The organism is Pontimonas sp. (assembly GCF_031581085.1).
GTDB lineage: Bacteria > Actinomycetota > Actinomycetes > Actinomycetales > Microbacteriaceae > Pontimonas.
This window is the reverse complement of sequence record NZ_JAVLBO010000004.1, coordinates 1-57,339: the sequence shown is the minus strand read 5'-3', so window position 1 is coordinate 57,339 and position 57,339 is coordinate 1. Positions and strand designations below refer to the sequence as shown.

General features: G+C 62.0%; 57 protein-coding genes and 2 pseudogenes (1 of these 59 only partly in view). 30 read left to right on the top strand and 29 right to left on the bottom strand.

The window, feature by feature from the left end:
• Positions 1 to 717: the 3' portion of a ParA family protein gene (locus RI518_RS02410; protein WP_310670942.1), read on the top strand. The gene continues 81 nt to the left of window position 1, outside the view; the window shows 717 of its 798 coding nt (coding positions 82-798); its start codon lies off the left edge, out of view; the stop codon is at positions 715 to 717.
• 96 nt (positions 718 to 813) lie between these two features.
• Here the strand turns inward: RI518_RS02410 and RI518_RS02405 are convergent, their stop codons facing one another.
• The 4 genes from RI518_RS02405 to RI518_RS02390 form a co-directional block, all read right to left on the bottom strand.
• A complete protein-coding gene (locus tag RI518_RS02405; protein WP_310670941.1) occupies positions 814 to 1,362 on the bottom strand; it encodes a MerR family transcriptional regulator in 549 nt (182 codons plus the stop codon).
• 125 nt (positions 1,363 to 1,487) lie between these two features.
• Complete coding sequence (locus tag RI518_RS02400; RefSeq protein ID WP_310689248.1) at positions 1,488 to 2,123, bottom strand: MerR family transcriptional regulator; 636 nt, start codon at positions 2,121 to 2,123, stop codon at positions 1,488 to 1,490.
• Between the two features lie 63 nt (positions 2,124 to 2,186).
• Entirely contained in the window at positions 2,187 to 2,648 is a 462-nt protein-coding gene (locus RI518_RS02395; protein WP_310670938.1) for an FHA domain-containing protein, read from the bottom strand.
• Positions 2,649 to 2,651: 3 nt separating this feature from the next.
• Entirely contained in the window at positions 2,652 to 3,320 is a 669-nt protein-coding gene (locus tag RI518_RS02390; protein WP_310670937.1) for a CDP-alcohol phosphatidyltransferase family protein, read from the bottom strand.
• Positions 3,321 to 3,424: 104 nt separating this feature from the next.
• Here RI518_RS02390 and RI518_RS02385 point away from each other — a divergent pair, with 104 nt between their 5' ends.
• Positions 3,425 to 3,877: a hypothetical protein gene (locus tag RI518_RS02385; RefSeq protein WP_310670935.1), complete on the top strand. Its 453-nt coding sequence runs from the start codon at positions 3,425 to 3,427 to the stop codon at positions 3,875 to 3,877.
• 104 nt (positions 3,878 to 3,981) lie between these two features.
• On the opposite strand, the gene RI518_RS02380 is transcribed toward RI518_RS02385, so the two are convergent.
• The 5 genes from RI518_RS02380 to zapE form a co-directional block, all read right to left on the bottom strand.
• Entirely contained in the window at positions 3,982 to 4,875 is an 894-nt protein-coding gene (locus RI518_RS02380; RefSeq protein WP_310689247.1) for a DUF368 domain-containing protein, read from the bottom strand.
• Entirely contained in the window at positions 4,872 to 5,831 is a 960-nt protein-coding gene (locus RI518_RS02375; RefSeq protein WP_310689246.1) for a glycosyltransferase family A protein, read from the bottom strand. The genes RI518_RS02380 and RI518_RS02375 overlap by 4 nt, the downstream gene beginning before the upstream one ends.
• Before the next feature lie 65 nt (positions 5,832 to 5,896).
• Positions 5,897 to 6,409 (bottom strand): VanZ family protein, encoded by a 513-nt coding sequence (locus RI518_RS02370; RefSeq protein ID WP_310670931.1) that lies wholly within the window; start codon positions 6,407 to 6,409, stop codon positions 5,897 to 5,899.
• A gap of 147 nt (positions 6,410 to 6,556) precedes the next feature.
• Positions 6,557 to 7,780, bottom strand: a complete 1,224-nt coding sequence (locus RI518_RS02365) for an ammonium transporter (protein ID WP_310670930.1) — start codon at positions 7,778 to 7,780, stop codon at positions 6,557 to 6,559.
• A 207-nt stretch (positions 7,781 to 7,987) separates the two neighbouring features.
• Positions 7,988 to 9,052 carry a cell division protein ZapE gene (zapE, locus tag RI518_RS02360; protein WP_310689245.1) on the bottom strand — a complete coding sequence of 355 codons (1,065 nt, stop codon included), beginning with the start codon at positions 9,050 to 9,052 and terminating at the stop codon, positions 7,988 to 7,990.
• A 109-nt stretch (positions 9,053 to 9,161) separates the two neighbouring features.
• Between zapE and RI518_RS02355 the strand changes: the two genes are divergently transcribed.
• Genes RI518_RS02355 through RI518_RS02335 form a run of 5 tightly spaced genes read left to right on the top strand, consistent with a single transcriptional unit; the run spans position 9,162 to position 13,123 of the window.
• On the top strand, positions 9,162 to 10,061 hold the full coding sequence (locus RI518_RS02355; protein ID WP_310671124.1) for a sulfurtransferase: 900 nt from the start codon (positions 9,162 to 9,164) through the stop codon (positions 10,059 to 10,061).
• A complete protein-coding gene (locus RI518_RS02350) occupies positions 10,061 to 10,501 on the top strand; it encodes a SufE family protein (protein WP_310670927.1) in 441 nt (146 codons plus the stop codon). The genes RI518_RS02355 and RI518_RS02350 overlap by 1 nt, the downstream gene beginning before the upstream one ends.
• A gap of 10 nt (positions 10,502 to 10,511) precedes the next feature.
• Complete coding sequence (locus RI518_RS02345; RefSeq protein WP_310670926.1) at positions 10,512 to 11,261, top strand: dihydrofolate reductase family protein; 750 nt, start codon at positions 10,512 to 10,514, stop codon at positions 11,259 to 11,261.
• 36 nt (positions 11,262 to 11,297) lie between these two features.
• Positions 11,298 to 11,879, top strand: a complete 582-nt coding sequence (locus tag RI518_RS02340) for a DUF3000 domain-containing protein (RefSeq protein ID WP_310670925.1) — start codon at positions 11,298 to 11,300, stop codon at positions 11,877 to 11,879.
• Complete coding sequence (locus tag RI518_RS02335; protein WP_310689244.1) at positions 11,876 to 13,123, top strand: HRDC domain-containing protein; 1,248 nt, start codon at positions 11,876 to 11,878, stop codon at positions 13,121 to 13,123. Before RI518_RS02340 ends, RI518_RS02335 begins: the two co-directional genes overlap by 4 nt.
• 26 nt (positions 13,124 to 13,149) lie before the next feature.
• Here the strand turns inward: RI518_RS02335 and dxs are convergent, their stop codons facing one another.
• Genes dxs through dut form a run of 5 tightly spaced genes read right to left on the bottom strand, consistent with a single transcriptional unit; the run spans position 13,150 to position 19,702 of the window.
• Positions 13,150 to 15,111, bottom strand: coding sequence for a 1-deoxy-D-xylulose-5-phosphate synthase (gene dxs, locus RI518_RS02330; protein ID WP_310670922.1), 1,962 nt, complete (start codon positions 15,109 to 15,111; stop codon positions 13,150 to 13,152).
• Between the two features lie 50 nt (positions 15,112 to 15,161).
• On the bottom strand, positions 15,162 to 17,852 hold the full coding sequence (acnA, locus tag RI518_RS02325) for an aconitate hydratase AcnA (RefSeq protein WP_310670921.1): 2,691 nt from the start codon (positions 17,850 to 17,852) through the stop codon (positions 15,162 to 15,164).
• A gap of 43 nt (positions 17,853 to 17,895) precedes the next feature.
• The gene (locus tag RI518_RS02320) at positions 17,896 to 18,573 is read right to left on the bottom strand and encodes a DUF3159 domain-containing protein (RefSeq protein ID WP_310670920.1); all 678 of its coding nucleotides are present in this window, start codon (positions 18,571 to 18,573) and stop codon (positions 17,896 to 17,898) included.
• A 20-nt stretch (positions 18,574 to 18,593) separates the two neighbouring features.
• Positions 18,594 to 19,247: a DUF3710 domain-containing protein gene (locus RI518_RS02315; protein ID WP_310670918.1), complete on the bottom strand. Its 654-nt coding sequence runs from the start codon at positions 19,245 to 19,247 to the stop codon at positions 18,594 to 18,596.
• Positions 19,244 to 19,702 (bottom strand): dUTP diphosphatase, encoded by a 459-nt coding sequence (gene dut, locus RI518_RS02310; RefSeq protein WP_310670917.1) that lies wholly within the window; start codon positions 19,700 to 19,702, stop codon positions 19,244 to 19,246. Before dut ends, RI518_RS02315 begins: the two co-directional genes overlap by 4 nt.
• A gap of 31 nt (positions 19,703 to 19,733) precedes the next feature.
• On the opposite strand from dut, the gene RI518_RS02305 reads away from it, so the two are divergent.
• On the top strand, positions 19,734 to 20,171 hold the full coding sequence (locus tag RI518_RS02305; protein ID WP_310689243.1) for a DUF3093 domain-containing protein: 438 nt from the start codon (positions 19,734 to 19,736) through the stop codon (positions 20,169 to 20,171).
• A gap of 180 nt (positions 20,172 to 20,351) precedes the next feature.
• Here the strand turns inward: RI518_RS02305 and RI518_RS02300 are convergent, their stop codons facing one another.
• Entirely contained in the window at positions 20,352 to 20,645 is a 294-nt protein-coding gene (locus RI518_RS02300; protein WP_310671122.1) for a DUF4193 domain-containing protein, read from the bottom strand.
• Between the two features lie 207 nt (positions 20,646 to 20,852).
• On the opposite strand from RI518_RS02300, the gene sepH reads away from it, so the two are divergent.
• Complete coding sequence (sepH, locus tag RI518_RS02295) at positions 20,853 to 22,013, top strand: septation protein SepH (protein WP_310689242.1); 1,161 nt, start codon at positions 20,853 to 20,855, stop codon at positions 22,011 to 22,013.
• On the opposite strand, the gene RI518_RS02290 is transcribed toward sepH, so the two are convergent.
• Complete coding sequence (locus tag RI518_RS02290) at positions 22,010 to 23,146, bottom strand: alkaline phosphatase family protein (RefSeq protein ID WP_310689241.1); 1,137 nt, start codon at positions 23,144 to 23,146, stop codon at positions 22,010 to 22,012. The two genes, sepH and RI518_RS02290, sit on opposite strands and share 4 nt — an antisense overlap.
• A 3-nt stretch (positions 23,147 to 23,149) precedes the next feature.
• Here RI518_RS02290 and RI518_RS02285 point away from each other — a divergent pair, with 3 nt between their 5' ends.
• A complete protein-coding gene (locus RI518_RS02285; protein ID WP_310670913.1) occupies positions 23,150 to 25,612 on the top strand; it encodes a DNA topoisomerase IV subunit A in 2,463 nt (820 codons plus the stop codon).
• 7 nt (positions 25,613 to 25,619) lie between these two features.
• On the opposite strand, the gene RI518_RS02280 is transcribed toward RI518_RS02285, so the two are convergent.
• Positions 25,620 to 27,695, bottom strand: a complete 2,076-nt coding sequence (locus tag RI518_RS02280; protein WP_310689240.1) for a DNA topoisomerase IV subunit B — start codon at positions 27,693 to 27,695, stop codon at positions 25,620 to 25,622.
• 410 nt (positions 27,696 to 28,105) lie between these two features.
• Here RI518_RS02280 and RI518_RS02270 point away from each other — a divergent pair, with 410 nt between their 5' ends.
• A complete protein-coding gene (locus tag RI518_RS02270; protein WP_310689239.1) occupies positions 28,106 to 28,807 on the top strand; it encodes an alanine racemase C-terminal domain-containing protein in 702 nt (233 codons plus the stop codon).
• Entirely contained in the window at positions 28,807 to 29,862 is a 1,056-nt protein-coding gene (locus RI518_RS02265; protein WP_310670910.1) for an alanine racemase, read from the top strand. The genes RI518_RS02270 and RI518_RS02265 overlap by 1 nt, the downstream gene beginning before the upstream one ends.
• 133 nt (positions 29,863 to 29,995) lie before the next feature.
• On the opposite strand, the gene RI518_RS02260 is transcribed toward RI518_RS02265, so the two are convergent.
• The 3 genes and pseudogenes from RI518_RS02260 to RI518_RS02250 all read right to left on the bottom strand — a co-directional run.
• Positions 29,996 to 30,748: a hypothetical protein gene (locus RI518_RS02260; RefSeq protein ID WP_310689238.1), complete on the bottom strand. Its 753-nt coding sequence runs from the start codon at positions 30,746 to 30,748 to the stop codon at positions 29,996 to 29,998.
• A complete protein-coding gene (locus tag RI518_RS02255) occupies positions 30,745 to 32,016 on the bottom strand; it encodes a Mur ligase family protein (RefSeq protein WP_310670908.1) in 1,272 nt (423 codons plus the stop codon). Before RI518_RS02255 ends, RI518_RS02260 begins: the two co-directional genes overlap by 4 nt.
• 8 nt (positions 32,017 to 32,024) lie before the next feature.
• Positions 32,025 to 33,524 (bottom strand): annotated as a pseudogene (locus RI518_RS02250) (RNA polymerase sigma factor); the annotation flags it as partial.
• On the opposite strand from RI518_RS02250, the pseudogene RI518_RS08040 reads away from it, so the two are divergent.
• Positions 33,435 to 33,767: pseudogene (locus tag RI518_RS08040) on the top strand (hypothetical protein); the annotation flags it as partial. The pseudogenes RI518_RS02250 and RI518_RS08040 sit on opposite strands and share 90 nt — an antisense overlap.
• Before the next feature lie 432 nt (positions 33,768 to 34,199).
• On the opposite strand, the gene RI518_RS02245 reads toward RI518_RS08040, so the two are convergent.
• On the bottom strand, positions 34,200 to 35,126 hold the full coding sequence (locus RI518_RS02245) for a PAC2 family protein (RefSeq protein WP_310670907.1): 927 nt from the start codon (positions 35,124 to 35,126) through the stop codon (positions 34,200 to 34,202).
• A 148-nt stretch (positions 35,127 to 35,274) separates the two neighbouring features.
• On the opposite strand from RI518_RS02245, the gene RI518_RS02240 reads away from it, so the two are divergent.
• The 4 genes from RI518_RS02240 to RI518_RS02225 all read left to right on the top strand — a co-directional run bounded on the left by RI518_RS02240 (position 35,275) and on the right by RI518_RS02225 (position 40,501).
• Positions 35,275 to 36,804: a leucyl aminopeptidase gene (locus RI518_RS02240; protein WP_310689237.1), complete on the top strand. Its 1,530-nt coding sequence runs from the start codon at positions 35,275 to 35,277 to the stop codon at positions 36,802 to 36,804.
• 69 nt (positions 36,805 to 36,873) lie between these two features.
• On the top strand, positions 36,874 to 38,247 hold the full coding sequence (gene lpdA / locus RI518_RS02235; protein WP_310670905.1) for a dihydrolipoyl dehydrogenase: 1,374 nt from the start codon (positions 36,874 to 36,876) through the stop codon (positions 38,245 to 38,247).
• A 35-nt stretch (positions 38,248 to 38,282) separates the two neighbouring features.
• A complete protein-coding gene (gene sucB / locus RI518_RS02230) occupies positions 38,283 to 39,788 on the top strand; it encodes a 2-oxoglutarate dehydrogenase, E2 component, dihydrolipoamide succinyltransferase (RefSeq protein ID WP_310689236.1) in 1,506 nt (501 codons plus the stop codon).
• Between the two features lie 14 nt (positions 39,789 to 39,802).
• Positions 39,803 to 40,501, top strand: coding sequence for a DUF4191 domain-containing protein (locus RI518_RS02225; RefSeq protein ID WP_310670903.1), 699 nt, complete (start codon positions 39,803 to 39,805; stop codon positions 40,499 to 40,501).
• Between the two features lie 35 nt (positions 40,502 to 40,536).
• Here RI518_RS02225 and RI518_RS02220 read toward each other — a convergent pair whose 3' ends face one another.
• Positions 40,537 to 40,932: an RDD family protein gene (locus RI518_RS02220; protein WP_310670902.1), complete on the bottom strand. Its 396-nt coding sequence runs from the start codon at positions 40,930 to 40,932 to the stop codon at positions 40,537 to 40,539.
• Positions 40,933 to 41,062: 130 nt separating this feature from the next.
• Between RI518_RS02220 and glnA the strand changes: the two genes are divergently transcribed.
• On the top strand, positions 41,063 to 42,487 hold the full coding sequence (gene glnA / locus RI518_RS02215) for a type I glutamate--ammonia ligase (RefSeq protein WP_310670901.1): 1,425 nt from the start codon (positions 41,063 to 41,065) through the stop codon (positions 42,485 to 42,487).
• A 60-nt stretch (positions 42,488 to 42,547) separates the two neighbouring features.
• Here glnA and RI518_RS02210 read toward each other — a convergent pair whose 3' ends face one another.
• The gene (locus RI518_RS02210) at positions 42,548 to 43,024 is read right to left on the bottom strand and encodes a RidA family protein (RefSeq protein ID WP_310670900.1); all 477 of its coding nucleotides are present in this window, start codon (positions 43,022 to 43,024) and stop codon (positions 42,548 to 42,550) included.
• Between the two features lie 121 nt (positions 43,025 to 43,145).
• Here RI518_RS02210 and RI518_RS02205 point away from each other — a divergent pair, with 121 nt between their 5' ends.
• The 5 genes from RI518_RS02205 to ehuA all read left to right on the top strand — a co-directional run bounded on the left by RI518_RS02205 (position 43,146) and on the right by ehuA (position 47,096).
• A complete protein-coding gene (locus RI518_RS02205; RefSeq protein WP_310670899.1) occupies positions 43,146 to 43,844 on the top strand; it encodes an aspartate/glutamate racemase family protein in 699 nt (232 codons plus the stop codon).
• Positions 43,845 to 43,980: 136 nt separating this feature from the next.
• Positions 43,981 to 44,904 (top strand): ectoine/hydroxyectoine ABC transporter substrate-binding protein EhuB, encoded by a 924-nt coding sequence (gene ehuB / locus RI518_RS02200; RefSeq protein WP_310670898.1) that lies wholly within the window; start codon positions 43,981 to 43,983, stop codon positions 44,902 to 44,904.
• Between the two features lie 47 nt (positions 44,905 to 44,951).
• The gene (gene ehuC, locus RI518_RS02195) at positions 44,952 to 45,650 is read left to right on the top strand and encodes an ectoine/hydroxyectoine ABC transporter permease subunit EhuC (protein WP_310671118.1); all 699 of its coding nucleotides are present in this window, start codon (positions 44,952 to 44,954) and stop codon (positions 45,648 to 45,650) included.
• 29 nt (positions 45,651 to 45,679) lie between these two features.
• Positions 45,680 to 46,303: an ectoine/hydroxyectoine ABC transporter permease subunit EhuD gene (gene ehuD / locus RI518_RS02190; RefSeq protein ID WP_310689235.1), complete on the top strand. Its 624-nt coding sequence runs from the start codon at positions 45,680 to 45,682 to the stop codon at positions 46,301 to 46,303.
• Positions 46,287 to 47,096, top strand: a complete 810-nt coding sequence (ehuA, locus tag RI518_RS02185; RefSeq protein ID WP_310670896.1) for an ectoine/hydroxyectoine ABC transporter ATP-binding protein EhuA — start codon at positions 46,287 to 46,289, stop codon at positions 47,094 to 47,096. The genes ehuD and ehuA overlap by 17 nt, the downstream gene beginning before the upstream one ends.
• A 45-nt stretch (positions 47,097 to 47,141) precedes the next feature.
• Here ehuA and RI518_RS02180 read toward each other — a convergent pair whose 3' ends face one another.
• On the bottom strand, positions 47,142 to 47,639 hold the full coding sequence (locus RI518_RS02180) for a DUF3830 family protein (protein WP_310671116.1): 498 nt from the start codon (positions 47,637 to 47,639) through the stop codon (positions 47,142 to 47,144).
• A 156-nt stretch (positions 47,640 to 47,795) separates the two neighbouring features.
• Between RI518_RS02180 and RI518_RS02175 the strand changes: the two genes are divergently transcribed.
• Both RI518_RS02175 and RI518_RS02170 read left to right on the top strand, forming a co-directional pair.
• Positions 47,796 to 48,509, top strand: coding sequence for a maleate cis-trans isomerase (locus tag RI518_RS02175; protein ID WP_310689234.1), 714 nt, complete (start codon positions 47,796 to 47,798; stop codon positions 48,507 to 48,509).
• A gap of 38 nt (positions 48,510 to 48,547) precedes the next feature.
• On the top strand, positions 48,548 to 49,282 hold the full coding sequence (locus tag RI518_RS02170; RefSeq protein WP_310689233.1) for an SDR family oxidoreductase: 735 nt from the start codon (positions 48,548 to 48,550) through the stop codon (positions 49,280 to 49,282).
• Between the two features lie 32 nt (positions 49,283 to 49,314).
• Here the strand turns inward: RI518_RS02170 and RI518_RS02165 are convergent, their stop codons facing one another.
• Positions 49,315 to 50,196, bottom strand: coding sequence for a LysR family transcriptional regulator (locus RI518_RS02165; RefSeq protein ID WP_310670893.1), 882 nt, complete (start codon positions 50,194 to 50,196; stop codon positions 49,315 to 49,317).
• 105 nt (positions 50,197 to 50,301) lie between these two features.
• Between RI518_RS02165 and RI518_RS02160 the strand changes: the two genes are divergently transcribed.
• Genes RI518_RS02160 through RI518_RS02140 form a run of 5 tightly spaced genes read left to right on the top strand, consistent with a single transcriptional unit; the run spans position 50,302 to position 54,899 of the window.
• Entirely contained in the window at positions 50,302 to 51,504 is a 1,203-nt protein-coding gene (locus tag RI518_RS02160; protein ID WP_310689232.1) for a Xaa-Pro peptidase family protein, read from the top strand.
• A complete protein-coding gene (locus tag RI518_RS02155; protein ID WP_310670891.1) occupies positions 51,501 to 52,697 on the top strand; it encodes a PLP-dependent aminotransferase family protein in 1,197 nt (398 codons plus the stop codon). Before RI518_RS02160 ends, RI518_RS02155 begins: the two co-directional genes overlap by 4 nt.
• A gap of 26 nt (positions 52,698 to 52,723) precedes the next feature.
• Positions 52,724 to 53,920, top strand: coding sequence for a M20 family metallopeptidase (locus RI518_RS02150; protein ID WP_310689231.1), 1,197 nt, complete (start codon positions 52,724 to 52,726; stop codon positions 53,918 to 53,920).
• 36 nt (positions 53,921 to 53,956) lie between these two features.
• Positions 53,957 to 54,709 (top strand): SDR family oxidoreductase, encoded by a 753-nt coding sequence (locus tag RI518_RS02145; RefSeq protein WP_310670889.1) that lies wholly within the window; start codon positions 53,957 to 53,959, stop codon positions 54,707 to 54,709.
• A complete protein-coding gene (locus RI518_RS02140; protein ID WP_310689230.1) occupies positions 54,690 to 54,899 on the top strand; it encodes a hypothetical protein in 210 nt (69 codons plus the stop codon). The genes RI518_RS02145 and RI518_RS02140 overlap by 20 nt, the downstream gene beginning before the upstream one ends.
• Here RI518_RS02140 and RI518_RS02135 read toward each other — a convergent pair.
• From RI518_RS02135 to RI518_RS02120, 4 genes are all read right to left on the bottom strand, one after another.
• Positions 54,896 to 55,333, bottom strand: a complete 438-nt coding sequence (locus RI518_RS02135) for an NUDIX hydrolase (RefSeq protein WP_310689229.1) — start codon at positions 55,331 to 55,333, stop codon at positions 54,896 to 54,898. The genes RI518_RS02140 and RI518_RS02135 overlap by 4 nt on opposite strands.
• Positions 55,326 to 55,826, bottom strand: a complete 501-nt coding sequence (locus tag RI518_RS02130) for a cob(I)yrinic acid a,c-diamide adenosyltransferase (RefSeq protein ID WP_310689228.1) — start codon at positions 55,824 to 55,826, stop codon at positions 55,326 to 55,328. Before RI518_RS02130 ends, RI518_RS02135 begins: the two co-directional genes overlap by 8 nt.
• Before the next feature lie 51 nt (positions 55,827 to 55,877).
• Positions 55,878 to 56,981 carry an ABC transporter ATP-binding protein gene (locus tag RI518_RS02125; RefSeq protein ID WP_310689227.1) on the bottom strand — a complete coding sequence of 368 codons (1,104 nt, stop codon included), beginning with the start codon at positions 56,979 to 56,981 and terminating at the stop codon, positions 55,878 to 55,880.
• The coding region (locus RI518_RS02120; RefSeq protein WP_310689226.1) for an ABC transporter permease subunit at positions 56,981 to 57,339 on the bottom strand (359 nt) is incomplete at its 5' end. The genes RI518_RS02120 and RI518_RS02125, both read right to left, overlap by 1 nt.

Here is a 57,339-nt window from a genome sequence, read left to right as displayed (position 1 = left end):
GCTCAAGGCCAACGCACTCTGGTCATCGACATGGACCCGCAGTCAGACGCGTCCACCGGCTTGGATGTGATAATGGGCAACCACCTCACGGTTGCTCACGTGCTGGGTAACCCCAAATCTCAGACAATTCGCCAGGCAATCGCCCCATCGGGCTGGACCAAAAATCACCGCGGAACGGTCCACGCGATGCTGGGCTCACCCGCCAACATGCAGTTTGATACCCCGATGTTGACCAGGCGGGAGATTTGGCGGATGGAAGAGGTGTTGGCCGAGTTGGAAGCCGACTACGACCTCGTCATTCTCGACTGTCCCCCGTCTCTCAACGGCCTGACTCGGATGGCCTGGACGGCCAGTGATCGCGTGTTGGTGGTCACCGAACCGAGCCTTTTTTCCGTCGCGGCGACGCAGCGCGCCTTTCGCGCGGTCGATGAGCTACAGCGCGCAGTCTCGCCCAGACTGAGACCTCTGGGGGCCGTGATCAATCGCGTGCGCCCGCAATCCATCGAGCACCAGTTCCGCATCGATGAAATGCGGGAAATGTTTGGCACGAGGGTTATCGAACCGCCACTGCAAGAGCGTGTCGTGCTGCAGCAGGCGCAGGGTTCGGCCACGCCCGTGCACCTCTGGCCGGGAGAATCGGCAGAGGAGGCCGCAGCGCTCTTCGATGCCCTTCTGGTGCGAATTCAACAAGACGTGCCAATCGGCACTGGAGCCTAGGAGCGCTCATGGCCCGCGCGGTCTAAACCGCGCTCTGCACGCCCCGCCGACAGTGTCCAGCCAGCGGGGTGTTTCACCCTCGCGGGGAGAGTCGTGCTAGCTGGCTCGGCGGCTTCGCCGAGCAGCCAGCTCGTCTCGAGGGTCGAGTGTGGCGTCGGTCGTTTCCGCGCTCACCAGGGTGGATTCCACTTCGCGCAGGACTTTCCCGACCGCAATTCCAAACACTCCCTGACCCCTGGAGACCAGGTCGATGACCTCGTCGTTGGAGGTGCACAGATACACCCGCGCGCCATCGCTCATCAGAGTGGTTTGGGCTAGATCTTCCACGCCGGAGCTTCGCAGCTGCTCCATCGCGACGCGGATTTGCTGAAGCGAAATTCCGGTATCGAGTAGGCGCTTGACGAGTTTGAGGACCAAGATGTCCCGGAAGCCGTAGAGACGCTGCGAACCCGAACCCACCGCATTTCTGATGGTGGGTTCGACCAGTCCGGTGCGCGCCCAATAGTCCAGCTGCCGATAACTGATTCCGGCAGCGGCCGCGGCGACTTGGCCGCGGTAACCGTGGTCGGCGTCCAATTCAGGCAAGCCGTCGGTGAAGAGAAAATCTCCGGGGTGTGTCCCGTGGCCGGAAGGCGTGTAATCCATCACTAACGCTCTACCTTCATCCTCTAGTTGACAGTTAGGCTCGCTCCCCCACTGTACTGATCGATGTCACCGACAGTGGGATTGGGGGCTGGCGATACGCTCGGGCGTGTCGCCAGCTCTGCCTGCTACGACTCTAACCCCTCCAGTGCCTGGCGCACTAGGGCCACACGCAGTTGCTGGACGATATCGGCCAATTCGCGTTGGAGTTCTTTGTGGGAGCGCTTCGACTCCGCACTCTTCTCACTTTTTGCGTCCACCGCGTGGCACACCAAATCGACCTCGCGGGCGACCGCCTGGCTGAGGCCGCGTAGGTGGCGCGGGGTGAGACCAAAAGTCTCGGCCTGCACGAGCGATTCGACAACGCGCAGATGGTGCGGGTCAAATAGTGGCCCAGGAGAGATCAAGCCCTGGGAGATCGCCTCATCCACCAGTTCCTTACTCGCCCCACTCCGGGCAATCAATTCTTTCCGCTCCAGGGTGTTGGGCCGCCCGACGGCCACCGGCTGAACGACCCGCGACACCCCGGGAAGCTCCGGTGAACCCCCCGCATCGAGCTCGTCGAGGTAAGACTTGATCACCTTCAGCGGCAGGTAGTGATCGCGCTGGACCCCCAAAATGAAGCGCAACCGCTCCACGTCCGAGTGGGAATAGGTTCGGTAGCCCGCGGGCGTGCGACCGGGCTTGACCAGATGGCGGTCTTCGAGAAAACGCAATTTCGACGGCGAAAGGTCGGGAAACTCGGGGCTTAGCCGTTGGAGCACCTGTCCAATGGACAGTAAGTTACGTGCCGGCTCTGGAGTGGTCGCCGGGCTCACCCCCGCCACCTATGCGCCCCGCTCGGTCTGGCCGGCCGAGGGATAAAACGTCATGCGAAATTTTCCCACCTGCACTTCAGCGCCCTCGTGGAGAAGCGCCTGGTCGATGAGCACACCATCGAAATAGGTCCCATTGAGCGAACCCATATCGCGTACTTCAAAAGAGTTGCCGTGGCGTACGAATTCTGCGTGCCGGCGAGAGACCGTGACGTCGTCCAAAAAAATATCCGCCTCGGGGTGGCGACCGGCAATGGTTCGGTCCTGATCGAGCAAAAACCGCGCTCCGATACCCGGTCCCCGGCGCACGATGAGCAGGGCAGATTCGGCAGGAAGAGCCTGAACAATGTCTTGTTCTTCCAGACTCAAACCGTTTTCTAAGCCTTGAATCTTCGATTCAAAATCGGGCCCGAAGCGCTGAGTGCTTGAGGTGTCATCGGAGGGAGCTTGTCCGTCCTCAGAGTGATCCACCATGACCTAGCCTTCCGTCGTGGCTGCTAGCGTACCGGACTCATCGGGGCGCCCTGCACGCCGTGTGCGGGCAATACCCACGGCATCGAGAAGATACAAAATCCCCGCCCACCAATACAAGACCACGCCCGCGACAACGACCGCCCACGCAAACGGGGAGACGTAGACCGAGACACCCTCAAACACACTGACCAGGAGAAAGAGCGGTAGGGACAGCAGCAGGGCAAATGTGGCCCATTTCCCCATCCACTTCACCGGGAGAACCCCGACCCCAAAACGGCGAAAGATGAGCGTGCCGGCGCCCAAGAGCACATCGCGTCCCAGCACGACCAGCACCACCCACAGGGGCACGACGTCCCGAAACGTCAACGCCACCACCACCGCGGCAATAAACAGCCGGTCCGCGAGGGGGTCCAATAACTGGCCCAGTACCGATACCTGTCCCAACCGACGCGCCAAGGCGCCATCGACAAAATCCGTGGAGACCGCAACGACCAGGACGATCAACCCGATCAGGTCATCGCCTCGCCACACAAGCCACAAAAACAGCGGAATGGCTCCGAGACGAAGCACACTGACCAGATTGGGAAGGGTCGCAATTCGGCGGCTCACCGCAATAGCGCCGGAGGGAGTCTCACCCCCGTCAACCCTCTGCCCCACAGTGCGATCTGGCACGTCATTAGTCTACGGCTGACCCAGATGTTTTCTCAGCAAAATCACGGCGACATGGGCGTGGCGGAGCCCACTATTGCCGGGTGTGCTTCCTACGCTGTGGAGTTATGTCTTGCATACGATTCAATACCCCCGCTCAAAAAGAGCAGTTGGAGAACCTCCGCTCGCACAGCGACACCGACGCGGTCGCCGCGTTCCTCTCTCCCGCCATCAGCGAATCGAAAATCAGACGAATCGAGGCGATGGCTCGAGATGACCACCCCAAGATTCGAGAGAGTGCTGCGCTGTCCTATCACGCTCCCGAAGCGGTCTACCACGCGCTCGCCCAAGATTCCGATGAGGGTGTGCGCCAGTGCTTGGCGAGAAACCCGCACACCCCGTGCGAGGTATTGCGCCAGCTGGCGAGTGACCCCAGTGAGAAGGTGCGGGCGTTCGTCGCCATCAACTACAACGTCCCCGAAGACGCCATGGAGGCACTATCGGGCGACCCCAGCGAGACAGTTCAAGCTCTCGTCTCCTGGAAAGCCTCTCTCCGGGAAGATCAACCCGTAGGGGTCTAGCGACGGGCTATCGTCCCGCATTGTCACCGGGGTTTCCCCGCTGGTGAGTGTCACACCAGGGGTATCACACCAGGGGTGTCACACCCGGTTATTACCCCGGGTCTCTAGCGCTTGTGCTGTGCAGCCGGCCTGCGCTCCAACACCATGAGGGCGACAACGATGACCACTCCGAGGGCTGCCCAGAGCAGTGCGGGCACGAGTTGATCTATCACCGGGGTCAACAGCACCCGCTCGTCGGTCTGCCACGGCCACAGGGCACGAAGCGATCCCAACAACAACCCCGTCATCACCGTCAGGGTGAGAGCCCTGGCCCGCTGCAACAACCACTGCAGCAGGACCACGAAGGAGCCCAAACCCAAGAGGGCGCCCGCAATAAAGAGACCCAGGTAGCCGAAATCTCGGTCGTTGACCGCCGCGAGCGTAGGTTGGTAGAGGCCCAGGGAGAGCAGCAGGAAAGACCCGGAAACTCCGGGGAGGACTAGTGCGCAGACCGCCAAAGCGGCCGAGGAGATAATCATCCACGGCTGCGGGTCGACCTGGTTCAGCGGAGCGAAACCCAGCACCAGAAAAACCCCCGCCCCCACGGCCAGGACCAACACGATACGCGAGAGGCCAAAGGGCTCCCCCACCATTCGGATGGGCACCGCCAGCGACGCGACGATCAGCCCGGCGAAAAACGCCCGAGTGAGCTCCGGAAACTGATCAATCAGTGGCTCGATCACGGCGGCCGCTGCCACAATCGCCACCAGCATCCCCGCAGCGATGAGGGCAAGGCGAAACCAGGGCAGTGCTCGCAGTGCGGGCCAGTCCCGTGATCGCTTCGAGGGCCGAAACAGCGCGAGGGCCGCACGCACCATGACGGCAGCGGAAGAAATCAGGGTGTCATAGATGCCCACCAGAAGCGCAATGGTCCCCCCGCTGACACCCGGAATGATCTCGGCCACACCGATCGCCCCACCGCGCACCGTGTCGACAAGTCGCGCACCCCACGCCCTCATCGACCCACCCTCCGACCGATGAATCGGCGCACTCTGCCGAGGAGTTTCTTCAGCTGGTAGCTCCAGCGATACTTCTTCACACCCAAACCGCGGGATTCCACCCATTCTCGGTCGGCAGCCTTATCCAGGGTCACGGTCTCCGGGTGCACGAGAGGGAGAATCGCCTCGGTCGCCTTGGCCGCGCGCAGCGAATCACCCGATGTGTGGGTGGCGTCGGGGCGATTCCAGCCAATATTGCTCACCAGGTTCACTCTCGGAACGGCCACCAAGCCACCGTTTTTCTGGACGGTGAACTTCCACTTATAACCCCAGGCATCGATGCCGCTAGTGAAATAGTGGTCAAAACTTTTTCGACGCACCCGGCGCTCGACTCGATCCGGATACATCTGACGCTCGGTCGAACTCGCGCGAATCGCGGGCCAGCCGGAGAGCTCATGATCGAAGTGCCTCCAGGCCCTCGCCCAGGTCGCCCACCCCCAAATCAGTGGGTCGCGGATAAAGCCGTAACTGGCACCGTGCGAAATCGGCAGATCGACTGAATTGTCACCGGAGATGCACCAGACGCGGTCATCGTCGCGGTATTTTTCGAGTAGTTGATCGCAGTAGCCAAAAAAGTCCGGGTGGGGCACGCAGTCATCTTCCAGGATGATGCCCTCATCGACGTGGGAAAAAAACCAATCGAGGGCTCCAGACACCCCGGCAAAGAGTCCCTGATTGTTCTCGTTATAGCGATAGTGAACGGTGGGGCTCCAGTCGACCATCTCGTCGATTACGGCCCGGGTGTCCTGGACTTTGGTGGCTTCGCCCTCCGCGCCTTCACGGGGTCCGTCACTAAAAACGAAGAGTTCACGAGGCTGCGCCCGCTGCAGCGCCCCCAATACTTTCGCGGTCGTATCGGGGCGATTGAAAGACAACAGCAACACGGGCGATGTCGTAGAAATAGTGGTTCTCCTCACGGCGCTACCGCCCTCAGTGTAGGGCTCGGTGGACAAGGCATCGGAGCGCACGCGCTCCCCGGGGCCTAGCGGCCCGTGGGCCTCAGCCCCTGTTCGTACTGCCAAATAGCTCTCGCGACAACTTTTCGATCCCGCGAGTGCACAATCGCTCTGAGTGTCGCAGCCAAGACAAAACCGATGATGGCACCGGCGGAATTGGCATAGATGTCGTACACGCTGGAGACTCTCTCGCTGAGAAACTGCCCCTGAAAGTGTTCAATGAAAGCAGAAAACCCGGGACCGATTAACACGGTGAGAGCCGAGAGTCGTTGGGGCAGCAGGATGGCGACGATGAAACCGAAGGGAACAAACATCCCCACGTTCGCCAGGAACTCTATTTCGCCATAGCCAAACCAGGTCGGCACACCGTTTCGGTGGAGCACCTCGATAAGGCGCAGCACCGCGTTTTGATAGTTGACGTCCATTTGGGTGGGCGAGAGCGTCACCGCGAGTATCAGGCCGCTGTAGGCGAAGAGGATGGCCAACCCAATGAGGAGCCGCAGTCGGCTTTTGCGTGGAGCCTTCCCCATGAGCGACATATCAGGTCCTTTGTGGCCGCAGTGATTGGTGTGCCCTTTGAGCGTAGTGGCGCGAGCTCGCTGTGCGCGGTGCAGATTCGCTCCGCCCACACACACGCAGATGAGGGGCCCGACGGGGGCCCCTCATCTGTTGCGTCGGTGCGGCGATTAGGAGTTCTGGTATTCGCCTTCGAGGGCGTAGCCCTCTTCACCGTGGACGATGGTGTCGATTCCCGCCACCTCGTCTTCGTTGGTCACTCGGAAGCCCATGGTCTTCTCGATCGCGAAGCCGATGATCAGCGCCGCAATGAAGGAGAAGATCAGGACACCGAATCCTGCAATCGCCTGGACGATCATCTGACCGAAGTCACCACCGGTGAACAGGCCAGTACCGGTCGCGAACAGACCCAAGTACAGGGTTCCGACCATTCCGGCCACGAGGTGGATTCCCACGACGTCCAGAGAGTCATCGAACCCGAACTTGAATTTGAGCTCGACGGCCAAAGCGGAGAGGATTCCCGCCACGATACCCAGAATGACCGCGAAGGTCGGGGTCACGTTGGCACAGGCCGGGGTGATGGCCACGAGACCGCTCACCGCACCGGAGGCAGCACCCACGGAGGTCGGTTTGCCGTCTTTGATCTTCTCAATGAACAGCCACCCGAGAATGGCTGCCGAGGTGGCGACCAGCGTGTTCAGGGTAATTAAGCCCGCAAGCTCCATGCTGTTGGCGTATTCGGCGCCCACGTTGAACCCGAACCAGCCAAACCACAGCAGAGCCGCACCCAGCATCACCAACGGAACGTTGTGAGGCTTGTGCGCACCCTTTTCGAAGACCACCCGTCGGCCAAGAACAATGGCCAAGGCCAGCGCCGCTGCACCGGCGTTAATGTGCACGGCGGTACCGCCGGCGTAGTCAATGACTTCGGGCAAACCCAAGGTCTCGCCGAGGTTCATGATCCATCCGCCGCCCCAGACCCAGGCAGCAACCGGGAAATAGACCAGCGTCGACCAGATGCCCGCGAAGACCATCCAGGACCCAAACTTCGCACGGTCCGCGATAGCGCCCGAAATCAACGCCGTGGTGATGATCGCAAAGGTCGCGCCAAACGCTGCCCCGATGAGATCCTCGTTCGAACCGGCAATGCCCCCCAGTCCAAAGTCAGCAAACGGGTTACCCGAGAACGCCCAGGTGCTCCCCACGGCTGACATGTTGAACCCGTAGAGCACCCACAAGACGCCGACGAGTGCCATCGCGCCGAAGCTCATCATCATCATGCTGACCACGGATTTGGCTTTCACCAAACCGCCGTAGAAAAACGCGAGGCCGGGTGTCATCAACAACACCAATGCGGTGGCCATGACTGCCCAGGCAAGTTCGCCTGTATCCATTTTTTCCCCCTGAGAATTGGTAATCAGTGGAGGCTGTGATCACGCGACCGTTTGGTTGCGTGCACAACGCTCTGTGTGCTCACTCAGTGTGTGGGCGGCGCGTTTCAGGGAAGGCAGCCTGGATGTTACCGGGGCATTACCGAGGCGGCCCCCACGTTAAGACTGTGTTTCTGGCACCCGTTGTGGTGGCGAAGCGGGCCGTGTGGCCTATGGCCCCTCGGCCGATGGCAGCTCGACCAGTCGAGACAGCGCAATCATGCGCGAAGTCGCCCGCAAATATTTCTTTCGATACCCACCAGAGAGCATTGTGTCGTCGAAGACTTCGTCCAGCGCCACGCCGCTGGAGGCGATAGCGACCTGTTGGTCGTAGAGGCGATCAACGAGAGCCACCAGCCGGAGCGCCTGGGCTTGGTCGTGCAGGACGTGCACGTCGTCAAGAATGACCGTGTCCAGATCGCGCACCAGACCAACAAAACGACTCGGGTGGATCAATCGCAGGTGATTGACCACTTGATCAAAGCCGTCCCTGGTCACAGCGCCCGAGTTTTCTGTCGCAATCTGGTCTAACTGCTCAGCGCTGAAGCTCACCGCGTGGCCGTCAAAGTCCCGTTTGCGGTAATCCTCACCCTCGATACGAACGGTGAGAAACTTATCCGACAGGGCAGTAATTTCTCTCAGAAAGTCTTCTGCGGCGAAGCGCCCCTCGCCCAACGCGTTGGGCGGTGTGTTGGACGTCGCCGCGAGACGGGTCCCGGTATTCACCAGTTCACCGAGCAAGCGTGACATGACCATCGTGTCGCCCGGGTCATCGAGTTCAAACTCGTCGATTGCCAAAAAATCTGCGCCCCTGAGATGCTCAACGGCTCCCTGGTAGCCCAGGGCGCCCACGAGCGCGGTGTATTCGATAAACGTTCCGTAATAGGTGCGTCCCGGTGTGCTGTGCCACAGCGCAGCGAGGAGGTGTGTTTTGCCGACTCCGAAACCGCCGTCGAGGTAAATCCCGGGGCGCTCGGGTGATTCTGCTGCCGGCTTCGCCTTGCCAAACCACGACTTCACCCCCGACGGTCGAAAGCTCCCGCCGAGAGCAAACTGTTGAACAGCGGCCAATGCGTCCCGCTGGGACGAGTAGGCGGGGTCGGGGACGTAATTGTCGAGACTAGCCTGCGCGAATTGAGCCGGGGGGTGAAAATACTCCAGCAGATCCGCGGCGCTCATGTCGGGATTTCGCTCCACGAGCCGCGAGGGAGACGATTGGCTGGTCGAATAAACCATTGAAGGGTGTTGCTCCTTTTTTCCCGTGATTTTCCAGCCAATTGGTGGGAGACTGTTCATAGTCTAATCACGTCTAATGCCCAGGTTTCTGGGCAGACCGGGAGTCGCTATGCCCCTACCCACCGATCCTTCGAGCGCCACTCACGACTACGCCCACCCCGAACGCCTGGTGAGCACCGAATGGCTCGCCGAACACTTAGGCACCGAGGGGTTAGTGGTTGTCGAATCGAACGAAGACGTCCTCCTCTACGACACAGGACACATTCCCGGGGCGGTCAAAATCGACTGGCACACCGAATTAAACGACCCTGTCGTGCGCGACTACCTCAACGGAGAGCAATTTGCGGCACTCATGTCGGCGAAGGGAATCTCCCGAGACGACACCATCGTGATTTACGGCGATAAGAGTAATTGGTGGGCCGCCTACGCCCTGTGGGTCTTTAGCCTCTTCTCCCACCCCGATGTTCGCTTGCTCAACGGCGGACGCGATAAGTGGATTGCCGAAGGCCGTGAGACCACCCGGGAGGTCCCGGCGCCACAGGCGGCCGAGTACCCCGTCGTCGCCAGACACGACGAGACCCTGCGGGCGTTTAAAGAAGACGTCCTCGACCACTTCGGCCGTCCACTCATTGATGTGCGCTCTCGTGAGGAATACACCGGTGAGCGCACGCACATGCCCGCCTACCCGGAAGAAGGGGCGCTGCGGGGTGGACACATCCCGACCGCGCAGAGTGTGCCGTGGGCGCAGGCAGCCAACGAGGACGGAACGTTTAAATCTCTCGCGGACTTGAAGGCGGTCTACACCGATCAGGCCGGTGTCGACGGATCAGAGCCCGTCATTACTTACTGCAGGATTGGTGAGCGCTCCAGCCACACCTGGTTCGTGTTGCAGCACCTCATGGGTATCGACAACGTGAAAAACTACGACGGGTCCTGGACAGAATGGGGCTCCGCGGTGCGGGTCCCCATCGCGAAGGGTGACGAGCCGGGCGTGGCCCCTGGGCGATAATGTCTGATTCAGCCGCCACGCTGCCCCAGTCCCTGCGTTCCATTCAGGACGATTTCCTCGCGCTCGGGGTCAATGATCGTCTCCAGTTGCTCCTGGAGTTCTCGGACGAGCTGCCGGAAGTTCCCGACGGAATCGTGCCGGAAGATGCCTGGGAGCGGGTCACCGAATGCCAGTCTCCGGTGTTTATCCACGTCGATGGCGCCACCGACGAACCCACCGTGTATGCCTCCGCCCCCGCGGAAGCTCCGACGACCCGAGGTTTTGCGTCAATTTTGGTTCAAGGCTTCCGGGGCTTGAATACAGACGAAATCTTGGCGGTTCCGCTTGATTTTCCCCAAAGTCTGGGCCTCGAAGAGGCGGTCAGCCTGTTGCGCTTACGAGGAATGGCCGGAATGATTTGGCGAATTCAACGCCAGCTTTCACAACCCGCCGCCGGGTGAGCCCGCTCTCGTGAACCTCTACCGGGTCTACCCCACGAGCGCGCTGCTCGACACCGAGGCTCCAGACGCACCCGAGACACTGGCAAATTGGTTTGCTCCACACCACACCGAGCTCATTCGCTGGGCGCTTGTCTCCTCCCCGCGCGGATTGATGCAAGACCAAGAAGGCCAAAGTCTGGGGCTCTCCCACCCACTCGATCGAAAGATTTTTCGCACCCTGCGAGAGCAGGCCGATGCGGTGATCACCGGAGCACACACCGTCCGAGCCGAACCCGTCGCACTACCCGCTACGGCGCGCCTGGTCATCGTCTCTCGACACGGCGACCTGGCCACCCACCGCATCCTCGCCAGCAGCTTCCGACCGGATGGCATTCTGGTCCTCACCGGGCCACACCCCACGCACGACCCCACCCAGTTTTTTGACCCCGGTGTCGCCCAGCACCGCGAACTGGCCGATGCGTCGTCCATCAGCGCCCCGGATATCGTGAGGGTGCTTCGCTCCGAAGGGTTCCACTCCCTTCTCCTGGAAGGCGGTCTCGAACTGGTGCGCCCGTTTCTCGATGCCCAGTTGGTTGATGAGTGCGTGCTGACCATGACACGCTCCCCCCTGGTGGAGTCCCATCCCCCGCTGCCCTGGTGGGAGAAACACTGGGGGCAATGGAGCGCCAGCGCCGTATTTACCGATGATGCGCGCTACCTGTACACCCGCTACCACCCTCCGCACAGCGCTGAGGCTGTTTCACATCCCTCGGCGCGTTAGCAATCCTGGACAGGCCGGGGCGTTTAGATTGAGGCCATGAGCGCTGCACCCGATGAGCAACTTCCCCCCGAATTCGAGGGGGCCTTACGCACTGTCGCGGACGTGGAATTCCGTGACGATATCCACGTGGCCGATATTCCCGCTCCTGCGGGAATTGCCCCCTTTGCGAGGGCATGGTCGGCGACGATTGATCCTCGCTCCTCCGACGGTGATCACGGTACCGCCCGTCTGGTCATCCTCTACGACCCGTCAGCTCCGGAGAGCTGGTCGGGCACGTTCCGCGCGGTCTGTTTTGCCAAAGCCCCGCTCGACCAGTCCATGGGAGAAGACCCTTTCTTGCCCGAGGTGGCGTGGAGTTGGTTGATGGATGCACTCGCGCAACGAGGCGCCACGTTCTCTCGCGAAGCGGGAACGGCCAGCACCATCATCTCCACCGGCTTTGGCGAGTTGGAATCAGACCGGGTGGGCACCGAAATTGAAATGCGTGTCTCCTGGTCTCCTGGAGGGGACCAACTGGGCGCCCACGTCGAAGCCTGGTCGGAATTTGTGGGAATGCTGGCGGGTTTACCCCCTCAGGTCGAAGGAGTAACGGCTCTTCAGCCGGGCCGCAATCGATGAACGAGAGTTCTTCCACGACCCCAGCGCCGCCTCTTCGCACGCGCTCGGCGCCCGACCACGGCCTCGAAGTCATCACTTCTGGTCGTGACTGGGAACGGGTTTTGGACGTGGTCGCCGCGGGGAGCGGACCCATTGCCCTCGATGTCGAACGAGCAAGTGGTTTTCGCTACTCACAGCGGGCCTACCTGGTGCAAATCTACCGCCGCGGCGGCACCAATTTCTTGGTCGACCCCCTCGAGGTGTCAGACCTCAGTGGTTTCACCACGCGCTTTGGCGACGAAGAGTGGGTTCTCCACGCTGCGAGACAGGACCTCGCCAGCTTGCGTGAAGTGGGTATGTCGCCGCGAAAGCTTTTCGACACTGAACTGGGCGCGCGCCTGGCCGGACTCTCCCGAGTGGGATTGCAGGGCTCGGTGGAAGACCTGCTGGGCGTGCAACTGGCCAAGGAACACTCGGCGGCCGACTGGTCGACGAGGCCACTGCCAGAAGGATGGTTGAACTACGCCGCTTTGGACGTGGAGGTTCTGCCTGACCTGCGAGACGCCATCGCTCGAACCCTGCACGAGGCCGGAAAGGCCGATTACGCCCGGGAAGAATTTGACGCCATCCTCTGTGAAGCACCACCCGCCACTCGCGCAGAACCGTGGCGCAGGCTTTCGGGTCTTCACCAGGTCCGGGGCGCACGCGGTCTCGCCATTGCCCGAGAACTCTGGTGGGCGCGCGAAGAGTTCGCCAAAGCTCAAGATGTCGCCCCGGGCCGGCTGATTCCCGACCGTTCGATCGTCCACGCCGCCATCGAGCGCCCCAGCTCCCAGTCCGCACTGACCGGCTTGAAAAACTTCCACGGGCGCGCGAGCAGGAGCGAAGCACCCCGCTGGTGGGCGGCCATCCAGCGGGGAATGACCACCGAGGAACTTCCGTCCCTGCGCGGTGCGCAGGACACTCTGCCGCCGCCTCGGGCCTGGGCCGACAAAGCCCCTGAAGCCCACCGTCGCTACGTGCTCGCGAGGGATCTCATTCAGCGCGCGGGCCAGCGCATCACGATTCCCGCCGAGAACATCCTCACTCCGGACTATTTGCGCCGCATCTGCTACTCCCCCCACGACCCACACCACCCCAGCACGATCGATGGCCAGCTGGAGAGATTGGGCGCCAGAAGGTGGCAACGCGAGCTGGTACTCCCCCTCCTCGTGGAGGCATTTAGCCAAGCGGCCACCCTCGACGAGCTGGCCGCAACCGACTAGTCGCCCACGGCGCGCACTGCGCCCGACTACTCCGTTGATTCCGAGAGCGATTGCTGTTCGGTGGAGAGGTCCTCATCCGCCTGGCCCGGCAGTGGTCTCGCGACGGGAACTTTCGTCCCCAAGACCTGAGCGACAAGGTTGCGAGCAATATCCTGCGCGGTCAGTCCTACCTCGGCGAGAATCTCCGCGCGGCTGGCGTGATCGAGGAAACTATCGGGAAGACCCAGCTCATCGACCGCCGTGTCGACACCCGCGAGGCGAAGTTCTTGGCGGATTCGGGTCCCGATGCCGCCCACCCGGGTGCCGTCTTCGATACTGGCCACAATTCTGTGGTCTCTGGCCATGTCCACCACGCTGGCGGCAACCGGGACTACCCACCGCGGGTCGATGACGGTGGCGCCAATTCCCTGGTCCGCGAGACGCTCTGACACATCCACCGCCATGTGCGCCATGGGTCCCACCGCCACAATCAGAACGTCCTTGTGGGCGGCTTCGACCAGCACATCGACACCGTCCTCGGTGCGCCGAATGGCCGGCAACTCGGCAGCGACTTGGCCTCGAGGGAAGCGCAGCACGGTGGGAGCATCGTCGACGGCGATGGCCTCGTCGAGTTCTTCGACCAGTCTTTTGGCATCGCGCGGTGCGGCCAGGCGAATACCCGGCACGACCTGGAGGATCGAGAGATCCCACATACCGTGGTGGCTGGCGCCGTCGGGACCGGTCACGCCGGCACGGTCGAGCACAAACGTCACTCCCGCTTTGTGCAGGGCGACGTCCATCATGACCTGGTCAAAGGCTCGGTTGATAAACGTCGCGTAGATCGCGACCACCGGATGCAATCCGCCGTAGGCCATGCCGGCGGCGCTGGTGACGGCGTGCTGCTCGGCGATCCCGACATCTAAGACCCGGCCGGGAAAGCGCTGAGACATTTCGTATAACCCGGTGGGTCGCAGCATTGCCGCCGTAATGCCCACCACTGTGTCGTTTCGTTGGGCCTGTTCGACCATCGCCTCGGAAAAGACCTGGGTCCAGCCCACCGAACCGGAGGTTCCGGTGGACAGCCCGGTGACGGGGTCAATCTGGCCCACCGCGTGAAACTGATCGGCTTCGTCTGCCACCGCCGGGCCGAAGCCTCGACCTTTTTCGGTGATGACGTGGACAATCACCGGCTGCGAATACGCCTTCGCTTGGGTAAACGCCTTTTCCAGGTCGGTCAGGTTGTGACCGTCGATGGGGCCCACATACTTGATGTCCAGGTTCGAATACAGCGCCTCGTTGTTGGCAAACCGGGCGACAAAGCCCCGGACACCACCGCGGATACCCCGATAGATCGCCTTGCCCGGGGCGCCGAAAAGACTAAAGAACGCCTCGCTGCTGCCACGAAAAATCCGGTAGGACTTTTGCGTCCGAATGCTTCCCAGTGACCGTGCGATTCCCCCGATGGTGGGGGCATAGGAGCGGCCGTTGTCATTGACGACCAGAACCAGGTTTCGCTGGTTGTCGTGGGAAATATTGTTCAGCGCTTCCCAGGTCATTCCTCCTGTGAGCGCGCCATCACCGACGACAGCGACCACAAAGCGGTCATCGTCGCCACTGACCTGGAAAGCTCGAGAAATTCCGTCGGCCCAACTGAGCGAACTCGACGCGTGCGAACTCTCGACAATGTCGTGTTCGGATTCGCTGCGCTGGGGGTATCCGGCCAACCCGTCTCGCTGGCGCAGCTTGGAAAAGTCCCGGCGGCCGGTGAGGATTTTGTGAACGTAAGACTGGTGACCGGTATCCCAAATGATCGGGTCTTTGGGAGATTCAAACATTCGGTGGATCGCGATGGTCAGTTCCACCACGCCCAGGTTGGGGCCCAAATGGCCGCCCGACTGGGCCACTTCACGGACCAAGAATTCGCGGATTTCTTCCGCGAGGGTGCCCAATTGGGAAGAATCCAGACCGCGAAGGTCCTCCGGTGAGTGAATTGAATCGAGCAGCGCCATCACCCCAGGGTATGCCTCGTAGCTTGAGAAATGCCAGACCCGCGCGGGAATCAGACCAGCTGACGCAGCACGTAGGGAAGGATTCCGCCGTTTCGGTAGTAGTCCGCCTCACCGGGGGTGTCAATGCGCACGAGGGCGTCAAATTCAACCGGTGTGCGCCCCGGCCCAGAGTGCGCACTGGGTGTCGCGGTGACGTGCACGGTAGCCGGTGTCCCCTCGCTATTGAGAGCCTCAATACCCGTGATGTCAAAGACTTCGGTGCCGTCTAACCCGAGCGACTGCGCGGTTTCGCCGGCGGGAAATTGCAGCGGAATCACGCCCATGCCGATCAGGTTTGAGCGGTGGATGCGCTCAAAGCTCTCGGCGATGACGGCCTTTACCCCGAGCAAGCTCGTCCCCTTCGCCGCCCAGTCTCTCGAAGATCCCGATCCGTATTCTTTGCCCGCGAGGACAACCAGCGGGGTGTTCTGCTTTTGGTAGGCCTCCGCCGCGTCGAAGATGAAATTCTGCTCACCCTCCGCGGTGGTGAAGTCACGGGTGTAGCCGCCTTCGACCCCGTCGAGCAACAGGTTCTTCAAACGAATGTTGGCAAAAGTGCCACGAATCATCACTTCGTGGTTTCCCCGGCGAGACCCGTAGGAGTTGAAATTCAGCCGATCGATGCCGTGGCTTTGCAGGTAGTGGCCGGCGGGACTATCCGCACGGATCGACCCCGCGGGTGAGATGTGGTCGGTGGTCACCGAATCACCGAGCAGGGCCAAGACCCGGGCGTCGGCAATGTCACTCACGGCCTGGGGCTCGGCTTGCATTCCCTCAAAGTAGGGAGGCTTTCTCACGTAGGTCGATTCAGCGTCCCAGTCGAAGGTGTTGCCGGTGGGAGTCGACAGTGAGCGCCAACGCTCGTCGCCCTCGAACACCGAGGCATACTGCTTGTCGAACATGCCGGTATCGATTGAGCTGTCGATGGTCTCTTGCACTTCCCCCGCGCTCGGCCAAATATCTTTCAAGAAGATGGGCGAGCCCGCGGAGTCGACCCCCAAGGGCTCGTTGTCGAAGTCAAAGTTCATGGTCCCCGCCAGTGCATAGGCGATGACAAGCGGCGGACTCGCCAAATAGTTCATCTTCACGTCGGGGTTAATTCGTCCCTCAAAGTTTCGGTTTCCCGAGAGCACTGCGGTTACGGCCAAGTCGTGGTCGTTAATGGCCTCAGAAATTTCCTCATCGAGTGGACCGGAGTTTCCGATGCACGTCGTGCAGCCATAGCCCACCAGGTAAAAGCCCAGGTTTTCCAGGTCATCCATCAGACCGGCTTTTTCGTAGTAGTCGGTGACGACTTTCGATCCGGGGGCCAGGGTGGTTTTCACCCACGGCTTCGACTTCAGACCCTTTTGGGCCGCGTTTCTCGCCAACAGACCAGCGGCCAACATCACCGACGGGTTTGAGGTATTGGTGCACGAGGTGATCGCGGCGATCGTGACCGCCCCGTTTTCCAGCTCGAAGGAATCACCCTTCAGACTCACGGGAGCCCGATCGTCGGTGTGCCCGGGCTTGACGTAGTCGGGCAGGTCGCTACCGAACTGTTCCTTTGCGCGCGACACTTCAATGCGGTCCTGGGGGCGTCGCGGACCAGCGATGCTGGGCACGACACTGCCGAGGTCGAGTTCGAGGTACTCGCTGAACACCGGCTCGCGCGAAGGGTCGTGCCACAGACCTTGCTCCTTGGCATAGGCCTCCACGAGGTCGATTTGGGACTGGTCGCGGCCGGTCAGTCTCAGGTAGTCCAGGGTCACCTGGTCAACCGGGAACATCGCCGCGGTGGAGCCGAACTCGGGGCTCATGTTGCCGATGGTGGCGCGGTTGGCCAGAGGAACCTCGGAGACCCCGTCACCGTAGAATTCGACAAATTTACCCACCACACCGTGCTCGCGGAGCATCTGGGTGATGGTCAACACGACGTCGGTCGCGGTCACGCCGGTAGGAATCGAACCGGTGAGTTTGAAGCCCACCACTCGAGGAATCAGCATCGACACCGGCTGGCCCAGCATCGCGGCTTCGGCTTCGATGCCTCCCACACCCCAGCCCAGCACACCGAGGCCATTGACCATGGTGGTGTGGGAGTCGGTGCCAACGCAGGTGTCCGGGAAGGCTTGCAACACTCCGTCGACCTCACGCGAGTAGACCACTTTGGCGAGGTGTTCAATGTTGACCTGGTGGACAATTCCGGTTCCGGGGGGCACCACTTTGAAGTTTTCAAACGCGGTCTGGCCCCAGCGGAGGAACTGGTAGCGCTCGGCGTTTCGTTCGTATTCGATATCGACGTTTCGCTCGAGGGAATCCTCGCTACCAAACAGGTCGGCAATGACCGAGTGGTCGATGACGAGTTCGGCCGGTGAGAGCGGGTTGACCTTGTCCGGGTCACCACCCAGCTCGGAGATTGCTTCACGCATCGTGGCCAAATCCACGATGCACGGCACACCGGTGAAGTCTTGAAGGACCACGCGTGCGGGGGTGTACTGAATCTCCTTTGAGGGTTCGGCCGCCGCATCCCAGCTGCCCAGTGACGTAATCTGCTCGGCGGTAATGTTGGCACCGTCCTCGGTGCGCAGCAGGTTCTCCACGAGCACTTTCAAACTAAACGGCAGGGTCGAGGCCCCGGCGACCGCGTCGATGCGGTAAATCTCGTAGTCGACTCCTCCGACTCTCAGCGTGTCCCGTGCGCCCAGGCTGTTTAGGCTCGCCATCGTCGTCCTCCCACTCATTTATCTTTACGTGAAGCTAATTCTATCACTCGGGTGATGCGGCGTGTGGCCGATACACCGCGCGCAACAGAAGCCAGGTCAACCACAGCGTGAGGCCGTAAAGCGGGATTCCCATCACCAGTTTGGCCGTGGCCAAGGCTTGGACGGCGGGCTCGCCGGCGAGATACAGCGGCACCTGCACGAGCAATCGCAGTCCAAACATGGCCGCCCACAGCAGTGTGGCCACCGACGCCATCGCAAACCGAGCGCGGTTGTGATGCCACTGGTCATCGTTGACCAAGATTCCGGCGATGACGCCAATGATGGGACGGCGGAAGGCAAACGATCCGACAATGACCACCAGTGAAATGGCGTTCACCCACAGGCCCAGCACGAAGTTGTTTTCCGGCCGACCCGAGACGATTGCCACAAAGGCCGAAAGGGCCACCCCGACAAGACCGATCAGGGCGGGCTGAATGGGGCTCTTTCGGAACAGGCGGGCGAGAATAAAGGCCGCGGAAGCCGCCAGCGGAGTCAACACAGACCACCACAGCGACTGGGTCAGCGTGTACACCACCAAAAAGATCAACCCGGGCAGCAGCGATTCGACCACCCCGCGTTTTCCGCCAAGCGCAGCCCACACATCTTTCCCGGTGGGCGTCGCCCCCGGTTCGATGGAGGCGAAGGGCGAGCGGGCCAGGCCGGAGCGAAACGCGTCGCTCACACCCCCGGGCTCCGAGGTGCTCACGGTGTGTGCGCTCCCCCGAGCCCCTCGGTCTGAGCACCGGCGGGACTGCCCGAGGGTGACTCCGGTGCGCGAAGTGTCAGCAATTCCCTCGGCGGCATCGGAGTGTTTCCTCGGACGACGACGAGTCCTCGAAAGATTTCGTGGATGGTCTCGGCCGCTACCTGGTCAGACGCCGCGGGGCCACTCACCACTCCCCGGAGAAACCAGCGGGGTCCATCGACTCCAATAAATCGCACCGTACGGGTCGAATACCCTTCGGCGGATTGGACGGGAACTTGGGCGAGAAGCTCGGGGCCAAACTCACCATCGGCTGACTCCACGCGTCCGCCCTGTTTGGCGACCTGCTGGGAAATCTGTTCCCGAATTCCCAACCACAGTCCACTGGAGCGCGGTGCCGCGAAGGGTTGGACCTGAACGCTCGAGCCCTGATACTCCAGGGTGGCGGCCACGACGCGGTTCGTGTTCTTTTCCACCTCCAGGCGCATTTGAAGCCCTCGGCGGGGTTCGACCCGAAGCGCACCCAGATCAATGGCCGGTTTGACACTGCCCGCTTCTTGGTCGTCCAGAGGGCCACGCTCTGGACGGTCCGGTGGTGCCGATTTGGGGTACTCAAAGTCGTCACTGTCGAGGGTGGTGGAAATATCAGTCACTGTGCGTCTCCTGGATTGGCCGCTACTCCCGTGGAGCCAAACCCTCCGGAGCCCCGATGCGAACCGGGCAGAGAGTCGACTTCGATCATTCGCGCCACGCTGTGCGGGGTGATGACCAGTTGCGCAACACGGTCACCCGCGCGCACCACGAACGGCGTTGTGGCATCAGTGTTCCACAGGACGACCTGAATTTCTCCGCGGAAGCCCGCGTCGATAATCCCGGGGGCGTTGACCAGGGAAATACCGTGCTTAATCGCCAGCCCGCTTCTGGGTGTCACCCACCCCAGATACCCGGGAGGCAAAGCGATCTGCACCCCGGTCGGGACCAGCTCGCGCGAGAGCGGAGCAAGTTCGCAGTCGACACGGGCGACGAGGTCCATTCCGGCGTCACCCGGGTGGGCGTAGCGGGGTGGTTGTCCCACCACAAGAATGTCGACGCGATCAGCCTGGTTCACGCTCCCAGGTTATACGTGGTCGAATAACTATGTGGACCCGTATCAGGAGAGGCTAAGCCCCGCGTGGTGGCTGGTACTCGCCCTCTTTCTCGCCGTCCCCACCAGCGTCCTGATTTTCCTCCCGCTAAGCCTCCTGCTGGGTGTCACGGTGGGGGTCGTCATCTGGCTGAGTCTGGTGGGAATCTTGTGGTGGAGCGCTCCGGTCGTGCGCCTTACCGACGAATCTTTCTCGGCAGGTCGGGCGCAGATTGAGCGTCGCTACATCACGCGAGTCGATGCGATCGACCCGGATAGCGCGCGAGCAGCCAAAGGAGTCGACCTAGACGCCAGAGCTTTTTTGGTCATTAGGCCCTGGATCACGCCGGTCGTGCGCGTGCACTTGGATGACCCGCGGGACCCAACCCCCTACTGGGTGGTATCCACCAGAGCGCCGGACACACTCGCCGCGCTGCTCAACGACGAGTCCTGAGGGCAAGAGCCTCCACACCAGTGTGTCGCGACGCAGACAGATTGACAGAGACAGCGCGACAGCGACATCGCGACAGAGTCGCAGCAACACGCTCACCCCTCCAGTGAGCGTGTTGTCACCAGCTCCGGAGAGTGTGGTCGCTGAGGTGGGGACTGGGGTGGCGACTCAGGGGGTGGCGACTCAGGCAGAGCACTCGCGGCAGACAGGACCCAACTTGGTGTCGTGGTCGCGCTGCGAGCGGTGCTTGACCAGGAAGCACTCCACGCAGGTGAATTCGTCTTCCTGAGGGGGGAGCACCACAACGTCGAGCTCCAGGTTCGCGAGATCCTGGCCCGCCAGTTCCACACTGCCGGGGTTGTCGGCGTCATCGGCGTCGACCGAAGCGCTCAGCGAATCGGGTACACGCTCTTGGAGGGCCTGAATGGACTCAGTTTCCTCTTCGACTTTGCGCGGAGCATCGTAGTCGGTGGCCATGTCGCGTGACTCCCTCACCTTTCTCGTCTATGGGCGTGCGGGGCACCAGTGTGCCCGCTAACCCCTAGAGTTTCCCTGGATATTGACCAATTACGCTCAGCAACACGCAAGCGGGAAGGATTATTCCCGTTTTCGCCACGCTGAGCAAAAACCATCCACGGTTCTCGCAGCCGTGACATCCTAGTGACAACGCCACCTGGAGGTTGAATGCGCACTCTACAAGTCATCGGAGTCGACGGCGATGCGCTCATCGTCGTGTCGGATTCGGGTGAGCGCTTCATGATCCCCCTCGATGACACCCTCCACAACGCCGTGCGGAAACCACCACCCTCCTCCTCGGCGAACACGAACAAAGTCTCTCCCAAGGAAATTCAGGCCCACATTCGCCGCGGCCTGAGTGCCCAACAGGTCGCAGACCTCACCGGAGAAACCCTCGACTACGTCGCGCGCTTCGAAGGCCCCGTCACGGCGGAGCGCGAATACGTCGCGCAGCAGGCCCAAGCCATCCAGGTCGAGCAGCCCTCTGCCGATCGCGATCGGCAGACCACTTTTGGTGAATCCGTGCGCCAACGACTCGACGATTTGAGGGCACACGACGCCCAGTGGTCGGCCTGGAAGGAAGAATCGGGCTGGCGGGTCGAAGTGAGTTTCACCGAAAACACCATCGAGCATCGCGCCGTGTGGTCATTCGAGCCCCGCAAACAGCTGCTCATGCCCCTCAATGACGACGCCACAACGCTGTCGCAAACAGATCCCATCCAAGGACCGCTGATTCCGCGTCTGCGACCCGTCGTCGCCACCGACGATAGCCCCGCCGGGGAGCGTTTTGATTCCGAGATTTTCGACAATATGCCCCTTTCGGACACCGGGCCACTGCTAGAGCCCGTCGCCTACGGCAAGACGTCACCGCACGCCGATTCCTCGGAGAGTGACGAGTCAGCCGACTCTGGCGCCCCCGCCAGTCACGAAACCGCTGACCTGCTCGAAGCCCTCCGGCGCCGCCGCGGTGAGCGAGAACCGGCGCCTAGCGGAGAGGATCTCTCTCGCAGCAATCATCCCTCGACGGGGAGCATTCGACTCGTCCCCGACGAAGAGCCAGAGGCAGACAACCCCGGTGCAGACGGCGCGGCAGACGGCGCGGCCGATGGCCACGAAAACGAACAAACAGCCTCTATCCACTTTTTCCCCGGAACGGGTGAAGTTCCCCGCGAAGACCCCTCTCCACCGGAAGCCGACTCCGAGGTCGATGAGGAACAACGGCCCGAGGGCGCCCCAGCCCCCAAACCTTCGTCGAAACGTGGTCGCCCGGAAATGCCCAGCTGGGATGACATCGTTTTTGGTACCAAACCAGACGACGACCCCGCCTAGCTCCTGGAGCTCGGCAACCTAATCGCCGGCACCCGTGTTTCCCGGGGACTCCAGGAACCGTGCTGACCCACCATCTGGAGTGACTGAGGACTCAGTGTCGCCTCGTCATAGAGGGCGGTGAGTCCCTCTGCGAAAAGGACAAGGTCGCCAATGCGCGGGGAATGCCCCGGGGTAACGGAGCCAAAAAGATCCCGGTCGAGCGCCTCGCCGCGGCGGACTACTGTGGCGCGAGGGCCCAGCACAGCCTGCATTTCTCGCCCCATCAGCTCGGCGTCAGCGGGGTCGTGCAGATAGAGGTGGACGCATCGAGGCTCTCCCGCCCACTGCGCAATGCCGGCACGAAGCGGATGATCGGAGGGCAACACCCAGTGATTCGCCGTGGAGACATCCACCATTCCGTGGTCGGCGAGGACCACCACCTGCTCATCGGGGGCCACCATGGACCAGAGTGTGGCGATAAAAGAATCGACGGCCTCGAGAGCGTCTCGCCACGCCACACTGTCGACACCGCGCTGATGGCCCAGTCGATCGAGGGCGGGCCAATACAGGTAGGCAAATCCAGCCTCCGCGTGGTCCCAGAACGTGCGATAGGCCTGAAGGTGTTCCTCCAGGGTGTGCGAGGGCACAAAATCAGCTCCGCGCAGAATGGATTCGCTGAAGTCCGTGCCCTCAAAACGCGGTTCGCCCACCGCCAGGGTCGAAAAGCCCCGCTCTCCGAGGCGTTCAAAATGTGTGGCGACCGGCTGCCAGGCGCCAGGCGTCACCCCCGCGGGGTAGGGCTTCAAGTGGTTCACGATTGCCCCGCTTTCGGGGTCGAGCACGCTGTAGCCCAAAAGGCCGTGCTCACCTGCCCGACGGCCGGTGGTGATGCTCGCCAGGGCGGCGGCCGTGGTCGAGGGCAGGCCTGAGGAGACCACCTCGCCGCTTTCGGCCAGTGCACGAGAGAGCACTCGCGCGTGGCCGGAATGCTGCTCGATGAGCTCTGCTCCCAGGCCGTCGACCACGACAAAGGTGACTTTTGACGACGTCGGGGGCGCATCGCGGCCGACTCGGTCTAATCCGCCCACGAGTTCTTCAGAGACATCGGCAAGGCTCCGCATTGCCCCTTGTTGCGCCGGTAACATAGGCGCCATCCTATGACTCCTCCTTCCTCTCCCCCGGCGTCCACTGGGCAGGACCACGAACCCGACGACCGGATTATCGACGTCGACCTCTCCGACGAAATGTCGGACTCCTTTCTGGAATACGCCTACTCGGTGATCTACCAGCGGGCCTTGCCCGACGCCCGCGATGGTCTCAAACCCGTGCAGCGGCGCATCCTCTACCAAATGGCCCAAATGGGACTGCTCCCCGAGCGGGGGCACGTGAAATCTGCCCGCGTTGTCGGCGAGGTCATGGGCAAGCTCCACCCCCACGGCGACAGCGCCATTTATGACGCGCTGGTGCGCTTAGCCCAGCCCTTCACCATGCGGGTGCCCCTGGTAGACGGCCACGGAAACTTTGGCTCCCCCGATGATGGCCCGGCCGCCGCACGCTACACCGAAGCGCGGTTGCGCGACGAAGCCGTGCACATGGTGGGTGAGATCGACGAGGACGTCGTCGACTTTGTCCCCAACTACGACAACCAGCTCACCCAACCCTCCGTCCTGCCGGCGGCCATACCCGCTCTGTTAGTCAATGGGGCGAGCGGCATCGCGGTGGGGATGGCGACCAACATGGCGCCACACAACCTGGGCGAAGTGATCAATGCGGCCCGGCACCTCATCGACCACCCGGAAGCGAGCACCGAAGACCTCATGGACTTTGTGCCCGGCCCGGACCTTCCCGGCGGGGGAATCATTGTCGGCACCGAGGGAATCGCTGAGGCCTATCAGGGCGGCCGCGGAAGTTTCAAGACCCGAGCCCGGGTGTCCATCGAACAGGTGGGGCCCAGGAGTCAGGGTCTGGTCATCACCGAACTGCCCTACCTGGTGGGTCCCGAGCGGGTCATCGAAAAAATCAAAGACGGTGTCATCAACAAAAAGATCCAGGGCATCAGCGACGTTAATGACCTGACCGACCGGCAAAACGGCCTGCGCTTAGTCATCAGCGTCAAGTCGGGGTTTGACCCGCAGCTGGTGCTCCAAGCCCTCTACCGGCTCACCCCACTGGAGGAGAACTTTTCCATCAATAACGTTGCCCTCGTCGAGGGGCAGCCGCGCACGATGGGACTGCGGGAGCTCCTTCAGGTCTACATCGACCACCGCATTTCGGTCACGACCAGACGCAGCACGTTTCGTCTGGGGAAAAAACGCGACCGCCTCCACCTTGTCGAAGGCCTCCTGATTGCCATCGTCGACATCGACGAGGTGATTCAGGCAATCCGGTCCTCCGATGATTCGGCGGCGGCGAAAACCACCCTGCAGAGCGTGTTCGACCTGACCGAAATACAAGCCGAGTACATTCTCGAGTTGCGCCTAAGACGGCTCACCAAATTTTCCCGAATCGAGTTGGAAACCGAGCGCGACACCCTGGTCGAGGACATCGAAAAACTCGAGTCTTTGCTGGCCGACCCAGAGGCAATCCGCCGCCTGGTGGGCGACGAACTGGGCGAGACGGCAAGCCGATTCGACTCCCCCCGCCGCACCGAAATTCGATCCGCCGAAGATGAGCCCGTGCCCACCCCCGCTGCCAGTCGCGCTCCGGTGTCCTTCGAGCGCCAGGACGCGCCCTGCGTTGTGTTGGTCACCGCGACCGGCTTAGCCTCGCGCATTGACGGGAGCGACTTCACTGCTCCCCGTTCGCGACTGAGCCACGATGCCCTCATTGCCCAGTGGCGCACCAGCACCCGAAGCCCGGTCGGTGTTGTCCTCTCCGACGGGCAGCTCATCAGCGTCGAACCCGGTGAATTTCCCGCCCTCTCAGCAGAGAAGATCACGCCCAAAGATGGCGTGGATTTAGCGGCCTTCGTCGGCGCGGAAAAAGGTGTGCGCGTCCTGGGCGCATTCTCCCTGGGTGCTGATGCACCGGTGCTCGCACTGGGCACCCGACGCGGCATTGTCAAACGGGTCGAACTGGCCGGGCTTAGCCAGAAGGCCACACAGAGTCTGATCTCGCTCAAACCCGACGACCAGGTTGTCGGCGTGGGCATCGCCGGCGATGACGACTGGTTGTGTTTCATCACCGACGATGCGCAGCTCCTGCGCTTCGCGGCCCACACGGTCCGCGCGCAGGGTCCAAGCGCTGGAGGCATGACCGGCATCAGCCTCACCGAAGGCCACGACGCCATATCGTTCCACACAGCCTTCAGCGAGGACGCCCAGGTGGTCACCGTCTCCTCCAGCTCCCAGGCACTGAGCGGGGTCGGACCGGGTCGGGCAAAACGCACTCCCCTGAGCGCCTTTCCCGCCAAAGGGCGCGCCACCAAAGGCGTTCGCGCGCACGCGTTTTTGAAGGGCGAAGACATCCTCGTGTCCGCAGCAGTGGCGATGTCGCCGTTAGCCCTCAGTGCAGGCGGCCGCGCGGTGGAGCTGCCCGAAATCACTGACCGGCGAGACGGCTCCGGCACCGTGCTTCCCGCCACCCTCGGCCACATCGCAATGGCCCCGGGGTTGGACTGAGGCGTCCCTAGACGTCGATCGTGGCGGGGTCTCGTCGCGGCCGGTCAGAGATGAACTGCCTTCGGGGAGCGACCTCGTTGCCCATCAAGAGCTCAAACATCGTGGCGGCGGCTTCCGCATCCACGACCCGCACCCGACGCAGCATGCGCCCCGAGGGCATCATGGTCGTTTCTGCCAGCTGATCAGCGTCCATTTCGCCAAGGCCCTTATAGCGCTGGATGGGCTGTTCGTAGCCGATGTTTTTGGCTTCCAAATCGGCTAACACGCTCTCCAGTTCAGCCTCCGAATAGGTGTACATCACCTCATTGGGGGCACTCCCGCGGTTCTTTGCCACCACCCGGTGCAGCGGTGGCACCGCCGCAAAGACCCTGCCGGCCTCCACCAAGGGCCTCATATAGCGGAAAAACAGGGTGAGCAGGAGGGTGCGAATGTGAGCTCCGTCCACGTCGGCGTCGCTCATGATGATGATTTTTCCGTAACGAACCTGATCGAGATCGAAAGTTCTTCCCGACCCCGCACCGATCACCTGAATAATCGCCGCGCACTCCTGGTTGTTCAACATGTCCTGAAGGCTGGCTTTTTGGGTGTTGAGAATCTTGCCTCGGATAGGCAGCAGCGCTTGAGTGTCGGAATCCCGGGCGAGCTTCGCCGTGCCCAGAGCGGAATCACCCTCGACGATAAACAGTTCAGTGTCGTCGACCGACTTGCTTCGACAGTCCACCAATTTGGTCGGCAGGGTCGAGTTTTCCAGCGCACTTTTTCGCCGCTGAGTCTCTTTGAGGCTTCGGGCCGAAATGCGGGTTTTCATTTCGGCCACCACTTTTTCCAGCAGCAGGGCCGATTGCGCCTTATCGTCGCGCTTACCCGACTGCAGCCGCTCGCGAAGCTTCTCCGACACGACCTGCTGCACGATGGCTTTCGCCGCCGGGGTCCCCAACACTTCCTTTGTCTGCCCCTCGAATTGGGGTTCGGGAACTCGCACCGCCACCACCGCGGTGAGTCCCGCGAGGACGTCATCTTTTTCTAACTTGTCCGTGCCCACTTTCAAACGCCGCGCATTCTTGTCGACCTCAGCGCGGATCACTTTCATCACGGCTTGTTCGAACCCTTGAAGGTGGGAGCCGCCCTTGGGGGTTTGGATGATGTTCACAAAACTCTTGACGACCGTGTCATAACCGGGCCCCCAGCGCAGCACAACGTCGACACTGAGTTCGCGCTCCAACTCGGCGGACTCTAAACGGCCGTCGTCTTGGAGAACCGGAACCGTTTCGGTAAACGTGCCGCTTCCCGCACACCGCCACGGCCCGATCCGAGCCTCATCGGGGGCCAGATAGTCCGCAAATTCCACGGTGCCACCCTCGAAATGAAATAACTCTTTTCGAGGCGGGTCATGCCGGGTGTCGCTAATTTCGAGCGCAAGTCCCGGGACCAAAAACGCGGTTTGTCGGGCGCGATCGACTAAATCGTCGAGCGAGACGGCTAAGTCGGAGCCAAAGACTCCCGGGTCTGGCCAAAACCGCACCCGGGTACCGGTGACATTTTTTGCGACCTTGGAGCGCACCGACAGGGCGCTGTCGTCGACAAAAGGTTCAAAAACGGAGTCCGGGTGGGGGGTCTGATCATCGTGAAACACTCCGGGCTCACCGCGTCGAAAAGACATCGCCCAGGTTTTGCCATCCCGGTCGACTTCGACGTCGACCCGGGCAGAGAGCGCGTTGACTACTGAGGCCCCCACGCCGTGGAGTCCACCACTGGACTGGTAGGACGCTCCGCCAAACTTGCCACCCGCGTGAAGTTTGGTGAACACCAGCTCGACTCCGCTGAGGCCCGAGCGGGGCTCGATATCCACCGGGATACCCCGCCCGGTGTCACTGACTTCAATGCTGTGGTCGGGGTGGACCGTCACCTCGATACGGTTTCCGTGTCCGCCGATGGCCTCGTCGACAGCGTTGTCGATGATTTCCCACACGCAGTGCATGAGACCGCGCGAATCGGTCGAGCCGATATACATCCCCGGGCGCTTTCGAACGGCTTCCAGTCCTTCAAGAACGGACAGATGTCGCGCTGAATAATCCTTGGCCACGCCCACCCCTTTTGTGTCTTACACCGCACATTTCCGCTCACTCGCGGCCCTTCCGAGCATACGCACCCGGTCAGACTGTGGTGGCCAACCCCCCTCGGTGTGTGGAAACTTCTCGGCTGCCGTGGCGGGGAAAACTACGCGCAGGGCGAAACGGGGTGTTCCTTCCAGCGAAAGCTCGCCGGGCCGTGATGGAATAGTCTTCATTACAACGGAAGGACGACGGATGACTCAGAGCGCGGCAACCATCGAGAGCATCTCCGAGGCGACTTCGGAGGGTAGTGCTCCCCTAGGGTTTGGTGACCACTGTGATAGCTGTGGTGCTCAGGCCTACGTCCGAGTAACCCTGCCGTCCGGCGTCCTGCTCTTCTGCGCTCACCACGCGGACAAACACCGCGCAAGCCTGAGTGATAGTGCGCTCGTCTGGCACGACGAGACCCATCGCCTTCGCGATGAATCGGCCAGCTAGCCCGCCCCACCTGCGCTGGGCCATCACGCGTACCACTGCGCTGCGAGAGGCCCTCAATTCTCTGCTCGGCCACCACGGTCCTCATGTTCACCTGGACTTACGCGCCAACGCCTACGGTCTGGGGGCCCAATCCGTCGCGACTGTAGCGGCAGAACTGGGCTTTCGCCACGCCACGTGTGACCCCGGGGTGAGCGAGGCTGGGCTGGTCACGGATGACTCTCCCCCCGACGCGCAGTGGCTTTCACTCGCCCACGAACACCACGCCCAGCTGCTCCAAGCGCGAGTGGTGAATTCCAAGAGGGTGGACGCGGGCGCAGAAGTCTCCTACGGCGGCGAATACCAGACGACCAGGGCGACCCATCTCGCCCTGGTCGCGATCGGCTTTGCCGATGGGGTTCCTCGACTGCACCCGGTGGGCGGAATGGTCGATGCCCACGGCCAGCGCTATCCCATTGCGGGTCGAATCACCATGGACCAACTCATTGTCGACACCGGTGATACTGCCCTCTCGCTGGGCGACATCGTCACGGTGTGGGGTGGCACAGTGAGCGCTCACGAATGGTCGACCTGGTCACACCGGTCACTGGAAGTCATTGGCTCGGGGCTTGGCACCCGCGTCGAACAACTGGTGGGCGGTGAGCGGTGATGACGGGGCCACTCATTGAGTTGAATCGTCGGGCACTGGCCGTCAACGTCAAGCGCATCCGCTCGCTTCTCGGTCCCGATGTGGCACTCATGTTCGCGGTGAAGTCGAATGCCTACGGGCACGGCATGGAGCTGGTGGCACCAGAGGTCATCGCTCAGGGAGCGAAAGAGCTCGCCGTACTCGACATTGCCACGGGTATCGCGGTGCGCGAGGTCATTGCAGAGGCTGCACTATTTGCCTGGCTGCTGGAGCCATCCGATGACTACCTGGCGGCGTCCCACCACCGTCTCGAATTGGGTATTTCCACAACCCAACAACTCCAGCACATCGCCGAGAGTGCGCCGAAGGAGCCACTGGTCATCCACCTCAAAGTCGATACCGGTCTCCACCGAAATGGTGCGACCGCCAAGGATTGGCCCGAACTGTGTCGTGTAGCCGCAGCCCTGGAGAGTGAGGGGCTCATCACGGTGCGAGCCATCTGGTCGCATTTGGCCGATACCTCCGTCGAGACCAGCCTCAGCGCGCTCTCCCGCCTGCAGGAGGCGCTATCTGTTGCGACCGAGGCCGGGCTCAAGCCCGCCATTTCCCATTTGGCCGCTTCGCACGGCGCGATCGAATTGCCCGAAACCCGCCTCGATATGGTCCGCTTTGGAATCCTCGGCTACGGCATCAGTCCCTTCGATGATCACTCCGCAGAAGAGCTCGGCTTTCAACCGGTACTCACCCTCCATGCCCCGGTGACCCATCTGGCAGAAGAGACCATTCACCTCGGTGTGGGCTATCAACACGGCTTACTCCCGCCCACGGCACAAGGCGCACGCCTCCAGGTCGCCGGGGTCTGGCTGGATCTCGTTGCCGTGGAAGCCCAGCACACCGTGTTGCGCGGTGTCCTACCCGACGCCGCCATTCACCAGGGGATGAGGGTCCCCGTCATGGGGGCTGAAGCACCCGGAGCATCGGTCGAAGCCTGGGCGGCCTGGACCAATACGATTGGCGACGAAGTGGTGGTGCGCCTCCACCCAGACATCCCCCGACGGTTTGCCGACAGCCAGTAGGCGGCCGGTAGGCGGCGAGTGCAGAGGGCGAGTGCCCGCACGCACCCGGTGCTCCCTCTCAGATTAATCGGATGAGCGTTGCCTGTGCGCAGAGCCTGAGCCCTCGGAGCCTGACCCCTCGGAACGTAACCTCTTAGAGCCTGTCGAGAATGTTGCGCCGTGCCTTTTCGGCTCGAGAGTCGGCGAGTCGATGAGAGGCGGTGTGCTCGGGCAGTGTCCGATCGTGCCGGCGTGCCCAAGTGTAAATAATGTCATCGGCGAGGGCCGGGTTGAGCGCGAACAGTGGACCTGAGAGCGCGCTCGCCCACAGCCGCTCCTGCCCCACTCCCTCACCGAGAGTTCCCTCAGCATTCACCGCAGTGTGTCCCGACCACGCAGTGTGAGCATCCAGGTCGAGCCGAATCAGCGGCGACACGTCGGCGCCCTGGCGAATGGTCTGGTCATTGAGATAGCCGGCGATCACTCTGCCCTGCTCATCTCGCCCGCTGACCTCGCCCGCGAATCGATGGCCCCCGAGGCGGGAAGACACCGGAGTGAGCCCCAGGCCGGCAAACTGCTCTCCGGAGGCACTCACCACTTCTTGGCCCAGGAGGTCTCCCCCTAGACCAAATCCGCACCACAGCGATCCGTCATCATCCAGGTGACGGAGTTGATCGCTCCAGAGGGTTAACTGCGCTGCCGCGGTTTCTAGCGCTGAGGATGTGCCCGAGCCCAAGACCAGAATGTCGGCCGCGTCGGGTGGACTCTCGCCCGCGTGCAGGTCGTGGAGCGATACCGCCACGCCCCACCAACGAAGCCGGGCTTCGAGCACTTCGGCGTTACCCAGCGAGCCGTTTAGTCGAAGCAGTTCGGGCAGAACGCGCACGATGCGGACGGGTGTGCTCACCCGCTCGTCTCCAAATCGCGAAGTCCGGCGATGCGACGCATCGCCATCATCTGCTCGTAGTTCACGATAGCGGTGACCGGGGTATCCGCCGGGCCCAGGCCCGCCAAAAAGTCCATCGCCTCCCTCGTGTCTTCGATGATTTCACCCAACTCAACCCCGCGGTAGGCGAGGAAGGTCGCCCACTGCCAGGCTTTCGACCCCGAGAGCACATCCACTCGAGTGATGGGACCCAGGGCGAGGTCGTAAATCCACGACGGATCGGGTGTCCCCTCATCGACGGCCACCCACACGGTGGCGGGCGCCTGCACGAGGGTCTGGAGGTTCACCTGCATGCTGGGCAGGTTTTTTTGCATGAGTAACTCGAAGTCTCGGCCCGAATAGTGGACCCTCTCGGCGCGACCCCACACCGGGGGCAGCTGAGAGAAAGCGTCGATTGCGCGGGGCCACGACCAGTCTGGACCCAGCAGGCGCATCGCCAAGGACAGCGCCAACGTGGCATCGATTGCCCAGTGCAGGCCGGGCGCGGGCAGCGACACGGTGTGAGTGGCCCCGCCGCGCTCTTCGAGAGTCGCCGAATCAGCGTCGCGGCCGACGAGCACTAAGTCCGGGGCGCTGCGAGGTGTCGTCTGGCCCCGGTAGTCGCCGAGGGATGCCTCAGAGAGGCCTTCCGGAAACTGCGTGCGCAGGTGCTCTGCCACCGACATGGTCTGCGTGGTGACCTCCGAGGATAAGCCCTCCCCCAGAGCGAGTAGCGCGGGCTCGGCGTCGTTGACGATGAGCTCCTTTGTGGTCCTTTGTGCCACGGTGCGCATCATGTCCCACACCCGCTCGGGCTCACCAAAACGGTTGAGTTGATCCAGCTGCAGGTTCGTCACAAGGAAAAAGTCCGGGGTGAGCCGGGCGGAAATCATCGGCCCGTAGGCTTCATCCACTTCCAGAATGGCGATATCGGCCTCGATGCTTCCGTCGAGGCGGGCATCGGCGAGGACGGCCGAGGCGAGACCCTGGGGAAGGTTGCTCCCCGCGGGGTTGGTAAATACTCGCAAACCGTGGGCGCGACAGACAGCGACAGCCATAGCCGTGGTGGTGGATTTTCCGTTCGACCCGGTGATAAACACCACACCCCCGGGGATGCGTCCAATGGTGTGTTCGAGAAACAGGGGGTCAATTTTTTGTGCGACCACGCCGGGGATGGCAGAACCGCCACCGCGAACTCGGGCGAGAGCGCGCACCAGGCGACCCACCACAACGGCAAGGCGCAGCAACACGTCTCGGCCTACTCGAGGTAGTCGCGCAGGGCCTGGGAGCGCGAAGGGTGGCGCAGTTTCGCCATCGTCTTGGATTCAATTTGGCGGATTCGCTCACGGGTGACACCGAAAGTGTCACCGATTTGATCCAGGGTTTTGGGCATTCCATCGCCCAAACCAAACCTCATCCGGATCACTCCGGCTTCCCGCTCGGAGAGCGAATCGAGCAGCGACTCCAGTTGGCGCTGCAACATGGTGAATCCGACCGCATCAGCGGGTACGACAGCTTCCGTGTCCTCAATCAGGTCACCAAATTCGCTGTCGCCGTCTTCACCGAGTGGCGTGTGCAGGGAAATCGGTTCGCGACCGTACTTTTGAACTTCAACCACTTTTTCTGGCGTCATGTCCAACTCGCGGGCGAGTTCTTCGGGTGTGGGCTCACGCCCCAAATCCTGAAGCATCTGTCGCTGCACTCGGGCCAGTTTGTTGATCACTTCGACCATGTGAACCGGGATGCGAATGGTGCGCGCCTGATCCGCCATTGCTCGGGTGATGGCCTGTCGAATCCACCAGGTGGCGTAGGTGGAGAATTTGAAACCCTTGGTGTAGTCGAACTTCTCTACCGCGCGAATGAGACCGAGATTTCCCTCTTGAATGAGGTCAAGAAATTGCATTCCCCGGCCGGTGTAACGCTTGGCCAATGACACGACCAGTCGCAGGTTGGCACCCAACAGGTGGTTTTTTGCCCTTTGGCCGTCTTTGGCGATCTCGTGAAGTTCCCGAGCGAGTTTTGTCGTCTTCTCCCGCTGGGTCAGCTCAGAGAGTTTCTCCTCGGCAAACAGTCCCGCTTCGATCCGCCACGCCAACTGGACTTCTTGCTCGGCATTTAGCAGCGCGACTTTACCGATTTGTTTCAGGTAGTCCTTGACCGGATCGGCCGTTGCACCGGTAATCGTGGTTGAGACAATCGGCACATCTTCTTCGTCACTGCTCTTGATGACGATTGCGCCCGCGGGGACCGCCTCGCCACCCCCCGCGACACTTTGCAGTATCGAGGCACCGAGCGCTTCCACCTGTCGGTCATCGATGACCTCACCGTCACCGTCTGCTTCGGTATCGGCTGCTTCGGGTTCGGTGGACGCAGCCGGCGCGGCGACAACTGGTGTCTCTTCTGAGCTTTCCTCCGAGACGGCCTGTTCAGAGGCCGAAGCGGCCGCCTTCTTTTCTTGCGCGGCAGACTTTCCAGCCGTTTGTGCCGAGGCCTTTTTCGCCGTGGTGCTGGTGGCAGACGCCTTCTGGGCGGCAGGCTTCTTCGCCGCCGGCTTCGCGGCAGTGGCTTTCGTCGATGCGGCTTTCGTCGATGCGGCTTTCGAGGCAGCGGGTTTCTTAGCAGCCGGTTTCGTGGCTCCTGCCTTGGCGGTGCCCGCCTTCGCGGTGCCTGTCTTCGCGGTGCCTGCCTTCGCGGTGCCTGTCTTCGCGCTGCCTGTCTTCGCGCTGCCTGTCTTCGCGGTCGCCGATTGAGCGGGAGCAGTATTCTTCGCAGTGGACTTCTTCGCAGTGGACTTCGCAGTGGACTTCGCGGCAGTGGACGCCCCCGCAGTGGACTTCGCCGGGGCCTTTTGTGCGGCGGGTTTCTTCGAAGCGGTCGACTTGGCGGTGCTCGACTTGGCGGTGCTCGACTTGGCTGTGCTCGACTTGGCGGTGCTCGACTTGGCCGGTGCTGCTTTCTTCGCCGAGCCGGATTTGGCGGTGCTGGATTTAGCCGTGGTTGATTGCGCCGTCTTTTTCACACTGGCTTGTGGTGAGCTCTTCGACGACGACGATGTTGACGAAGACGAAGTATTCGCGGCCGAGCTTTTCTTTCCGGAAGCTCCAGCCGCCGATTTCTTCGCGTCAGATTTCGTCGACTGAGAGTGTGTGTCCTGAGGTCGGGTGTTCACGGAAGAAGTGTGATCCTTTGGCTTGTCGGGGGTGGAGGCGGCCTTCTGCGCGTCGTCACCACTTCGGCCTACGAGCCTTCGGAAGGCGCCACGAAAACCGCCGGGGGCGTTATTCGTATCTTTGGAGTCGCGTGACGAGGCCACAGCGCACCTACCTCACATCTGCGGGCAGTAGGAAGACCCTTGTCAAGTCTGCACGTGTGCAAACCCGCAGGGCCTAGGCCCCCATTATGGCACTAATTACTCGACCCCTTCTGCAGGGGCTCACCCGTCAGAGTGAGGAGTATCGCCTGAGTCAATCGACCGGTGGGCGAGGAAGTCTTGAAGTTCCTGGGCGATGGTCTCCGCGCTCGGCACCTCACCGGCTTCGTCAGTCAACGGAGAAGCCAAAGGGTTGTCTTCCATGTAGGAGTCGTGACGCTTCTCCAGAACCCCCACCAAGCGCTTGAGTTCTTCGTTTCCTTCGACCTGGTCGGCGATACCGGCGAGGAATGTGCGCCCCTCGGCTCGCAGTGAATCGGTGGGGAAGATTCGCCCGGTCGCTGCCGTGATGCTCTCCAGGGCCGAAATCGCGGCGAGCGGATATTCGGCGTCCGCCAAATAGTGGGGAACGAGCACCACAAATCCCGCCACCGGGTGGCCTTTGGCCTGGAGGCTGTATTCGACCAAGTGCATCATCGTGCCGGGGACCCCGGTGGTGGGTCGCCACACCGAGAGCCGATCGGTGAGGTCCTCACGATTACCACTGACGGTCACCCCCAACGAGCGGGTGTGCGGCACAGGCATCGGAATCGCGTGCACCCAAGTGGTCGAGCCCACGCGGTAGTGCTCGATCAACTCGATGATCTCGCGGTTCACCTGTTCCCAACGCATATCGGGCTCGTATCCGGAAAGCAGCAGAAACGACTCGCCCAACTCGTCACTGACCAGTGCCAGGCTCAGCCGCTGCGGCTCGTATTCGGTGAGATGTGTTTCTTCGAACTGGAAGATCGGCCGGCGGGCGCGGTAGTCGAGAATCTCGTCGTTGGAAAAGCGCCCAATCTCGACACTCTCCAGGGTGTCTTCCATGTAACTATTGACCTGGCTTACCGCCGAACCCGCGTCGGCAAACCCGGTGAGGGCGACAACGAGCGGCAGGCCTTCCGGCACGTGGGGCGGGAGGTCGGCGAAGCGGAAAATAGTGGTGTCCACGCTCCCATCGTAGGGCGCCTGTGCTCGCCGAGTCCGAACGTTCGCTCACGGCCCACCCGTCTCCACCGACAATCGGCCCCACTGTCCGTATAGACACCACGGGCCCGCCCTTCACAGCGGGTTCGTTTCTCGCCGTTAGCATGGAAGGGTGAAGCTTCCCCGCCTTGCCTCCAGTGATCAGCCCGCCGCCCTCATCGACTGCGACGCCCTCATCGTCGGCGTCACACCGGGGGCGGAAGACACTCTGCTCGTGGTGGGCGATGTTCTCGGTGAGGCGCACGCCCACTGGCTACAACAGGCGGCAGCGGCTCTCGGAAATAGCGGCTCGAGCGATGACTGCACGGTGCTGCCCTCCCCCGAGGGCGTCCTCGCGACCACCGTCGTCGTCGTCGGTCTCGGCCGCGATGAGTTCACTCCGGCGACGCTTCGTCACGCCGCGGGAAGCGCCACGCGCCAGGCAAGTTCTGCCGAGCACATCGCGGTGGCCCTCCCCGCGTTCGACTCCGCAGCGGCCCAAGCCGTCGTCGAGGGTGCGCTGTTGGGTGGCTACCAATTCACCGCCAATAAGAAACCCTCTCAAGAGCCGACGTGGTCGACGCTGACCATTGTGGGTGCCCGCGATGAGGGCGCGCTGCAGGCCGGCGTGGTCGTTGCGGAATCGGTCTGGTGGGTGCGCGATTTGGTCAACACACCGCCCAACGAGCTCTACCCCGAGTCATTTCAGGCCCAGGTCACCGACACCCTGAAAGACCTTCCCATCGACATTGAGGTCTTCGATGAGGACCAACTCGTCGAAGGGGGATTTGGCGGAATTGTGGGCGTTGGCGGTGGATCCACCCGGCCTCCGCGCTTAGTCGCCCTGCGCTACCGACCGGAGGACGCGACCGGGCACATTGCTCTCGTGGGTAAAGGCATCACCTTCGATTCGGGTGGTCTATCGCTCAAACCTGCCGCCTCCATGTTGGGGATGAAATACGACATGACCGGTGCGGCCACGGTGTCGGGCGTGATGCGGGCGGTGGCCTCGCTCAAAGCTCCCGTTGCGGTGACGGCCTGGCTGTGTTTGGCAGAAAATATGCCCTCGGGTTCTGCCCAGCGCCCCGGCGATGTCATCAGCATTCGTGGCGGGACCACCGTCGAAGTGCTCAATACCGACGCGGAAGGGCGACTGGTCTTAGCCGATGGCCTCCAAGCCGCCAGTGAGGAACACCCCGACCTGATCATCGATGTCGCCACACTGACCGGTGCGGCGCGCATTGCCCTGGGTGAGCGCTATGCCGGCCTGATGGGTGACGCGCCCGCGACAGCGCTGGTGGAAAAGGCTGCACAGTCCTCGGGCGAACTGGTGTGGACAATGCCGCTCCCCGAAGAGCTCAGAAAGGGCCTCAATTCTGATGTGGCCGATATTGCCAATGTCGCCACCGGGAGCTCACTGGGCGGGATGCTGGTGGCAGGATTATTTCTTCAAGAATTTGTCGGCCCGCGTGCAACGCAGCCCGGCGACGATACCGAAGCGTCGAGAATCCCCTGGGCGCACCTCGACATCGCCGGCCCCGCATCGAACACCCTCGGCGCCTACGGCTACACCCCAAAGGGGCCCACCGGGGCCACGACCAGGGCTCTGATTAGCCTGCTGATGGACATCGACCAGGACGGGATAGGCACACTTTCCAGGTAGTAGGCTGGAGCCGCGGCGGGCGTCATAGAGCCTTGGCCAGAGACCGCACCATGCGAGGGAGTTCAACCGGTGACCGACCACACTTTTGACCTTGTCATTCTCGGAGCAGGAAGCGGCGGTTACGCGGCTGCTCTTCGCGCCAGCCAGTTGGGAATGTCGGTCGGGCTGATCGAGAAAGACAAAGTCGGGGGAACCTGCCTGCACGTGGGATGTATCCCCACGAAAGCCCTTCTCCACGCCGCTGAAGTGGCCGATTCTGCGCGGCACTCGGAAATGTTTGGGGTGAAGGCGTCGCTGGAGGGTATCGACCTGCCCGCCGTCAACACCTACCGCGACGGCATCGTCTCCAGCAAACACAAAGGCCTCCAAGGGCTCATCAAAGCACGGGGTATCACCACCATCGAAGGGGAAGGCACCCTGATCTCCCCCACCACGGTGCAGGTGGGATCCGACACCGTCACCGGCACGAACGTGATCCTCGCGACCGGCAGCTACCCGCGCACCCTTCCCGGTCTGGAAATCGGCGGCCGAGTCATCACCTCCGAACAGGCCCTCCAACTCGACTACGTCCCGCAGTCGGTCATCGTCCTGGGCGGTGGCGTCATCGGCGTCGAATTTGCCAGTGTCTGGCGCTCCTTTGGCAGCGAGGTCACCATCGTCGAAGGCCTCGACCACCTGGTCCCCGCCGAGGATGAATCGGTGTCCAAACAGTTCGAGCGCGCCTACCGCAAACGCGGAATCAACTTCTCTCTCGGGGTGCGCTTCCAGAGTGTGACCCAGACCGACCAGGGGGTGACGGTCACCCTCGAAGACGGTCAGACTTTTGAGGCCGACCTGCTGCTTGTCGCGGTGGGCCGCGGTCCCCGCACCGACGGTATGGGTTTTGACACCGTCGGAGTGACAATGGACCGCGGTTTTGTCCCCACCGATGAGCGTCTGCGCACCAATGTCCCCGGCGTGTATGCCGTGGGCGACATTGTCCCGGGCCTCCAGCTTGCCCACCGAGGCTTCCAACACGGAATTTTCGTCGCCGAGGAACTCGCGGGGCTAAACCCCCAAGTCATCAACGACGACCACATTCCTAAAGTCACCTACTCGGAGCCCGAAGTGGCCTCCGTGGGACTCTCCGAGTCCAAAGCCGTCGAGGCTTACGGCCAAGACGGCATTGCGATTTACGACTACAACCTGGCGGGGAATGGCAAAAGCCACATCCTCGAAACGGCTGGCTCGATTAAAGTCATCCGGCAGGTCGACGGTCCCATTCTGGGTGTCCACATGATCGGCGCCAGGGTGGGTGAACTCATTGGCGAAGCCCAGGTGGCGGTCAATTGGGATGCCTACCCCGAAGATGTTGCGCCGCTCCTTCACGCCCACCCCACCCAAAATGAAGCCCTCGGCGAAGCCTTCTTAGCGATCGCCGGGAAACCTTTGCACGCCCTCTAACCACACCCGGTTACCCACACAGGAGTTGATTACCCATGAGTGATGTCACTCTCCCCGCCCTCGGTGAATCGGTCACCGAGGGAACCGTCACCCGCTGGCTAAAAGCTGTCGGCGACAGTATCGACGTCGACGAACCACTCGTGGAGATTTCCACCGACAAGGTCGACACCGAGATTCCCTCCCCCGTGGCGGGAATCGTCCAAGAAATCCTGGTCCAAGAAGACGAAACGATCGAGGTGGGCGCTGTGCTCGCCCGCGTCGGCGACCAAGCAGCGGCTCCCGCCGAACCGGCGGCTGAACCCACCCCGGAACCGGCTGCTCCCGTGCAAGAGACCGCCCCGGCTCCGGCACCGACACCGACACCGGAGCCCGCACCCGCTCCTGCGGCCACCCCTGCGGCCACCCCTGCGCCGGCCCCGCCCGCACCCGAGCAACCGGCCGCAACTCCTGAGCCCGCTGCCCAGCCTGCAACACCTCCCGCACCGGCGCCTGCGACGCCAGCTCCTGCCGCACCAGCGGTAGCCGCTCCCCCGCAGTCTGCTGACTCCGCGGCATCGGTGGCAACTCCCGCGACACCCGCAATGACTGGCCAAGATGCGTCCTACGTCACGCCCATTGTGAGAAAACTTGCCCAACAGCACGGTGTGGACCTGAACTCAGTCACCGGCACGGGCGTGGGAGGCCGGATTAGGAAAGAAGACATCCTGCAGGCCGCTTCGGCGGTGCCGACCCCTCCGGCTGCCCCGGTGACGGCCGCGGCTCCTGCTGCAGCTCCCGCGACTCCCGCTCCGGCCAGCACGACTGATCAGAGTGCTGAGGCCTCCGCGTTGCGCGGGACGACACAGCCGATGAGCCGGTTGCGCAAAGTCATCGCCGAGCGCGCGGTGGCATCCATGCAGCAGACGGCGCAGTTGACCAGTGTGGTCGAAGCCGATGTGACCGATGTGGGTCAGCTTCGCTCCCGCGTGCAGGATGCTTTCGTGCAGCACACCGGGGGGAAACTGAGTTTCCTGCCCTTCTTTGTGAAGGCGGCGGCGGAAGCTCTGCAGGCATTCCCCATCATTAACGCGACCGTCGAGGGTGAGAGCATCGTCTACCCGGCGACCGAGAACATCTCTATTGCCGTCGATACCGAGCGGGGCCTGCTGACCCCGGTGTTGCGCGATGCCGCGACAAAAACCCTGGCCCAGATTTCTCAAGAGATCGCCGACTTGGCGGCCCGCACGAGGGATAATTCGCTGAGTCCCGACGAACTCTCGGGCGGTACATTTACGGTCACCAACACAGGATCGCGGGGTGCGCTCTTTGACACCCCGGTCGTGTTCCTGCCGCAGGTGGCGATTTTGGGCACCGGCATTGTGCAAAAGAAGCCTGTCGTGGTCTCCCACGAGGGCAGTGACTCGATTGCGGTGCGACAGACCGTCTACCTCTCACTGTCCTACGACCACCGCGTCGTCGACGGTGCCGACGCTGCGCGTTTCCTCGGACAGGTCAAAGCGCGGCTGGAAGCCGCTGATTTTGTCGCTGTGATGGGCATTTAGGGAGCTCGGCAGTTATGGCGCAGCAGGCAGAAAAAGAACCGGGTCGGATGACCCAGCTATGGCGGGTCTTCCAAATGACTCGCAAAGCGGACAAGTGGAGTGTTCCGCTGCTGATCGCGGTGTTCCTCGGGCCGGTAGCGGTCGGGATCACTCTTCCCCTCACACTCCTGCCAGGGGGCATTCTCACCCTGGTGTTGTGGATTCTCTCGGGCATCCTCACCGGCGTGCTTCTCGTGTTGATCGTGCTGGGAAACCGGGCTGAGGCGACGGCGTATAAGCAAATTGAGGGGCAGACGGGTGCCGTGGGCGCGGTGCTCCAAAACGGCCTGCGCAAAGCGTGGCAGACCAGCGAATATCCGGTCGCCATTAACCCTCGCACCCGAGACGCTGTCTACCGCGCGGTGGGTAAATGCGGGGTGGTGCTGATCGCTGAAGGCTCCAAAACCCGCACCAAGAAACTCCTCGATGACGAACGCCGTCATGTCTCGCGCGCGATTCCACAAATCCCCATTCACTTCCTCTACGTCGGGCCCGACGAGGGTGCGACCGGCCTGCGCCAACTGCGCAAGGAACTCAACCGCTTCAAAAAAACCCTGCGCAAAGCAGAAGTATTGGCCGTGGCGAATCGTCTCGAAGCGCTCAAGAAGCCCGGCAACATTCCCATTCCCAAGGGCATGGACCCCGCGAAGGCCAGAGCACCCAAGCCTCGCTAAACCCCGCTTCTAGACACCGGCCCATCAGGCTGTGATTAGCGGCTGACCAGGATTGTTCCCACTAAGCGGTCGTGGGCGCCACGACGGTCATCATCATTGAGTAGGGCCGGGATCACCAGCGCGATCAGGAGGGGCCGGACGATGGGGGCCACAATGCCCAAGCGTCCGCCGGTAATCGGCGCGATGCGCATCTTCATTAGCAGATGCCCCGGGGAGCCCGCGGCCAAGAGCCCGCCAGTCATGTGCAACAGGATAAAGACTGCGAGGATGCTCAGGTTATTGAACCCGAAAAACACTGCCGCGAGCCCCAGCGATAAGGCCCAATCGATGAGGATTCCCCCGATGCGCCGATTCCAGCCAGGAGTGCTTCTCTGCCCCGCTTCGGGAAGTCCGAAGCGTTTACCGGGCCAATACTCTTCTGATGAGTCCACCGCCACAGTCTAGAAGCCAGGCGTTTCGTAACATGGCCGAAACATCAGGGATACCCCTGCGTGATGGCGCGTGCCTACTCTGAAAGAGCTACGGTGTGTAGCGCTTGTTTCGTCCACCACAGGAGTGTGTATGTTCCGCGACTCGTCTGAGGCTCTCGCCTTCATCAAAGACACTGACGTAAAGTTCCTCGATATTCGATTCACCGACCTGCCTGGCGTGCAGCAACACTTCAACCTGCCAGCGCGAGCCGTCGACGAAGAATTCTTCACCGTCGGACAGCTCTTCGACGGTTCATCCATTCGCGGGTTCCAGTCGATTCACGAATCTGACCTGCAGCTCATCCCCGACGTGACCACGGCGTACGTCGACCCTTTCCGTAACGAGCGCACCCTGGTGATGATCTTCGACATCTACAACCCTCGAAACGGTGAAATCTACCCCCGCGACCCACGCCAGGTCGCTAAGAAAGCGGAGAAGTATCTCGCCTCCACGGGGATTGCGGACACCGCATTTTTCGCCCCCGAAGCTGAGTTCTTCATCTTTGACGATGTCCGTTACGAGGTGAACCAGCACACCAGCTTCTATTCGGTGGACTCCGAAGAGGGCGCGTGGAATTCTGGACGCGAAGAGCCCGGTGGAAACCTCGCCAACAAGACCCCGCACAAGGGCGGCTACTTCCCCGTGTCCCCGGTCGACAAGATGGCCGATATCCGCGATGACATCGTGTTGAAACTCGAAGAGGGCGGTTTAGAAGTCGAGCGCAGCCACCACGAGGTGGGCTCTGCGGGACAGTGCGAAATCAACTACAAGTTCAACACGATGGTCCACGCCGCCGATGAAATCTTGCAGTTTAAGTACATCGTGAAAAACACAGCGGACAACTGGGGTAAGACGGCAACGTTCATGCCCAAGCCCCTCTTTGCCGATAACGGTTCGGGGATGCACACCCACCAGTCGCTCTGGAGTGACGGCAAGCCGCTGTTTTTCGACGAGGCAGGGTACGGCGGGCTAAGCGACATCGCCCGCTGGTACATCGGCGGATTGCTCAAGCACGCTCCCGCCGTGCTGGCCTTTACCAACGCGTCGATCAACTCTTACCGCCGCCTGGTGAAAGGTTTTGAGGCTCCGGTCAACCTGGTGTATTCGGCTGGAAACCGCTCGGCGGCGATTCGCATCCCGATTACCGGCTCGAACCCGAAAGCCAAGCGCATCGAGTTCCGCGCCCCCGACTCGGCCAGTAACCCCTACCTGGCCTTCGCGGCGCAGATGATGGCGGGTCTGGATGGAATCCTGAACAAAATCGAGCCCCACGAGCCCGTCGATAAGGACCTCTACGAGCTCCCGCCCGAGGAGGCAAAGTCCATTCCGCAGGTTCCGGCGTCGCTGGAGGGGGCCCTTGCCGCCCTCGAAGCAGACCACGAGTTCCTGCTCGCCGGTGGAGTGTTCACCAAGGACCTCATCGACACTTGGATCGAGTACAAGAGGGAAAACGAACTCCTGCCCTACGCGCAGCGTCCGCACCCCTTCGAATACGAGCTCTACTACAGCGTGTAGCGACAGCTTCAGGCTCGTTCGGGGTCGAGCATGAGCATCGGCCCCGAACGACCCCGGAGGTCATGATTGCCGCAGGGCGGCAATCACACTGATTTCAACCGGTGCGCCTCCGGGCAGTGACGACACTCCGACCGCGGCGCGGGCGTGAACACCGCTCTGGCCAAAGAGTTCGACAAAAAGCTCCGAGGCGCCGTTGATGACCGCGGGGTGGTCGGTGAAATCTGCCGCACACGCGACGAATCCGGTGAGCGATAACACGCCCTCCAGCTGATCCAGGGTCCCCAGATGGTGCTGAAGTGCGGCGACGACGTTGAGTGCGGCACGCCTGGCCATGTGCCGTCCGTCAACGACCGACACCTCTGTGCCGACTCGACCTCGGTGTTCTAATTCGCCCTGGACGTGAGGGGTTTGGCCCGCGACGTAGAGCAGACCACCCCATTCACGCACCGCGGTGTAGAGCGCCACAGGTTGTGGAGCAGGAGGCAGGCTCGCGAGAATGTGGTCGCGCGACTGCGCGGTCTGGTCGTCGTTGCGCACCGTCTCACCGTAGCGATTAGACTTCCGCGCAACAACACGAACGAAAGGGTGCGAGATGCTGTCAAAGAAGATAGTGAGCACAGAATTGAGTGGCCCCCCGGCTCGGGAGGCACTAGGAGTCGTGGCTCCCTTTGACCTCGAATTAGACCGGGAAATGTGGCGTTGGCTGCCCGACGATGTCGATATCTTCATCACGAGAACCCCGTTTATCGATGACGAGGTGACCGTGGAGTTCGCCCAGGAAGCTTCCGACGCACCAGCCATTGCCCGGGGAACCAGAGACGTCACCGCGGGACCCGCCAACACTGTGGCCTATGCCTGCACCTCGGGCAGCTTTGTCGGTGGTCGCGACGCCGAGAGGGCAATTACCGACACCATGTTGGCCTCGGGAGCAGAGCAGGCATTGACGACCTCTGGCGCGTTAGTCGAAGCGCTCGAGTCGCTGGGTGTCTCCCGAGTGGTCGTCGCCACACCGTACATCGCCGAGTTGTCACAAAAACTCAGCGATTTTCTGGCCGAACATCAAATCACCGCGATCGATAACGTCTCACTGGGACTCTCGACACACATTTCCCAGGTGCCCTACGCACAGACCGCCGACATGATTCGAGCGGCGGATCGAGAGGACGCCGAAGCGATTGTGATTAGCTGCACCAACTTGCCCACCTATGACCTGCTCGTTCCGCTGGAACAGGAGCTGGGAAAACCTGTCATTTCGGCCAATCAGGCGACACTGTGGGCGGCGCTTCGCAGGATTGGCCGCTCAGCTGTGGGAGATGCCCAACTGCTGCTCGCCCGCTCCGACGCCGTCGTCGGCTAATACGGCGTCACACAACACTCGTGTCTCGAATTGATTACGGTTGTCCCCGTAAATCGAAGAACTGTAGTACTTTCCTACAGAAGGTTTCGGGCTCGTCCCGAATCCCCACCATGTAACCAAGATATGGAGTTCAATAATGATCAAGACAGGTAGCAGCAAGCGCCTCATTACGGGGGCATCGGTCGCATTCATTGCCGCCTTTGCCCTGTCGTCGTGTGCGTCGGCTCCTGAGTCTGCTGAAGAAGCCATCGACGAGGTAGCCGAAGAGGTCACCACCGAGGCGGAAACCGAAGAACAAGAGCAGAGCACTCTCGAGCGCGCCATCGAACGTGGCTACATTCGTGTCGCCATTGCGAACGAGCCCCCCTACACCTCGGTCAGCGCCGGCGGTGAAGTCTCGGGTGCTGAGCCCGACGTGGCTCGCGAGGTGTTCAAGCGCCTCGGCATCGACGAGATCCAGGGAACGGTAACCGAGTACGCCTCGATGATTCCTGGTCTTCAAGCAGACCGCTGGGATGCCGTCACGGCGGGTCTGTTCATGAACCCGGAGCGTTGCGAGCAGGTCTCGTACTCCGAGCCCGTCATCGTCTCGACCGAGTCGTTCGCCGTTCCCGAGGGAAACCCCGGTGGCCTGACCACCATCGAGGGCGTCCTTTCTGACCCAGACGTTTCCGTTGCGGCCCTGGCCGGAGCGTACGAGGAGAACCTGCTCCTGGACGCCGGTGTTCCTGAATCACAGCTCGTTCCCGTGCAGGACGCACGAAGCGGAATGGAAGCAGTGGAGTCAGGCCGTGCCGACGCCTTCATGCTGCCCACTCTGTCGCTGAATGACATCGCTCCGGACCACCCGAGCCTTGAGATCACGTCGTTCATTCAGGACGTCCCGCCGGCAGGTTCGGGAATTGCGTTCCGCCTCGAAGACTCCGATCTTCGTGACGCGTACAACGCAGAGCTCATCGAGTTCCGCGAGACGGATGAGTTCCGCGAGATCATGACCGGTTGGGGCTTCGACCCCGACGCAGGTGCAGCGACCTCCATGGAGGAGCTCTGCGCCGGTTAGGTCGCAGATTAGGTCATTTACGAGAGTTTTCGTAGAGAGATTGGTTCATCATCGACACGCTGATTGAGTTCGCACCCCTCCTCTGGAGGGGGTTGCTGGTGACCATCCAGGTGACCTTACTGGGGATAGCCCTGACAGTCGTCGTGGCCTTCGTGGCCGGACTGTCAGGGCTATCCAAGTACTGGTTTATCCGGTGGCCCTCGTACGTGTTCGTGGAGTTCTTCCGCGGATCGGGGCTCATCGTGCAAATGTTTTGGCTCTTTTTCGCCCTCCCCCTTTTCGGGATCAATCTTCCGCCTCTCGTGGCCGGGGTACTCGCCCTCGGGCTCAATATGGGCGCCTACGGCTCTGAAATTGTGCGGGGAACAATCGCCTCACGACCCAAGGGGCAGACCGAGGCCAGTATCGCCCTTGGCCTCTCGCGCACGCAGCGACTGTGGCGAATCCTCATTCCGCAGTCGATTCCCGCGATGCTGCCGCCATTTGGCAACGTGATGATCGACCTTCTGAAAAATACGTCCCTCGTGTCCCTCGTCACCGTTGCGGATCTCACCTGGGCGGCGGACACGATCCGGACAAACACGGGCCAGACGGTGGAGGCGTTCCTCGCCATCTTGGTTCTCTATTACCTCCTTTCGCTCCTCCTCGGCAGACTCGTCGACTTTTTAGAGCGCGCCTTTGCCCTCGAACGCAAGGCTCACGGCGTGAGCCGCAATAGAACGCTGTGGGGTGTGCTGACAAAATGACCTGGGATTGGGATTATGCGTTTGGAATAATGCCCGCACTGTGGCAGGGCTTTCAGCTGACTCTGCTGATTACGTTTTCCGCCTTTGCCGTGAGTTTGGTGCTGGGGTTAGTCGTTGCGGTCTTTCGGTTTCTCAAAATTCCCGGCCTCTTGCAGCTGCTGAACTTCTACGTGTCGTTCATTCGCGGTACTCCCCTGCTCGTGCAGGCCTACTTCGTGTTCTTCGTGTTGCCGTACTACGGAATCGTCATCGACGCGGTGCCCACCGCCATCCTGGTGTTGGGCATTAACTACAGCGCCTACATGGCGGAAGTCTTTCGTTCCGGCATCGAGCAACTGCCCAAGGGTCAGTGGGAAGCCGCCCGCGCGCTCAGTATTGGCACTCGCCGCACGTGGGTTCGAATCGTCATCCCTCAGGCGGTGTTCCCGATCATTCCCGTCATCGGCAACTACTTGATTCAGATGTTCAAAGACTCCGCCATTCTCTCGGCCATTACGGTCCTGGAACTGCTGGGAACAAGCCTCCAGCTCGGCAGTCGAACATTCCGTTACCTGGAGCCCATCACGCTGACCGGACTGCTCTTCTTGTCCATCAGTTTCCCGTCCTCACTATTGGTTCGACGTCTGGAGAAAAGATATGGCAGCACACACTGACATTTTGAACACCCTCAATGCGGACTTAGACCAGCCCGACTCGGTGGATTTTTCCGATGTCAACAAGCGCTGGGGAGACAACCATGTGCTGAGAGATCTGAACTTTTCGGTTGCACCGGGCGAAAAGGTCTCCATTATTGGCCCCTCAGGCTCGGGAAAGACCACCATTTTGCGCATCCTGATGACGCTGGAAGTCCCCGACTCTGGACAGGTCCACGTCGGTGACAGCCTCCTGTGGGACGCCACCCAGGGAAAAAAGGTGAGGGAGACCAAAGAGACGCTCAATACCCGCAAGCGGCTCGGAATGGTGTTTCAGCACTTCAACCTGTTCCCCCACCTCACCGCCCTCGAAAACATCACGGAAGCCCCCATCCACGTGCTGGGGCTCTCGAAGGTCGAAGCCACTGAGCGCGCCGAAGAACTGCTCGATCTGGTCGGCCTAAAAGATCACATGAAACACCTTCCCACCCAGCTCTCCGGTGGTCAGCAACAACGCGTGGCCATTGCCCGCGCGCTGGCAATGCGCCCCAAGGTGATGCTCTTCGATGAGCCCACCAGTGCACTGGATCCGGAGTTGATCGGTGAAGTGCTCGGGGTCATTCGCCGCCTCGCCACCACCTCCAGCATGACCATGCTGATGGTCACCCACGAGATGCGATTCGCCAGGGAAATTTCCGACCGCGTCGTGATGTTTGATCAGGGTCAGGTAGTCGAAGAGGGAAAGCCGGAGCAAATCTTCGAAAACCCCACCGAAGCGCGCACCCGGAAGTTCCTCGAGATTGTGGGGATTTAGCCCAGCCCTACTGCGCTGCGCCCCCACCATCGGCGCACAAACGCCTCAGGCTTTATCGAAGCGGAGGGTCTCACCGGTCGCGCCCGACATCCAGATGTCTTGGCAGGCGGCGGCGAATTCTTCTAGTCCCTCGGTGATGCTGGCAAAGACGTTTCCGGGAACCCAGCCCACGTCACCATTGATGAGCAGGTTGTTTCGACCATAGAACACGGCGAGGTCCACGATGTCGGTGGCCGTCTCGCCGCCCTCACCCTCGCGGTAGCCGTAACCGGGATTGCTCAACTCGGTGGCCGAGAAACTGAAGTAACACACGTCGCCCGGGATGGGAGTAATCGTGGAATTCTCCAGTCCCAGAGGTTCCGGCGTGAGGGCAGGAACGAGGGTGTAAATCTCGTTTCTGGCGTATTTGCCGTGGTAGACCTGCGCACTGTGAGGCAGGGTATCCCACACCGCCGCAGCAGTCCGAGGCGCTTCCTGATCGAGCATCTTCGCGCGGGCAGACACTCCGCGCGAGACCAACGTGATGGTGATAAACCGTTCCACTGCCACTCATTCCCCTCGATGCCACAGCCTCACCGCCACGGCGCGACCAATGTGGTCCTAATTGTAGGATAATTTTGTCTGAGGGCATTGCCACAGTCGCCCTCAGTCCCTAGTCCCCCCGCCCGCACTCTGCCGGCCCCATCGAAGAAGAGACTCATGCACACACTCGGCTTTCTTTACCCCGGCCTCGGCGCCGAGGACGACTACCCCTACATGGATTCACTGCTCGGTGACGACATCTCATTGGCCCTGGTGCACACGTCGGTCGGTGTCGATGCCCACGAAGTGGACGCGCTAATCGATATCGGGAAGAGCGAACGCCTCGCCGAGGGGGCCACCGCCCTCGCGTCCGCGCAGCCCCACTCGGTGATGTGGGCGTGCACATCGGGCAGTTTCGTCTACGGACTCGAGGGCGCCCGGGCTCAAGCCCAAGGGGTCGAAGACATCATCAACGTGCCGACGTCGTCGACGTCGCTGGCTTTCGTCGAGGCCCTCCAGTATTTAGGGCTCAGTCCGGTCGCCGTCGCGGCCACCTACCCCGACCCGGTCTCCCAACGATTCATCAGTTTCCTGGAAGACGCCGGCATTGATGTGCTCGGCCTGATTAGCCACGACCTAGAAACCGCCGCCTTAGCCGGTGGGCTGTCACAGGCTGAAGTCGTCCAGCTGGCCCTCAGTAACAACCCGCCAGAAGCACAGGCGGTGTTACTTCCCGACACCGCGATGCACACCGCGCGCTACATCCCGGAAATCGAAGAGGCGCTGAGCAAACCGGTGTTGACGGCTAACCAGGTCACTCTGTGGCAGGCGCTCCGACTGGCCAACCTTCCCGTTCCCTCAGTGCCCCAACTCGGCGCGCTCTTTGCCTGACAACCCCGCACCTCCTACCCGATGGTGAGTGGCCCCGCGTGAATGTGTCTCGACACCCCGTCGCCGTCGTGACCGGGGGCCGGGCGGGAATTGGCTGGGCCATCGCCACCAGGCTTCGTGATTCGGGCTTTGAGGTCGTGGTGACCAGTCGACACAGCCCCGACGCGGCGGAAGCCGGTATCCGCTCGGTGCTCATTAACCACTCGGAGCCCGATTCGAGCAACCAGTTGGCCGAGGATATTGCCTCCCACGAGGGACGCGTCGATGTTCTCGTCAACAATGTGGGCCGGCGCCAGAATGAGTTAATCGGTGAGTTCCAGCCCGATGAACTCGTGGCGGGTCTGACACTCAACCTCGCCAGTGCGCTACTGGTAACCAGCGCTCTCGTCCCCCTTTTTGACTACACCGGTGGCGCGATCATCAACATCAGCTCTCGCCTGGCGAGTGCTGCCATTTCAGGAGTGAGCGCCTACGCCGCCGCGAAGGGAGGGCTAAACGCCTTCACCCGGGCGGCAGCGGTGGAACTCGCCGATCGACACATCCGGGTCAACACGGTCGCCCCGGGCATGACTCGCACCGCGATGATTGAGGGCTGGTTGGATAGCCAGAGCGACCCCGATGCCGCCCTTCACGACACCCTCGCCAGCATTCCGCTGGGTCGCCTCGCGGACACCGGCGATGTGGCCTCCGTTGTCGCGTTCCTGGCATCCGAGCGCGCCGCGTATCTCACGGGCGCACTCATTCCCGTCGACGGCGGTTTTACGGCGGCGTAGATGGCGGCGTAGATGGCCCCCTAAAGAGCCGCTTAGAGCGCTTCGTGTGCGGCGTGCTCGACGGCCGAGAGAGCCGCCTGAAGCGCGGGGTTTTGTTCTGTTCCTCGGCGAAAAAGCGCGACTAGTCGCCTGGATAAGCCCTCGGGAAACACTCCGGTCACGCGGGTCTTGTCGGTCGTACCGCTGGCCACCGTGCTCGGCAAAAACGCCGCCGCCACACCAAAATCGACGAGTTTGCGGTGTAGTGACGGGTCGGGAGATTCAAACCCCACACGGGGTTCAAAACCGGCTGCTCGACAGGCCTGCTCAGCAAAAAGGCGGGCGTCGGTTCCTTCCGGCTCCAGTGCCCATATGGCCTCCCCAGGCTGGGACGCCGGGGAGCCGACATGAACCTCGACCGCTTCCACGCCGAGCTCCCGGCGAATAATGCCCTCGGCGGGAGGAAGAGAAATTCCGGGGTATTCGTCTGCGACCACGAGGTCAACGCGTCTGGCGAGCAATTCACTCACGGCAACATCCGGTTCTCGCTGGGAGAAAACGATCTCGATCGCGGGATACTGCCTGCTCATGTTGTGGACCATCAGGGGTAACACCCCCGCCGCGAAGGTCTGGAACGAGGCAATTCGAACTGTCGCGGTGGTGAGGTTTTTGGCCGCATCGACCTCCGACTGCGCCTGTTCCAAAATCGCCAAGATTTTCTCCGAGTGGCGGACTAAACCTTCAGCAGCGCTGCTCAGTTGCACTCCCCGACCGACTTTTTCGAGCAGGGTGATGCCCGCATCCCGCTCTAGGCGGTTGATCTGCTGGGAGACATTGGCGGGGCTGACCTGGAGTGCGTGAGCGGCGTGGGTGATGCCGCCGTGCACCGCCACCTCTCGGAGCACGCCCAAGCGTCGAGGATCGAGCACGGCCACCCCCTCATTGTTAATAAAAAACGATTGGTATTGATTATTTTATCAGCATAGTGTTTATGGTTTTTCTGAGTTAACGTGTCCCTACACCCCACGAAAGAAGGCGCCGTGCCCATTGAACACCCCTCTCAGGACGAACAAGACCGCCGCCTTGCGGCTGTTCGAGAGTCCATGGCAGTCGCAGGTTTTGACGGGTTGGTCGTGGCGGACCCCGCCAATATTTTCTACCTGAGCGGCTATAACGCCTGGTCGTTTTACACCCCGCAGGTACTTTTTGTTCCCGCATCCGGTGAGCCGCTGCTGTTTATGCGGGAAATGGATGCACTGGGTGCACACCGGACCGCGTATCGATTTGCCTCGCCGGCCCTGGGCTACCCCGAACACCTGGTGCACAAGCCCGACGTGCACCCCATGGAGTGGGTTGCCACGCAATTGCGCGAACACGGCTTCGCCGATGGCACCCCAAAAATCGTTGGCGTCGAAGGCGATGCGCATTTCTTCGCGGTGCGCTCCTACTGGGCGCTCAAGTCGGGTATCCCCGAGTGGGATTTGCGCGATAGCCGTGAGCTCGTCAATCGGGTCCGGCTGGTGAAATCAGACTTCGAAATCGGACAGATGAGAAAAGCCGGCAAGATTGCCAGCGCGGCGATGGTGGCGGCAATCGGCGCCATGGAACCGGGACGGCCGATGAACCAGGTGGCGGCTGAAGTGATGGCCGCCCAAGCCGAAGGTGTCGGGGATATCGATGGGGATTATCCGGCGATTGTTCCGATGTTTCTCCAGGGTGAAGGCGCGGACACCCCACACCTCACCTGGACCTCGACCCCGGTGGGCGAGAACGAAGCGATCGCCATCGAACTGGCCGGGGCCTACCACCGCTACCACACGCCGCTCGCCAGGACCGTCTGCACCGGAGAGCCCTCGTCGGAATTGCGACGGTTAGCTGACGTCACCGTGGAGGGCCTGGATGCGGCACTCGCCCAAATGAAAGTGGGTAATAGGCCCTCCGATGTGACCGAAGCGTGGGATGCCGTATTGCGCCGCAATAACCTCGAGAAAAAGTCCCGCCTTGGCTACTCCATCGGTATCGGTTTTCCACCGGACTGGGGTGAGCGCACGGTGAGCATTCGAGCAGACGACACCACGGTTCTCGAAGAAAACATGACTTTTCACGTCATCGCCGGGATGTGGATGGAGGGTTTCGGATTTGAAGCCTCCGAGTCGGTGCGCGTCGCTCCGACGGGTCCAGAAATCTTTACCTCATCGCCCCGGGAACTGATCGTGAAACCACATTCTGGGAGGCCTCAGTGACCTTTGACCTCGCCACGCGCGCGTCCGAACTCACAGGATCAGTCATCGACTCCTCGACGGAGCTACTGGCCCAGCAACGCCACGACATTGTGCGCTTTGCCATGGGAGCTCCCAGTGAAGACCTGATTCCGATGGAACAGCTCGACAAACTGTTTTCCCACATGCCCACGGGGCGCTATGACTACGGCGAGAGTGCTGGAGAGCCCGCTCTGCGCGAGCAAATCCTCGCGCTCTCGGAGCAGATGGGTAACCCCACCAGCGACGATCGCCTGGTGGTCACAAACGGGGCCATGCAGGGCCTCGATTTGGCGTTTAAGTTGTTGGTCAACCCGGGCGACCTGGTCATCGTGGAAAACCCGACGTACCCGAATGGCTACCAGACCGCGCGCAGCTATGAAGCCGATGTCGTCTCCGCGCCCGTCGATAGCCACGGTCTGGTGGTCGACTCGCTGAGAGAAATCGTGGCGCGCTCGGGCAAGACACCCAAAGTGATCTACACGATTCCTAATTTCCAAAACCCCACCGGTGTCACCCTCTCCAGGGAGCGCAAAACCCAATTGCTCGCGCTCGCTGAAGAGTGGGGAAGCGTCATCGTCGAGGACGACCCCTACGGAATGCTGCGCTTCGATGGAACCGACGTGCCGAGTTTTTCCAGCCTCGGCGGTCACAATCCCCTGGTGTTTCGCATCCAGACATTCTCGAAACTGATTGCTCCCGGACTGCGCGTGGGCTGGATCGATGTCGACCCCGAACTCCAAAAACTCGCGGTCAACGCGAAGCAGGCGATGGATACCTGCACCAACGCTCCCAACCAACTCGTGGTGGCCAAGTTTCTCCAGCAGGGCCACCTCGCCCCCCACCTCGATCGCCTGCTCCCGCTGTATAAAGAGCGCAAAGCGGCCATGAATCAGGCCCTGAGCGAGACTTTTGGCGAGTCGATCAGGATGACCGACCCTGAAGGAGGCTTTTTCCTCTGGGCCACATTCATGGCTGAGCGTGAGCAACTCGACACCCAAGAGCTCTTCCCCGCGGCTCTTGAAGAGGGAGTTGCCTACATCCCCGGGGTCGCCTTCACCGCGGACAACTCTCAGCACAACGCGCTTCGGCTGTGCTTTGCCACATCCTCTCCGGATCGTATTCGTGAGGGCGTGAGCCGTTTGGAGCGAGCCGTGTTGAGAGTGCAGAGTGTGTAGCCTGGCCTGCGGGCAAGGAGGTCCACGTGCTTAACCCCACCGAATCGGCTCTCATCGAGAGTATTTCGCTCGATCAAATCGTTGCGGACACGCAGGAGCTCATCGCGGCCCAGAGCGAGAATCCCGGCTCCGTCGAGGCGGAGGCGGTGTCGGTCCTCCAGGCCATGTGCGAGCGCATCGGCGCTGAAGTGACCCTCCAGGAAGTCCAACCCGGGCGCGCCAACCTTCACGCCAGCGTGGGGCCAGCAGACGCACCCAGCATTTTGTTTTTGGGTCACAGCGACGTCGTTCCCGCCGGCGAAGGCTGGGAGGGCGACCCTTTTTCTCCGCGGGTGTTCCTCGGCAGCATTGTGGGCCGCGGTGCGACCGATATGAAAGGTGGCCTCGCCGCGGTGGTCGCCGCCATGGGAGCTGTGGCCAGCACACGCCCCGACATTCGACTCGAGCTGCTCTGCACGGTTGACGAGGAAGACCAAGCACTGGGAGCCCTGAGCGCCATCGAACACCTCGAGGGTCGCTCCCTCACAGCGTGCATTGTTGCGGAGCCCACCAATCTCGACGTCGTCATCGGCTGCCGCGGGTCGACCAACCTGCAGATTGACATCACGGGCAAGTCCGCCCACGCCGGACGACCCGAAGACGGCGTCAGCTCGATTTATGGTGCCGGTGTGCTCATTGAGAAAGTGCGCGAGGCTCACCAGGCAGCCAGCCGAGTGGAGGCCGACCCCCTACTCGGGCGTCCCACCTGGAACGTGGGAACGATTGAAGGGGGCACGGGAACGTCGATGGTCCCCCAGAAAACATCCGTGACGATCGACCGTCGCACCATGCCGGGGGAAGCACCCCAGGATATTTTGGCCGAGCTTTTACGCTCGGTGGAAGAGGAACTAGCCAGTGAGGACATCGCTCCCGCCGAGGGGTTAACCCTCAGCGGCAGTGTCACTCTGGAAATGCCGGGGTTTAAAACCCCGGACGACTCAAATGTTCCCACGCTGGCCAAACAGGCGTTGGCAGATGTGGGCAGGGACGTCTCTCTCACGGGGTGGACGGCTGCCTGCGAGGGCGGTTTTGTGGCACGAGCCACCCAATCGCCGACCATCATTATGGGGCCAGGAGACATCAACAACCAGGCGCATCAGCCCAACGAGTCGGTACAGATTGACGATTTACTCTCTGCCGCTCAGGCCTACGCGCTGATGGCGGTGCGTTTACACAAGGCGTAATCGAACACGACGGCACGAAAAAAGGAGATCCAGTACATGTCGGAACGTAAAGTCGCGGTAGTGACGGGCGCAACCTCAGGGATTGGGCTAGTCGTTGCTCAGACCCTTGCCTCTGACGGGTTTTTTGTGGTGGTGACCGGTCGCTCCCAGTCGCGGGGGGAAGCCGCTGTCGCCAGTATCGGCGACAGCGCTATTTTCATCGCTGCCGATCTCGTCCAGCCCGGCGCCCCCGCAAAGTTGATCGAGGATACCCTCGCGCAGTGCGGTCGACTGGATGTCTTGGTCAACAACGCCGCGATTGATCACACCAACGACCTTCTCGAGGTGGGCGATGACGAAATCCGCGAGACGTTCGAAACCAACACCTTTGCTCCAATGAGCACGATGATTGCGGCCGCACGGGTGATGAAAGAGCAGGGCGACGGGGGCAGCATTATCAACGTCACCTCCCGGCTGGCGAGTATCGGTGTGCCCACAATGGGCGTCTACAGCGCGAGCAAGGGCGCGATGCTGGCCTTCACGACCGCGGGCGCAATCGACCTGGCACCGTTTAACATCCGGGTCAACGCGGTCGCACCGGGTATGACCCGCACCCCCCTTTACGAAGAGTGGATTCAGAGCCTGGATAACCCCGAGGAGAAGGCTCGGCAGGTAGCCGAGGCGGTTCCCATGGGCCGAATCGCAGAGCCCGAGGATGTCGCCGCAGTGATCTCCTTTTTGGCCTCCCCCGAGGCGAGTTACCTCACGGGGACATCGATCCCCGTCGAGGGTGGCTACCTCGCCAAATAGGCCGGTTAACGGCACCGAACTAGTCGGCCTGTTCGACACTTTTCGCCGGCTTCCGCGCTCGCTGGCCGGGCTCGTCGCGCTGCTGCCGCCCTCGCCTCTGCCTCCCGAGCAGAACATCCGCGTGCTCGAGGCCGTGTGGTTCGACGTCGCTGGCCCGCATGCGATGCAGGCAAAGCCGAGCGCCAGCTAGGCCAGTTCGTCTTGTGCTCGGCGCGCGAGTGCTCGATCGAGCGGATCGGTCAGGAGGGTTGCTGCGTGCTCGAATGTAACCCACCGGCACTCGTCGACCTCGTCGTGCGGCTTGAATCCCTCGTCGCGCTCGATGGTCATGAACCAGTAGCGGGTCTGCTTCATCCCGCCGTCGACCGGATACATGACGGTGAGCTCTGGGGAGGTGATTTCGGCGTGCAGGGTGCACCGCAGCGCGGTCTCTTCATGCACCTCGCGCAACGCGGCGGCCTCGAAAGACTCGCCGGGGTCGAGTTTGCCCTTCGGGAACGACCAGTCGTCGTGCCGCGGGCGATGAATGACAAGCATCTCGACCGCGTCTGACGTCCACTCGCCACGCAGCACGATGCCCCCCGCCGCGAGCACGATGGCCGCATTCGTCGCTGACTCAGCCAAGAATGCCCCGCTTTTCGCGGTGCTTGACGAGGTCGAACTTCGTGATCGTGTCGGCGGATGTCCGCAGTCGACGAGAGGCGGAGCGCCCCGTCATGATGACGCTCGTCGTGGCGCCGCGGCGTGCGAGCGACTCAACGAGCTCAGCCTCATCGACCCAGCCCGAAGAGATGGCGTGGGTGATTTCATCGAGCACGACGAGTCCGTAGTCGTTCGATGCGATCGCCTCACGCCCGGTCGCCCACGCGCTCGTCGCCAGGCGAGCCGGGTCGGACTGCGCCCAGGTGAGGTCTAAGGAGAGCGTCGGCCATTCGATGCCGAGTCGCCGCCCTGAGTCCACTTCAGCCGGGTTCCACCCGCCGCCCTTCAAGAACTGCACGACGAGCGTTCGCCACCCGCGCCCCACGCTGCGGTTGGCGTAGCCGAAGGCCGCGGCGCTCTTTCCCCAGCCTTCGCCCACGAAGAGCATCACAATGCTGCTCGTCGGGCGGGCCATGGGTCGAGACGTCGGTCGGTGGCTCGGCACGTGAACAGGCTAACAAGGAGGTCAGGCTGCCCGGCCAAAGACGAGCACCCCCTCCGGGTCAATCGTGAGGGCGACCGTCGACCCCAAGTCGAGCGCGGCCGGCGATAGCACCGTTACCTCGCCCGCGTTCGGAATGCGCACGCCCACGCGGTACCCGCGGCCCTCGTACACGCACGTGCTCACGACACCGCTCACGGTGCCCGGCGTCACCGCGTGCAGCCCTTCGGCGAGGGTCACGGCGTCGGGGTGGATGAAGACTTGGAGCAGGCCGTCTGGGCCGTCGCCGCAGACCTGGCCGATCAGGGTCTCGCCGCCGATCACCGCGTGCGCGCGATCGGCGTCGTGCCGGATGAGTTCGGGAACGAGGCGCGAGCTGAAGCCCGCCATCGCGGCGACCCACGGCGTTGCCGGCCGGGAGAAAACGGCCTGGGCGGAGTCGAGCTGCACGGCCCGGCCGCGATCGAGCACGAGGATACGGTCGGCCAGCGCGAGCGCCTCTGACACGTCGTGGGTCACGTAGACGACGGTCGTGCTCAGGCGCGAGAGCAGTGTCGCAAGCTCGGTGCGCATCGTCGTGCGCAGCTGCACGTCAAGGTTCGAGAGGGGCTCGTCGAAGAGCAGCAATTGCGGTTCGGTCGCGAGCGCTCGCGCGATCGCGACGCGCTGCTGCTGGCCGCCCGAGATCTCGGCGGGACGCCGGTCTTCGAGCCCGCTCAATTGCAGCAGGTCGACGAGCTCGGCGACGCGCTGCTCACGCGACTGCGCATCGACGCGGTGTCGACCATGACGCAGGCCGTACCCGATGATGTCGCGCACGCGAAGGTGTGGCCAGAGAGCGTAATTCTGAAAGACCATGTTGATGCCCCGGCGATCCGCGTCGACGGCGAAACCGGGCCTCGAGAGCTCGGTGCCGCCGAGCACGATGCGCCCCTCATCCGGTGCTTCAATGCCAGCGATCATGCGCAGCAGGGTCGACTTGCCGCACCCCGAGGGTCCGAGCACGGCGAGCGTCGTACCCGGTTCGACGGTGACGGACAGATCATCGAGGGCGAGCGGCGCATCGGCGCCGCCCGAGTAGCGCTTCGAGATGCTCTCAACGACAAGTTCGGCGGTGGCGGTGCGCATCAGCGTGACTCCGTTCGGGATGATTGATAACGGCGGATGAGTCGGCGACCGAGGGCGGTGCCGACGGCGGCGAGCACAATGACGACGGCCGCCGTGAAGATTGCACCGGCGGTCGCGTACCCGTAATGGCCCCGGTCGTACTCGAGCAGGATCTCGACCGGCAGTGTGACAAAGTTCGGCGGGGCGAGCATCGTCGTTGCGGCCAGGTCGAACACGCTTGAGGCGAAGATCGCCACGAGCACCGAGAGCAGTGCGGGCGCGACGAGCGGGGCGAGAATTGTGCGCAGCCGGCTCAGCAAGCCGACACCCGAGAGTGCAGCCGACTGCAAGAAGCTCGCCGGAATCTGGGCGAGAGCCC

Excerpts from the sequence above, each read along its gene's own strand:
- RI518_RS02405 (WP_310670941.1), bottom strand. The coding sequence starts at position 1,362 with ATGGATTACACGCCTTCCGGCCACGGGACACACCCCGGAGATTTTCTC.
- RI518_RS02395 (WP_310670938.1), bottom strand. The coding sequence starts at position 2,648 with ATGGTGGATCACTCTGAGGACGGACAAGCTCCCTCCGATGACACCTCA.
- RI518_RS02385 (WP_310670935.1), top strand. The coding sequence starts at position 3,425 with ATGTCTTGCATACGATTCAATACCCCCGCTCAAAAAGAGCAGTTGGAG.
- RI518_RS02380 (WP_310689247.1), bottom strand. The coding sequence starts at position 4,875 with ATGAGGGCGTGGGGTGCGCGACTTGTCGACACGGTGCGCGGTGGGGCG.
- RI518_RS02370 (WP_310670931.1), bottom strand. The coding sequence starts at position 6,409 with ATGTCGCTCATGGGGAAGGCTCCACGCAAAAGCCGACTGCGGCTCCTC.
- RI518_RS02365 (WP_310670930.1), bottom strand. The coding sequence starts at position 7,780 with ATGGATACAGGCGAACTTGCCTGGGCAGTCATGGCCACCGCATTGGTG.
- zapE (WP_310689245.1), bottom strand. The coding sequence starts at position 9,052 with ATGGTTTATTCGACCAGCCAATCGTCTCCCTCGCGGCTCGTGGAGCGA.
- RI518_RS02355 (WP_310671124.1), top strand. The coding sequence starts at position 9,162 with ATGCCCCTACCCACCGATCCTTCGAGCGCCACTCACGACTACGCCCAC.
- RI518_RS02350 (WP_310670927.1), top strand. The coding sequence starts at position 10,061 with ATGTCTGATTCAGCCGCCACGCTGCCCCAGTCCCTGCGTTCCATTCAG.
- RI518_RS02340 (WP_310670925.1), top strand. The coding sequence starts at position 11,298 with ATGAGCGCTGCACCCGATGAGCAACTTCCCCCCGAATTCGAGGGGGCC.
- RI518_RS02335 (WP_310689244.1), top strand. The coding sequence starts at position 11,876 with ATGAACGAGAGTTCTTCCACGACCCCAGCGCCGCCTCTTCGCACGCGC.
- dxs (WP_310670922.1), bottom strand. The coding sequence starts at position 15,111 with ATGGCGCTGCTCGATTCAATTCACTCACCGGAGGACCTTCGCGGTCTG.
- acnA (WP_310670921.1), bottom strand. The coding sequence starts at position 17,852 with ATGGCGAGCCTAAACAGCCTGGGCGCACGGGACACGCTGAGAGTCGGA.
- RI518_RS02300 (WP_310671122.1), bottom strand. The coding sequence starts at position 20,645 with ATGGCCACCGACTACGATGCTCCGCGCAAAGTCGAAGAGGAAACTGAG.
- sepH (WP_310689242.1), top strand. The coding sequence starts at position 20,853 with ATGCGCACTCTACAAGTCATCGGAGTCGACGGCGATGCGCTCATCGTC.
- RI518_RS02290 (WP_310689241.1), bottom strand. The coding sequence starts at position 23,146 with ATGGCGCCTATGTTACCGGCGCAACAAGGGGCAATGCGGAGCCTTGCC.
- RI518_RS02285 (WP_310670913.1), top strand. The coding sequence starts at position 23,150 with ATGACTCCTCCTTCCTCTCCCCCGGCGTCCACTGGGCAGGACCACGAA.
- RI518_RS02265 (WP_310670910.1), top strand. The coding sequence starts at position 28,807 with ATGACGGGGCCACTCATTGAGTTGAATCGTCGGGCACTGGCCGTCAAC.
- sucB (WP_310689236.1), top strand. The coding sequence starts at position 38,283 with ATGAGTGATGTCACTCTCCCCGCCCTCGGTGAATCGGTCACCGAGGGA.
- RI518_RS02225 (WP_310670903.1), top strand. The coding sequence starts at position 39,803 with ATGGCGCAGCAGGCAGAAAAAGAACCGGGTCGGATGACCCAGCTATGG.
- glnA (WP_310670901.1), top strand. The coding sequence starts at position 41,063 with ATGTTCCGCGACTCGTCTGAGGCTCTCGCCTTCATCAAAGACACTGAC.
- ehuB (WP_310670898.1), top strand. The coding sequence starts at position 43,981 with ATGATCAAGACAGGTAGCAGCAAGCGCCTCATTACGGGGGCATCGGTC.
- ehuD (WP_310689235.1), top strand. The coding sequence starts at position 45,680 with ATGCCCGCACTGTGGCAGGGCTTTCAGCTGACTCTGCTGATTACGTTT.
- ehuA (WP_310670896.1), top strand. The coding sequence starts at position 46,287 with ATGGCAGCACACACTGACATTTTGAACACCCTCAATGCGGACTTAGAC.
- RI518_RS02175 (WP_310689234.1), top strand. The coding sequence starts at position 47,796 with ATGCACACACTCGGCTTTCTTTACCCCGGCCTCGGCGCCGAGGACGAC.
- RI518_RS02145 (WP_310670889.1), top strand. The coding sequence starts at position 53,957 with ATGTCGGAACGTAAAGTCGCGGTAGTGACGGGCGCAACCTCAGGGATT.
- RI518_RS02130 (WP_310689228.1), bottom strand. The coding sequence starts at position 55,826 with ATGGCCCGCCCGACGAGCAGCATTGTGATGCTCTTCGTGGGCGAAGGC.
- RI518_RS02125 (WP_310689227.1), bottom strand. The coding sequence starts at position 56,981 with ATGCGCACCGCCACCGCCGAACTTGTCGTTGAGAGCATCTCGAAGCGC.